Genomic DNA, 57,671 nt, shown 5'->3' on the forward strand with positions numbered 1-57,671 from the left:
AAACAACGCGGCCATCAACAACACCCCACCAACCCCCCCCTCGGGGGTGACCAAATTCCCACAAAAAATCTCCCGATTTGGTCGAAAATTGCTCACCCGCGAGGGGTGTTGTGGTTAGGGGGTCATGGTTCCCGTGGTTGGGGTGCCCGGGGCGGGCTCGTAGCGGAGCTGCACCGCGCCCGCGCTGCCGCTGAGCGGGGGCTCGATTAGGCGCAGGTTGGTGGGGAGCGCTCCCGTCGGGAAGACCTTCTGCCCCTCGCCGAGCACGATTGGATACACCCAGAGGCAGAGCTCATCGAAGAGGCGCTCTGCGATGAGTGTCTGCACGAAGTCGATGCTGCCGACGACGTGAATCTCGCGGTGGCGCTCGCGAAGCGCGCGCACCTCTCCCGCGAGATCGTCGCCGATGCGCGTGGTGCCCTGCCAGGGGGTCGGGAGCGCAGCGTCGCGGCTCGCCACATACTTCGGCGTCGCATTGAACGTGCGCCCGATCACGTTGTCATCGTGCTGCGGCCAGTACTCCGCGAAATTCTCGTAGGTGCGTCGCCCGAGCAGCAGCGCGTCCATGCGATCGACGTACCCGAGCACGCTCTGCCCGACCATGTCGTCGTCGATCGGCGCCTGCCAGCCACCGAAGCGGAAGTTGCCCCGCGTATCCTCTTCGGCCCCGCCCGGCGCCTGCGCGACGCCGTCAAGCGTGGTGAAGAGGTCGATGATGATGCGCCCGGGACCCGTTGGTGTGGTCATCTGCGGCTCCTTTGCCTGGATCAGCGGTACTCCCGCTGCCTCGAATCGTCCTCGCAGCACCCCCGGGTGTCAAGCCGTGATGAGTTCACGCGAGCCCGCGCGCAGCAAATTGCATAGCACTACGATGTAAATAGTGATAAAGTTCCATTCATGATCGAACAAGTGCCAGGTAGTGCATCAGGTGCCGATGCGTTGGCGCTTGACCTGACCCGCGTCACCGGAAGGTTCGCGCGCGTCGCTGGCCGCGTCGCGGGCGGCGGCTACTCGCTGATCGCGTGGCGCGTCCTCGCCGAGCTCGAACACTCGGGAGCGGCGCGCATCAGCTCGCTCGCGCATCAGCAGCGGGTTGCGCAGCCGTCGATGACGGGGCTCGTGCAGCGCCTCGAGAGCGAAGGATGGGTGTCGCGGAGCCCCGACCCCGACGACGGCCGCGCAACCCTCGTGAGCCTCACGCCCGCCGGCCAGATCGCACTCGATGAGTATCGGAGCAAAGCGGCCGACCGCGTTCGCCCACACCTCGAAGCGCTCTCTGAGTTCGATCGCGCCACACTCGCTCGCGCCGCCGAGCTCATGCAGCAGCTGGGCGACCGCATCGACGACCCCTCGGGGTAGCCGGGGTAGCCGGGGTAGCCCGCCCCTCCACAACGCACAACGCACACACTCAGCACCGGGAGATTCTCACGTCCACGACAGCTCATTCCTCAGCTCCCAACCCAGCAGACACCGGATCGCACCGGCCGACCCCGCCGCAGCCGTCGAAGCCCTCGATCTGGCGCCAGCCGACCGCGGTCTGGGCGATCGCGTTCGCCTGCGCGGTCTCGTTCATGGGCATCGGATTGGTCGACCCGATCCTGCCCGCCATTAGCCATGAGCTGGGGGCGAGCCCGAGCCAGACGATGCTGCTGTTCACGAGCTACCTCTTCATTACCGGCGCGGCGATGTTCTTCACGAGCTGGGTGTCGAGCCGCATCGGCGTGAAGCGCACGCTCATCGCCGGGCTCGTGCTCGTTGTGGTGTTCGCGGCGCTCGCGGGGGCGTCAGGCACGGTCGACGCGATCATCGGCTTCCGCGCGGGCTGGGGTCTCGGCAATGCGCTCTTCATCTCGACGGCGCTTGCCGCGATCGTGGGCGCAGCCTCGGGCGGAGCCCGCCAGGCAATCGTGCTGTACGAGGCCGCGCTCGGCGTCGGGCTCGCGGTCGGCCCGCTCGTCGGCGGTCTGCTCGGCACGCTCTCATGGCGAGGGCCGTTCTTCGGCACCGCGGCACTGATGGCCATTGCGCTGATCGCGATTCTCGTGCTGCTTCGCCAGCCCAAGCGCGGCTCAGACGCCGCGGCCGAACCCGCTCCCGTCGTCGAAAAAGTCTCGATCGTGGCCGGGTTCCGGGCGCTGCGCAACCCCGCCCTGCGTTCGCTGTCGATCGTCGCACTCTTCTACAACTTCGGATTCTTCGTGCTGCTGGCCTACAGCCCGTACCCAATGGAGGCCGCGGCCGCATCGCTCGGGCTCGAATTCGGCGCGCACGAACTCGGCCTCGTGTTCTTCGGCTGGGGGCTCGCCCTCGCAATTACCTCGGTGCTGGTCGCTCCGGTGCTCACCCGCCGGATCGGGCTGCGCCCCGTGCTCTTCGCCATGCTCACCGGTCTGACCGTGTGCCTGCTCCTGCTCGGTTTCTTCACGGGGAACCTCACGGGCCTCGTGGTCGTCGTGATCATCAGCGGTCTGCTGCTCGGTGTCATGAACACGGCACTCACCGAGGCGGTCATGGAGGCGACCGACCTGCCCCGCAACGTCGCCTCCTCGACATACTCGGGTGTGCGCTTCATGGGCGGTGCTGTCGCTCCGGCCGTGGCCGGCCCGATCTCCGAGGCGATGGGCGCGGGCGTACCGTACTGGTTCGGTGCCGCTTCGATTGTCGTGGCGATGGTCGTGCTCGGCTTCGCCGGTAAGCACCTCGCGCACATCGGCCGCGCACACGAGACCGCCGTGGAAGAGGCGCAAGACATCACGGCCGGCGACGCGTAACATCCGCGCTCGCGGCGTCGGTCACAATTGTCCGTCACAATAGAGGGATGCCCGCGAACACGATCCCGCTCTTTCTCGACTGCGACCCCGGCATCGACGATGCCATCGCGATCGCGTATCTCCTCTGCCAGCGCGACGTCGAGATCGTGGGGATTGCCGCGAGCGGCGGCAACGTCTCGACCGCGCAGGTCGTGCGCAACACGCTCGGCTGGCTCGAACTCGCGGGACGCACCGAGCTACCGGTGTATCGAGGGGTCGCGCAGCCGCTCGCGCAAACAGCCGACGCTGTCGAGGCCGCAGATGTCACCGACCCCGCTGACGCCACCAACCTCACCGACCCCGCCGACCCCGCCGACCCCGCCTACGCCGAGGTCACCCACGGCGACACCGGCAGCGGCTACGCGACTCTGCCAGAACCGAGCTTCTCGACTCGTGACACCTCGGCGGCGCAGGCCTGGGTCGACGCCGCGCGGGCGCATCCCGGTGAGCTCATCGGCGTCGTCATCGGCCCGTCGACGAACCTCGCACTCGCGCTCGAGATTGAGCCGGAGCTGCCGCGCCTCGTGAAGCGTCTCTTCGTGATGGGCGGCGCGTTCAACTACCGCGGCAATACCCATCCAACAACTGAGTGGAACATCACCTTCGATCCCGAGGCGGCCGCGCGCGTGTTCGCCGCGTTCGGCGATGCGTTCACCGCGGGCAATGCACCCTTCGCTCCGGTGATCGGCCCGATCGAGGCGACGGAGATGGTAGAGATGACGCCCGAGCGATTGGCCACGATCCTGACCGCGTCGTCGCCGACTCCTGCCTGGTCAGCGGTACTGCGCGAGCTCGGTGAGGCGCTCCGCTTCTACTTTGAGTTTCACGCGGCAGACGGACACGGCTACCTCGCACACATCCACGATCCCTATGTCACGGCCACGGCCGTCGAGTGGGCGCGCGGCGAGCTGGCCGGAGAGCAACAGGCGCGCGGCGAGCTCGCGAGCGAATCGCGCGCAGGATCCGCCGCGCCCGCGACCGGCTCGCTGCCGTGGGCGACGATCGCGTTTGCGCCGGTCGACGTCGAACTCACCGGCACGCTCACGCGCGGCGAGACCGTCGCCGACTGGCTCGGGCGATGGAACAAGCCCGTTAACGCCGAGATCATTCGAAGCGTCGACGCCCCCGCATTTCTTGATCACCTCACCGACACCCTGATGGAAGGACCACACGATGGCCACACGCGATAGCGTCTCTGGGCAGGGGCTCGCCACACTGACGAGTCCCGGAGAACCCCGCCACACCGCCCCGAAGTGGGCGTATCTATTGACCGCCGCTGGGGCGGTCGTCATTATTGCGACCTACGTCGCCGTGCTCCTCACGCAGCCGGCCACGCTCGGCCAAGACCTGGGCCACGCAACGCTCTGGGTGATGGTCGGCTATCTCGCCGGTGCCGCGCTCATCGCCGCCGGTACGCTCCCCATGATTCCGCGCAGCATCTTCGCGCTCATGCCGGTCGCGATCGCCCTGAACATCACCGTCGGGCAGATCATCGGCACGCTGACACCGCTGCCCCTCTACCTTGACTCGCTCGGATCGGTGATCGTTGGCGTGCTCGCGGGCCCTGCGGCTGGCGCACTCACCGGCGTGCTCGGCAACCTGATCTGGGGCGTCACGATCAACCCCACCGTCATCGCGTTCACCGCGGGCGCCGCGTTCGTCGGCGCTGCCGCCGGCTGGGCGGCTCGCATCGGGGCGTTCCGCGCCGCCTGGTGGGCGGTGCTCGCGGGTGCCGTCGCGGGCATTCCCGGAGGCGCGCTCGGCGCTCCGGTTGCGGCGTTCGTCTACGGCGGCGGGCTCGGCGTCGGCACCGGCGGCATTGTCGCCACGCTGCAGGCCGCTGGCCTCGAGATGCTCAACGCCACCACGGTGCAGAGTCTCGCGTCAGACACGGCAGACAAGGCGATCATCTTTCTGCTCGCGTTTCTCGTGCTGCGCACACTGCCGAAACGCATCGTCAGCCGGTATCCGCTCGCGATGCGCTCGCTTGCGAACGGCCGCGGGGGTGGGCAGTCGCGGTGGCAAGCTTCAACGCCCCGGTGACCTCCGAGCCACGTCACGCGGCGCTCCACCCAGCCACCGAGCTTGTGCTGCTCGTGTGCGGGTTGCTGCTCACGTATGGCATCCCGTCGCCGATCGTGCCGACCGCGCTGCTGATCGGCGCGGTCGTCGCGGCGATGGTTTCGCCGCGCGTGCGGTTCTCGCGCTGGCTCATCACGGTCGGGGCGCTTGCCGTTCCGATGCTGATCATGATCGGCATCGTGCAGGGGCTGTTTTACCCGGCCGACGGCGCTGAGGTGCTGTGGCGGTGGGGCGCGGCGGCGATCACGGTGGAGGGGCTGGCGGTCGCGCTGCAGCTGTGGCTGCGAGTGGCCGCGATGATCGCGGTCTGCGCGCTCTTCGCGTTCGGGTCTGACGCCGCGCGTACCTTCGACGGCATGATCCGGCTGCGCCTGCCGCTCGCGATCGCGTATGTCTGCGCGACGGCGATGAGCCTGATCCCGCTGCTGCGGCAGCGGGTATCGCAGTCGCTCGCTGCGCGCGCGGCGCGCGGTTGGAATACGGCTCGCCTCGGCACGCGGCTGCGCCTGCTGCCGGGCATCATCGCCGGATTGCTGACCGCCTCGCTCGTGCAACTCGATCAGCGCCACGACACGCTCGAACAGCGCGGGTTCGGGCGCGCTCGGCGCCCGGCGCCGCTGCAGTTGCACGCCGACGGAGCTGCGCAGAGTTGGCTTCGGTGGGGCGCGCCCCTGCTGACCGTGTCGCTCATCGTGCTCTCTCTGGCCGGCGCGCTCCCCCTCCCGACCGCCTCTGACGTGTTGGGGGCGCTTCGTGACTGAACCGATGCTCGCCCTCGAACTCATCGACGCCAGCTTTCGCTATCACGGGACCGACACTGTCGCGCTCTCGGAGCTCAACCTCACGGTGCAACGCGGCGAGATGGTGGCGGTGCTCGGACCGCAGGGATCGGGAACCTCGACGCTCTGCCGCCTCGCCGCGGGGCTGCTCGGAGACCGCGGTGACGCCGCGGGGAGCGTCCGCAGCGCGCCCGGAGCCGTCGCGATGCTCGGCGACGATCCTGAATCTCAGATCACCGGCATGACGAGCTTCGTCGACGACGAGGTGCGGCTGCCGACGCGGCTTTTCGGCAGTGACCGAGCCGTCGATCCGGGTACCGCACTCGCATCGTTCGGCATGGCGCGCCTGGTCGGTCGCCGCCTCGACACGCTCTCGGGCGGCGAACGCCAGCTCGTCGCGCTCGCGAGTCTCACGACGCTGAGGCCAGAGCTATTGATGCTCGATCAGCCTGCACTCTCACTTGATCCGGCGGCTCGCGCGCTGCTGCTCGCGGCGCTGCGTGGTTTCTGTGCGGGTGGCGGCGCGGTACTGCTGGCGGGCCATCAGCACGACGAACTCACCGCGGCGGCGGATCGCGTAGCGTTTCTCCGTGCCGGCCGCAGTGTGCGCCAGGCTGCGCCGCGCGACCTGAACGATGAGGCGCTGGCGGCGCACGGCGTCTGGAATACGATGCCGGGGCCGGATTCGGATCTCGCTGCTTCGAGCACGCCCGAGTCCGTGTCAGCGCTCGAACGCGCACCCGGATCGGCTCCCTCCCCGCTTCTCGAAGCGCGCGACCTGACTGTGACCCGAGGCGGTACGCCTATCTTCTCGGGCATTGACCTTGGTGTCAGTGGCGGTGAAGTGCTCGCCGTGGTCGGCGCGAATGGTGTGGGCAAGTCGACGCTGCTCCGCGCGCTCTCCGGGCTGCTCGGCCGTGACGCGAGCGTGACGGGCGAGATCTCGGTGCGCAACCGTGGCGGGGCCGGAGCGGGCGCCGTGCGCATCGACAGGCTGCCAGCGTGGCAGCGGGCTGGATGGCTGGGCTGGGTGGGGCAAGATCCGGGCGCGCAGCTCTCGGCAGCGACCGCGCTGGCCGAGCTCGAAACGTCGACCCCGCTTCCGCCGCATCGGCGTCGCGAGCGCGCCAGGCTGCGTGACGAGCGGGCAGTTGCGTCGGGTGAAATGCTGCTGCGCGTCGGCCTGGGCGAGCAGGCAGACGATCACCCCTACGATCTGAACCCCGCCCAGCGCAAGGAACTCGTCATCGGCTCGGCACTGCTGTTGCGGCCAGACGTGCTGCTACTTGACGAACCCACGCTCGGACGCGACCTCGCGGGCATGCGGCGCCTAGACCGCATCGTGCGCGACTTCACCGAGGCAGGCGGCGCGGTCGTGGTGACGACTCACGATCTGCGCTGGGCGCGTGAGATCGCTACGCGGCAGCTCAATATGCCCGTACACCTTCGGTGAGAGATTCGGCTTCGGTCGGCGCGGTTCACGCCGGTCGGTGTCACCGAAGCCGAATCTCTCACGGAATCCGGAGCCGCCCGCTCCGCTGGAAGAAGTGGATGTAGCTCAGTGCCCGCCCGTCGCGAGGCGCATCAGATCGGTGTCAAAGTCGATGCCGAGCTCGGTGCCGCCGGCGCTGCCGTAGGAGTGCTGGTACGCACCCCAAGATTCGCCGCGAACTGACTCGCGGAAGCCGCCGGCGACGAGCGCGATGAGCTCGGTGGCGGCACGCTCGATGCGGGTGCCGAATTCGCGGCTGGTCCAGTCGTCCGGCGCGGCGAAGAGCCCGGTCGGCACGGTGATCGTGCGCAGGTATGAGAACAGGCCGCGCAGCTGGTCGTCTACGACGAGCGCGTGGCGCGCGCTGCCCGCTGTCGCTCCGAGTGCGACGGGCGTGCCGATCAGCAGATCGTTGTCGAGCACCTGGAAGAAGGCGGTGAACAGCCCACTCGCGCCCGCCTTGTAGACGGGAGTGGAGGCGACGATCGCGTCGGCGTCGCGCATGATGTCGCTCGCGGCCTGCAGCGCGGGGGAGACGTGCTGTGTGACGAGCGCGGTCGTCACGTCTTCGGCGAGGGCGCGCAGATCAACGAAGCGGATATGCAGCTCGATACCGCGCTGGGCGGCCATCTGGGCGGCCTTATCAGCAACGCGGTTCGCGAGCATCGTCGTGGTCGACGGGTCACTCGTACCGGCGCTGACGACTGCGAGGGTTCGCGGTGTGGGGCTCGCTGGCTCGGTTTCGAGGGAGCCGGGCGCGGCGGGAGTTCCGTCGAAGGGTGTGTTCATGGGGTACTCCTCAGAGAGTTCAAGTGTGTGTGAGCGCGTTGGGCGCGAATCAGTTTGCGGGTGCGCCGGCGAGATTGCTCGCGGTCTTGCCCGCGAGCTTGCCCGCGATGCGGCGCAGCTCGTGCATTTCGTCGGCGGTGAGGGCTGCGCCCAGGTGTCGCGCGATGCTCTTGGCGTGTGCGCGCCCCACCTGCTCTTGCAGTGCGGCGCCGTCGGCGGTCAGGCTGAGCAGCACGGCGCGGCCGTCTTCGGGGTCGGGCTCGCGGGCGATGAGCCCGCGAGTCGCCAGCCGATCAACCATGCGAGAGAGCGCGGGCTGGCTGAGCAGCACGCCGCCCTGTACGTCACACATGCGAATCGGCTTGTCGTGCTTGGAGAGCGTGTACAGCACGTCGTACTCGCGCATGCTGATTTCCGACCACATGTGCTCGGCCTCGAAGACCTGCATCAGTGTCGAGTGCGCCGACATCACCGACTCCCACGCCTCATTTGCGAGGCGCACATCGATACGAGTGGCTGAATCCATCTCGTGTTCTCCATTCGTGCGGTGGTTTCGTCGGGATGCTGCGGAGCTGCTCGCACTGAAAAGCGGGTCGGGATCATGCGATCCCGAAAGCGGCTCCCTGCTTTGCCGGCGAGTCCTGGTAGGGCGACCCGCCCGTTACATTGTCCCCCCGATTGGCGTTCGGGCGCGGTTGGCGCGGCGCATCAGTGCCGTACTTGGTGGTGATCAGGCTCTGGTGGGAGGGAGATTCGGCGACCTCTGGGTCGCGATCCTTCGCTATTTCTGCCCGCAGTACCGGGAGCACCTCGGAGCCGAACAGGTCGAGCTGCTCAAGCACTGTCTTCGTGGGGAGACCGGCGTGATCGATCAGGAACATCTGGCGCTGGTAGTCCCCGAAGATCTCGCGGAAGCCGAGGGTCTTGTCGATGACTTCTTGCGGGCTGCCGACGGTCAGCGGAGTCTGGCTCGCGAAGTCTTCCAGGCGGGGGCCGTGCCCATACACGGGTGCTTCGTTGAAGTACGGGCGGAACTGCGACACAGCGTCCTGCGAGTTCTTCGCCATGAAGGCCTGGCCGCCGAGGCCAACGACGGCCTGCTTTTGCGTGCCGTGGCCGTAGTGCTCGAAACGCTCGCGGTAGAAGCGCACGAGGCGCAGCGAGTGCTCTGAGGGGGCGAAGATGTGGTTCGAGAAGAATCCGTCGCCGTAGTACGCCGCCTGTTCGGCGATCTCGGGGGTGCGGATGGACCCGTGCCACACGAACGGGGGCACGTCGTCGAGTGGACGCGGCGTGCTCGTAAAGCCCTGCAGCGGCGTGCGGAAGTTGCCCTCGTAATCGACGACGTCCTCGCGCCACAGGCGGTGCAGCAGGTTGTAGTTGTCGAGCGCGAGCGGCAGGGCCGAACGGATGTCCTTGCCGAACCACGGGTACACCGGCGCGGTGTTGCCGCGGCCGAGCATCAGGTCCATGCGCCCCTTCGCGAGGTGCTGCAGCATTGCGTACTCTTCGGCGATGCGCACCGGATCGTTCGTGGTGATCAGCGTCGTGCTGGTCGAGAGCTTCAGCGTCTTCGTCAGGGCCGCGATGTATGCGAGAAAAGTGGTGGGGCTCGACGAGAAGAACGGTGCGTTGTGGTGCTCGCCGACCGCGAAGACGTCGAAGCCGACCTCTTCTGCGTGCACGGCGATCTCGGCGAGACCCTGAATGCGGGCGGCCTCGCTCGGCGTCTCACCCGACACCGGATCGCGGGTAACGTCGCTGACCGAGAAGATGCCGAATTCCATGATGTTCTCCTGTGTGTAGCGCGCGGCCCGGTGCGGGTCGCTGCTGAGGTGTTCACTTATATGCGCTTGCATACAAATGTAACACGGGTCCTCCCAAATCATTCCCGATATCTTGGGATCAATGTTTCGAGCGCGTCGCAGTCAATTATTCGCCGTCGGAGGCGGCGTGATTGCGGCGCTGCTGGTGGCCGGAGGCGTAGCGGTCTTCGTGGTCTGCGGGGCGCAGGGCGGCGAGGCTGTGGGAGACGTCGTCGCTGATCCTGCCGGGTCTGCGGCCCCTTCGCATCGCTCGGTTCCCGGAGCGTCCGGTGCTCCCGGCGCCGTTGACGCGGCTCGGTCAGCACTTCCGGCGGCGGATCCGATTTGGATCGAAAGGGTCGCCGCAGAATCGGGGATCCCAGAGCGGGCGCTCAGCGCCTACGCAACGGCGGCGCTCACCCTCGCGGAGGAACAGCCGGGTTGTCGTATCGGCTGGAACATGCTCGCCGGTATCGGGCAGGTTGAGTCAGAGCACGGCAGCATCAACGGTTCGCGCCTGCTCGCGAGCGGCGAGACGACGCCCCGCATTATCGGAGTGCCGCTCGACGGCAGCCAGTTTCTCGCAACGCCAGACACCGACGACGGAACCATCGACGGCGACACGGAGTGGGACCGCGCGGTTGGGCCGATGCAGTTCATCCCGAGTACCTGGGCGATGTTCGGTCGGGACGGCAACGGCGACGGCCGCATTGAAATCGACCAGATCGACGACGCGGCACTCTCGGCCGCGACCCTGCTCTGCGACCCGGGCCTCGACCTCACTGCCGGCGAACACTGGATCGCGGCACTCGACGGATACAACCCCAGCGTCAGCTACAACAACGAAGTAGCTGACGCCGCGGAGCGCTACGCGGAGTTTGGGTAGCGTGCTCCGGGGGACTCGACCGACTACTCGCTCAGCAGCGCCTGAATGCGGCGCACGCCCTCGACGAGGGCTTCGTCGCCGAGTGCGTAGCTGAAACGCAGGTAACCGCTCGGGCCGAAGGCCTCGCCCGGAACCCCCGCGACCTCGGCCTCGGAGAGGATCAGGTCTGCGAGTTCGAGCGACGACGATGGCGTGACGCCGCGGTAGGTCTTACCGAGTGCCGCGGTGACGTCGACGTAGGCGTAGAACGCGCCCTCGGGGGTCGGGCAGTGGAAGCCGGGCACCTTGTTGAGTTCCGCGACGATCAGCTTGCGGCGGCGATCGAAGGCCTGGCGCATCGCCTCGATCGGCTCCTGCGGGCCGGTGAGGGCCGCGAGTGCTGCCCGCTGCGCGATGTTGTTGACGTTCGAGGTCAGGTGCGACTGCAGGTTAGAGGCGCCCTTGATGATGTCGGCGGGGCCGACCATCCAGCCAAGTCGCCAGCCGGTCATGGCGTAGGTCTTCGCGACGCCGTTGACGAGGATCGTCCGATCCTGCAGCGCAGGCACGGCCTCGACGATCGATACGGCGCGGACGCCGTCGTAGGTGAGGTTCTGGTAAATCTCGTCGGCGATGACCCACAGGCCGTTCGCTTCGGCCCACTCGCCGATTGCCTTCGTTTCCTCTACCGAGTACACAGCCCCGGTCGGGTTCGACGGTGACACGAAGAGCAGCACCTTGGTGCGCTCGGTGCGCGCGGCCTCAAGCTGGTCGACGGTGACCTTGTAGTTCTGATCCGCGCCAGCGAACACCTCGACGGGCACGCCGTCGGCAAGCTGAATGGCTTCGGGGTAGGTGGTCCAGTACGGCGCCGGCAACAAGACCTCGTCGCCCGCATCGAGCAGCACCTGGAACGCCTGGTAGACGCCCTGCTTGCCGCCGTTGGTCACGACGACCTGCGACGGTTCGACAGCCCAACCCGAGTCGCGAGCGGTCTTGTCTGCGATCGCGCGCTTCAGCTCAGGGAGACCAGCGGCCGCTGTATAGCGATAATTCTTCGGGTCGTCGAGGGCTGCGCGGGCGGCGTCGACGATGTGCTCGGGCGTGGCGAAATCAGGCTCACCTGCCGCGTAGCTAATAACGGGTCGACCCTCGGCCTGCAGGGCCTTCGCCTTGGCATCGACCTTGAGTGTCGCCGACTCGGCGATAGCGGAAATCTTCTTTGACAAACGGGAGATGTGGCTCACCCTTCGATCCTAACCCGGGGAGTGCGCGACCGGGGCATACCGATCGGCGCCCGCGCGCGACGCGCCCGGGCGCACGGCTCCCGGTTCGACACGGGCAAGTTGATCCCGTAGAGTGTCTGTTGGTAGTTGACTTCTGCCAGAATTTCCTGTGCCTGCCGGGCTCAGAAATTCCGGCGGAACACTCCATAGGGCAGTGGCGCAATTGGTAGCGCAGCGGTCTCCAAAACCGCAGGTTGCAGGTTCGAGTCCTGTCTGCCCTGCAAGTCTCGTTCGGTGTGCAAGCGCCGAACGGGGGTAACCGAAAGGACACGCGAGTGAGCAGCACTGAAGTCGAGGAGAGCGGCGGCGTTGTCGATCGCGCCAAGGCCGATCGCGCGGCGAAGCGCAATTGGTTCAGCCGCATCGTCCTGTTCATCCAGCAGGTTATTGCTGAGCTGAAGCGGGTCGTCACTCCGACGCGCAAGGAACTCATCAACTTCACCATCGTGGTGATCGCATTCGTGCTGGTCATGATGGCGCTGGTGTGGGTGCTTGATCAGTTGTTCAGTGTAGTAACGGTCTTCCTATTCGGAACGACGCTCGGCTAATCAGCCGCCGAACGAACCGACCGCAGAGCAAGGAAAGCAAGTAAGAGATGACGAGCGAGAACAATACTCCCGAGGCAGACCTCGACGCGGCACTCGACGCACTTGTGCTGTCGGCTGACCCCGATGTGGACGCAGCGGTCGAGGATGCGCTCGATATCGACAGCGTTGAAGAGGCCGAAGCGGCCGCCAGCGCTATCGTCGATGAAGAGACCGAAGAAGACGCTGAGGGTGACGGCGAATCTGCTGAGGATCCCTACAAGGCGTTCAAGAAAGACCTGCGTCGCCGGCCAGGCAAGTGGTTCGTGATTCACACCTACGCCGGTTACGAGCGCAAGGTGAAGTCGAACCTGTGGAACCGTCGCGAGACGATGGGCGCAGTTGACGACATCTTCGAGATCCAGGTCCCCATGGAAGAGGTCATGGAGGTCAAGAACGGCCAGCGCAAGATGGTGACTCGCGTGCGCATCCCCGGTTACGTGCTCGTTCGCATGCACCTCAACGAGACCACCTGGTCCGTCGTTCGCCACACGCCGGGTGTCACCGGCTTCGTGGGCAATGCTCACAACCCCGTGCCGCTGCGCATCAACGAGGCCTTCGAGATGCTGAAGAGCACCGTCGAGCTCGAGCCGGCCGCGACCGCCAAGGGCAAGGCTGCAGCGAACGCTGCCGCTCAGGGCAACGTTGAAATCGACTTCGAGGTCGGCGAGACGATCACCATCAAGTCGGGCTCCTTCGAGGGTCTGCCAGGAACGATCAGCGAGATCAACCCCGCGGCTGGCAAGCTCACCGTGCTGGTGTCGCTCTTCGAGCGCGAGACCCCGGTCGAGCTCAGCTTCGACCAGGTCACCAAGATGGTCTAACGAAACATTCGCAAAAAGCCTCGCTTCGGCGGGGCTTTTTGCATGTGTTCTCGGTTACGGTGAGCACATGCACACGGGCCAATCAAGGATTCGGATCGGCGCTGCCGCGCTGGGCGTCACCGCCGCGCTCGCGGTACTCGGAGCGGCCGAACTCGTAGCCGTGTTCGTCAGCCCACGATCCTCTCCGCTGTTCGCGGTTGGTTCGCTCGCGATCGACCTCGCGCCGAGCTGGGTCAAAGACACGATGATCACGCTGTTCGGCACCGGTGACAAGGTTGCGCTGTTCGTGATTCTCGCGATCGTGCTCCTTGCGCTCGCCGTGATTGCGGGATTCGCCGAGGTTGCGCGCCGCGGGCTGGGCATGCTGGTGCTCACAGCGGTATCGGTCGTCGCAGTGGTCGCAATCCTGACAAGAAGCGAGTCCACACTGGCGTGGGCAATGCCAACGGTGATTGGCACGCTCGTAGGTCTCTGGGTGCTGCTCAACGGCAGGCCCAGGCTGCTCGCGTGGCGGGAAGCGGCACGCGCCACCGATGTCGAGACGCCCACCACGGCTGGAACAGTGCACGCCAAGTCCGAGGACGCGCGGCTCGCGCGCCGCAGCTTCCTGATGTTCGCGGGAATCACGGCGGTCGCCGCGGTCGTCGTCGGTGTCGGCGCCCGCGTCAAGAACGGCAGCGCGGCTGCGTACACCGCCCTGCGATCCGCGATCACGCTGCCGAGGCCAGCAATGCCCGCGCCGCCGGTGCCGGGTGGGGCGAGCATCGACGTTGCCGGTATCACGCCATTGATCACCCCCAACGCGGATTTCTATCGCATCGACATCGCCCTGCAGGTACCGCAGATTGACCCGTCGACGTGGCAGCTGGAAATCGGCGGAATGGTCGATACTCCCGTCACGCTGACTTACGCGGAGCTTGTGGCGCTGCCGCTCGAGGAGCACATCACCACGATCGCGTGCGTGTCGAACACTGTGGGTGGCGATCTTATTGGCAATGCGACCTGGCTCGGGTACCCCGTGCGAGAACTCCTGGCGCGCGCCGGTGTCTCGGACAGCGCCGACATGGTGCTGTCGTCGGGGCCCGACGGATTTACCGCCGGCACGCCCCTCGAGGCGCTCACCGATCCAGAGCGAAACGCACTGCTCGCTGTCGGCATGAATGGTGAGCCGCTCCCCGCAGAACACGGGTTCCCGGCGCGATTGATCGTGCCTGGGCTCTACGGCTATGTCTCGGCGACGAAGTGGGTCACGAAGCTCGAGGTCACGCGGTTTGCTGATGCCGAGGGGTACTGGACCCCGCGGGGCTGGTCGGAACTCGGGCCGATCAAGACGGCGTCACGCATCGATGCGCCGCGATCCGGCGCGCAGCTCGACTCTGGTGCGACGACGATAGCGGGGGTCGCCTGGGCGCAGCACACCGGTGTCGCCCGCGTCGATGTCCAGATAGACGACGGCCCCTGGCAGCGGGCCACGCTCGCGAAGGCGATCTCAGACGACACCTGGGTGCAGTGGACGTTGCCGTGGGACGCCAAGTCGGGGCGGCACCGTGCACGCGTGCGCGCGACCGATAAGTCGGGGTACACGCAGACCGCGACGGAGGCGCCGCCCGCACCCGATGGCGCCACGGGGTGGCACACGGTCGACTTCACGGTTTAGTCGCCAAACAGGCTTCGTCGGCGAACAGTGCGCGATCCGGGATCTTGAGGTAGACTTACCTGGTTTGCGTCTGCGAACGCCTCTGGCGTGTGCGAGCGGAAACACACACCGCATCCGGAACGGCCGGACTCGCGGGAGAGCGCGCACACTCGTGCGTGTTCGAAGGAAAGGAAACAATCATGGCAAAGGCCAAGAAGGTTACCGGTCTGATCAAGCTTCAGATCAATGCCGGCGCAGCCAACCCGGCGCCCCCCGTGGGACCCGCCCTGGGTCAGCACGGCGTCAACATCATGGAATTCTGCAAGGCGTACAACGCTGCGACAGAATCCCAGCGCGGCAACGTCGTTCCGGTGGAAATCACCGTCTACGAGGATCGCTCGTTCACCTTCGTACTGAAGACGCCGCCGGCAGCTGAGCTGCTCAAGAAGGCGGCTGGCGTGCAGAAGGGCTCCGGCACTCCGCACACCGTCAAGGTCGCAAAGGTCACCGCCGAGCAGGTTCGCCAGATCGCCGAGCAGAAGCAGGCTGATCTGAACGCGAACGACATCGACGCTGCGGCGAAGATCATCGCGGGCACCGCTCGCTCCATGGGCATCACGGTCGAGTAAGGGGCATCGGACATGGCACAGAAGTCAAAGGCGTACCGCGCCGCTGCCGAGAAGATTCAGGCAGACAAGTTCTACACTCCCGCCGAGGCAGTCGCCCTGGCGAAGGAGACCGGTTCCACGAAGACTGACTCGACCGTTGAGGTCGCTGTCAAGCTCGGTGTGGATCCCCGCAAGGCTGACCAGATGGTGCGTGGCACCGTCAGCCTGCCGCACGGCACCGGCAAGACCGCACGCGTTATCGTGTTCGCGGTTGGCGCTGCTGCTGAGGCTGCAATCGCCGCAGGCGCCGACGAGGTGGGTGGCGACGAGCTGATCGAGAAGGTGGCCGCTGGCTACACCGACTTCGATTCGGCCGTCTCGACCCCCGAGCTCATGGGCAAGGTTGGTCGCTTGGGTAAGGTGCTTGGCCCCCGTGGCCTCATGCCCAACCCGAAGACCGGCACCGTGACCCCGGATGCAGCGAAGGCTGTCACCGAGATCAAGGGCGGCAAGATCGAGTTCCGCGTTGACAAGCACTCCAACGTGCACTTCATCGTTGGCAAGGCCTCGTTCACGGCCGAGCAGCTCGCCGACAACATCAACTCGGTGCTCGACGAGATCTCGCGTCTGAAGCCGTCGTCGGCAAAGGGCAAGTACGTGCAGAAGGGCGCCGTTTCGACGACCTTCGGCCCGGGCATCCCGCTCGACGTCTCGGGTCTGTAACCAGACTCAACTCGTCAACAGCCCCCGGTCGCGCTCGCGGTCGGGGGCTGTTGCGTTGTGAGACTTACTCGTCCACAACGCACTTCCCGTTCGTGTCTGTTACCGATGCTGTGAACAACGCATCAGAGAGCGGCCTCCTCGATTAAGATGTTCACGTGACACTCCGTTCTCGAGCCGCCATCGTCGGCGCGCCCCAGTGTGAGGCGCGAGATCCGCGCACCGTGAGGGGAGTAACGCATGGCTGAACGCACACCCGTTGGTGCACCCGCGATACCGGGTTTCAGCTACGTGCGCCCGCTCGGGTCGGGTGGCTTCGCGCAGGTGTTCCTGTACGAACAAGACATGCCACGACGACTCGTTGCGGTGAAGGTGTTGAACGGTGCCGCGAAGGGGCCGGCCGCCGTCGCAGAGCTGCGCGAGGTGTTCGAAAGCGAAGCCGATGTGATGGCGCGGCTCAGCAGCCACCCCTCCGTGGTGTCCATTTATCAGGCGAGCATTTCGCTTGAGGGGCACCCGTATCTCGCAATGGAATTCTGCCCGGCCTCGATGGGAGCGCTCACGAAGGGTCAGCCGGCGAGATTGCGCGACGTGCTCGACGCCGGCGTGAGAATTGCGGGCGCTCTCGAAACCGCGCACCGCGCCGGAGTGCTGCACCGCGACATCAAGCCGTCGAACGTGCTGCTCACGACGCTCGGCCGGCCGGCACTCTCCGACTTCGGTATTGCACAGGTGCTGGGCCGGCGAGAGCTCGACGGTGAAATGGCGATGTCGATTCCGTGGTCAGCGCCAGAGGTCGTTGGCCTAAAAAGCACGGGCAGCGTCGCGACCGAAGTGTGGTCGCTCGGCGCCACGCTCTATTCCTTTGCCGCGGGGCGGTCTCCGTTCGAACTGGCCGACCGCGCACAGAATTCCCGTGCAAAACTAACTGAGCGCATCTCGAAAGCCATGTATCAGGCCATTCCGGGTGCGCAGGGGTACGAGCGCTTCGACGAGGTCATCTCGACTGCGCTGCGCAAAAACCCGCACGAGCGGTATCAGTCGATGGCGCAGTTCGGCGAGACGCTGCAAGAGTTGCAGCGCGGTTTCGGGTACGACGTGACGCCCCTTGAGGTCGTCGCCGAGGCTTGGCTGCCGCGCTCTGAATCGGTTCCAGCGGGCACCCGCGGGCCGGTCGTGAGTACCGTCGGCCGCGTCACCCGTGCGGAGGCGCGCGCTGAAATGCTCGCGCAGCGCCGCGGCACGGACGACGATGGGCTGATCCTCGACCGCCCTGCCTCGCCGTGGCGCGCAGGGCTCATTGGAGCGGGCATCGCGGTCGTTGTGCTCGGCGGCGCGGCGAGCGTCTTCTGGGCACTCAGCGGAGGTGCCGGGTGAGCGCGGTTTTGACGGAGGGGCGCGGGGGCTTCCGCAAGCTCCAGTGGTGGATCGCGGGGGCGGTCAGTTGCGCCCTAATCGCCACGGTCGCTGTAATCGCGAACGGGTACGACGCACGCGAGACCCCGCGCGAAGAGCCGGGCGTCTGGGTGGCGCGCGAGGCCGGCCAGTACGCACGGGTCAATACGGACACCGGCGAGCTCGACCTCGTGCGCAAGGTCTCAGACCCGAGCGGCCTGCTGCAGTCTGGTGATCGCGCAGCGGTGCTTTCCAACGGCAATGGCCGCGCCTGGCCCCTCGACGCGGCCTCGCCCGTTGACCTGGGCGACAGCGTGGCCAGCGATAAGAAGACTGACGACGCTGATAAGAACAGCGGCTCCGGATCAACGAAGACCGTCTCCGAGACCGAAGCTGCCGTCGACTCCGCTGCCGACGCCGAGGCAGCGTCGGCCGTGCGCATGCCTGACGGCACTCGTGAGGTAGTCAGTGCCGGGCGTTTCGTCGCGGTGCGCACCGAAGCGGGCGCGGTCTATCTCGGGGAGCTTGTCTCCGACGCTGCGGCAGCTCCGCAGTTCGCGACCACCAGTGATGACGGCGCGATCTCAGATCTCGAGTCCCGGTTGGGCTCTCTTGAACGGGTCGACCCGCTGGCGGAGGAGGGCCGCGATGCCTCGGCTGACGGCGCTGAAGCGAGTACCGACGGCGGATCAGGCTACCGGGCGAATGCGATCGCGCTCACCGAGGGCGGGCGACTGGCGCTCTTCTCGGCCGAGGAAGACGCCGTGCGCGAGTACGATGCCGAGAGTCACGAGTATGTGGGCGGCAAAGCCGACGTTCCCACCGCCGCTGGCGAAGCCAAGACGCCGCAACTCGCACTCGTTGCGGGGGAGTGGGCGCTGCTTGACACCGAGTCGGGGGAGCTGTGGCGCGAGGGTGGCGCGAAGGTGACGCTCGAACTCGACGGGTCGCCAACCCTGCAGGCGAGTGGGGGCGACGGGGCACGCGACGGTCGAAACGTACTCATCGCCGATACGAGCGGCCTGATGAGTGTGAATTCAGAGGGCACGGCTGAACGCGTCGTTGAGACGACCGGCACGCCGGCGCAGCCCGTATACGTGGGCGATGTCGCCTACGCGGCCTGGATCGGTCAGAAGTCGGGCAGTCTCTGGACCTCGAAGGAGGGCGAAAAGCCCCTCACCATCGACGACTCCGCGCGTGACTCTGGCGATCTGCAGCCAGTAATCCGCTCGAACGGAAAACGTGCGGTACTCAACGAGATGCGCACGGGCATGCTGTGGACGCTGCCCGGCGGCGAGCTGATTCCGCTTTCACAGTGGACGATCTCTGACCCGCCGAAAGAAGATCGCGGCACCGTACTCGTCGAAGACGTGACCGAGCAGGTCAAGCCGACCGCGGTTGATGATGCGTTCGGTGTTCGCGCCGGCGAAGCTGCGCCGGTGCCCGTCATGCTGAACGACTACGACGCGAACAAGCGTGATGTGCTCACGATCGTGCCTGATTCGCTCGGCGAGGCGGGCCTCCCAGAGGCGTTCGGTACGCTCCAGCTGATGCCTGACGGCCAGTCGCTGAGTGTGCAGCCGTCGGCGAAGGCCAGCGGAACCGCGACGTTCACCTATCGCATCACCGACGGTGCGCTCGTTTCCGATCCGGCTACCGTCACGCTGACCGTCGTCGGTGACGACACCAACACGGCCCCGGCGTGGTGCCCCGTCGAGGGCTGCCAGCGCGAATGGGGTGTGCCCGCGATCGCGCCGGGCGGAACCCTCGTGTACCCGATTCTCGAGGGCTGGGTTGATCCTGAGGGCGACGTGATAACGCTTTCGGACGTCGAGGCTTTGCGCTCAGACGACCCGGTGCGCGCGATCATCACCGCTGACGGTCGCCTCGCGGTGCGTCACACCGACCCCAACGCGGGCGCGTCAGAGATCGCGCTGCGCATTACCGCGCGCGACGGTCGCGGCGAGGAAGCTCAGCGCGAGCTCACGCTCGTCGTCGACCCGAGCGCGACTCCCGAGTTCACCCCAACTGCGACCACGGTTCAGGTGGGGCGCTCGGCGACCCTGCGGCCCCTTGAGCGCGTCGCCGGCGGATCGGGGTCTTACGCCCTGCTCGACGCGACCGATCCGAGCGGCAAGATTCGCGTGACGCCCAAGGCGGCGACCGGCACCGTCGAGGTTCAGGCCGATGACGCCGGTAGCGCGACAGCCACGGTCACCGTGCGCGACACAGTGACGGGCGGTGAAATCACGGGTCAAGTGCGCATCACCGCGACTCCCGCGGGACCGACGCTCGCCCTCCCCGCGCTGCGCGCGTTCGTGCGTCCGCTCACTGACACGACGGTGGAGATTTTCGACGCGATTCCCGGCGCGGATTCCCGCTCGCTCTCGGTAGCCGACGCACAGGTCGCCGACGGTGAGCTGCAGGCCGACATCATCGATCATGCCCAGGTGCGCGTCGCCGGCAGCACGGCCGACGGAGCCGCCGGGCGAATCGGCTCTGTTGATGTGACTGTAGCCGAGGGCGACAACCGCGCTCAGGGCAAGCTCACCGTCTTCCAGGTACCAGATACGGGTTCGACGGGCGCGATTGCGGTTGCTGACACTGCGACGGTGCGCGCGGGCTCAGTCGTCGACATCCGCGTTCTCGACAACGATGTGGCAGCCCCCGGCGAGCGGCTCGTGCTGCACCCCGACGTGGTTGGATCAGGCACGAAGGGCGAGCTCGCGTTCGCCTCGGGCAGCGTACTTCGCTATCTCGCACCCAAGCAGGCCGGTACCTATCGCATCAGTTACACCGCGTTCGGGGCTAGTGATCCGGCGGCCGGAGATGTTGGCTCAGTCATCGTCACCGTAGTTCCCGCCGACTCAAATCGCGACCCGCAACCGGCCGCAGTAACGGCGCGGGTGAGCCCCGGAGCCTCGGCGCAGGTGCGCGTGCCGCTCTCGGGGGTGGACCCCGATGGCGACCGCGTGCGCCTCGTGAGCGTCGATGGCAACGCCGATGCGGGTGTCTCGGCGACCATCAACGAAAACGGCAACGGTTTCGTCGTGGGTGCTGCGGCCGGGGCCGCGAATGGCACCGTGCAGGTGAAATACGGCGTGCGCGACGCGAAGGGCGGCTCCGCCACCGGCACGCTCAATGTGATCGTCGTGCCGGCCTCGGAGTCGAGCGCGATCATCGCGTCGACCGATTACCTGCGCCTCACTCCGAAGAGCGATGCCGCCGTGGTGCGCCCACTCGACAACGACATTGACCCCGCAAACGGCAAACTGACGATTGAGTCGGTCGTGCCCAACGTGGTCGGCGGGGCGAAGAGCAGCGCGGCGAAGAAGCTCGCGGAACGTCTCGACCTGTCAGCTCTGAAGGAGGGGCGGGTCACGGTGCTGCCCGGCAAAGACCTCGGCACTGTCTCCTATCGCTACACGATTCGATCAGCGGCGACGAAGAGCACCGCCGATGGCCTCATCGTCGTGCAGACCTCAGAGCGCGTCGGGGCGCAGGCGCCGACGATCACGGATACGGTGCTCAACGTACGCGACCGTTCCGAGCTTGCCTCAGGCGGCGTCGACGTGGTCACCGACAAGGTTCGCTGGGCGACCGGCGACGTGGCGAAGTTGAAGCTGTCGCTGTGGTCGGGTTCTGGCAAGGGATACCGCGCCGGCGGATCGAAGATCTCCGGGCAGTACAACCCAGACGGCGACACGGTCGTGTTTCAGCTGTCGGGCGTTGATGCTTCGGGCGAAAAAGTGTCATCGTACGGTCTGCTGGTCGTGCCGCCGCTCGATGAGCTGCGGTTGACGCTGAAGCCCAATGTGCAGCCGATCAAGGTCGACGAAAACGATCAGAAAGAGATCGCGGTGAGCGACCTCGTCGACATTGGCACGGGCGATCGTGTCGAGCTGAGACGCGACAAGTTCACTGTCGGGCGCGCGCAGGCCACGTGTGAGGCGGTGTCGAGCGACCGGCTACGCTACACGGCCGGCCGTGAAGCGCCCTGGAACGATACGTGCCTCATGCAGGCGCGACTCGTCGGGCAGAAGGCGTGGACCACGCTGCCCGTGCCCGTCGTGATCGTGCCTGACGAGCCCTCGGCTCAGGCCGCGGCGCTCACTCGCACCGTTGACCCCGGCGCGAACGCGAAGATCGCGCTCGCCGACATGGTGACCTGGCAGGGTGGCCGCGAGGGCGACGTGTCCAAGTTGAAGTTCGACGTATCGGGAGACAGTTCGCTGTTCACCTTCACGCAGAACGGCGCGAACCTGCAGGTCGAGGCGCGCGCCGACGCGGTGCCGGGCAGCCAAGAGACGCTCTCCGTTGCGATTACCGGCGCAGGCGAGTCGCGTGCCCCGCTCACACTCCGCGTGGGGCAGGCGCCCCGCGATCTGCCGCAGGGAGCGACTGTCGCGCTGCAGTGCACCGTCGGCAGTAACTGTCAGACCAAGCTCGTTGGCGTGGGGGGCGAACACGATCCCTTCGCGGGCAAGAGCGGCGGCGGCCTGAAACTCGCCTCGGTCAACGGGGCGGGATGCTCGTACGGCAGCTTCACGCGCGTCGGCGACTCGGGCGTCTCCGTGTCGTGGCCGGGCGGCCCCGAGGTGGGCGGCACCTGCCGCGTCGGATTCACGGTGGTCGACGCTCAGGGCCGCGTCGGTGACGGCGTGATTGAGTTCGACGCTCAGGGCATTCCGAGCCGCCCGAGCATTCAGCAGACCGGCTACACGCGCGACAGCGCGAGCTTCACCGTGACCACGGGAGGTCGTCAGGCGCATCCGGCTGTCTCGGGAGTTACTCTCTCCGGGGGCGGATCGACGAGCTGTTCGGCCGTCGGCACCGCGTCATTCCAGTGCGTCGCGACAGGGCTTTCGAACGGGACCAAGCACCAGTTCACCGCAACCGCGGTCAACGGGGTGGGCTCCTCTGCCGCTTCAACCCCGGTCACGGCGTGGGCATACGAGGCGCCTGCGGCGCCGAAGGTCACTGTGGAGTCACTGCCGAAACCAGGCAACACTGATCAGGGCAGAGGAGATGTGCGGTTGCACATCGTGGGTTCTGGCGACACGAAAGAATTCGCTGTCACGTATCGCGACACAGCGGAAACCATGAGCGGTCCGTCCGTAGAGCGCAAGTTTGAGAACATCCCGGTGGGGCCAATCTCATTCACGGTCACCCCGCAGACCAAGTTCGACGTCCCCGAAATCGGCGGCGGTTCAGGCACGGGAGCGGCGGCCCAGGGCGATGGCTACGTGATAGGCGCGCCGCGGTTGAGCAGTGCTTCTCTTGTAGGCACCGGTGAGACCACTGCGAAAGTGGGGCTCGATGGCGCAGGCGCGCACAATGGTGAAGCTGTGTCGACCACCTACACCATCGCCCGCTCAAATCGAGAGCTCCAAAGTTGCGTGAAGAACGGCCAGGCATCCCCGGACTTCACCGGCCTGCAAAAGTACCGCAAGTATCACGCGATGGCATGCATGACCAGCGATTATGGCACGAGCGTTGCGAATACGAATGAAACCCTCGTCGGGCCCGAACTTGAAGCGCCCTACGTTCGTTACACAATCTCCCGAGACGCCGTGGTGACAGGTACGACAGCCGTGTACGACATCGTGAAGGATACTCAGGGCAATCCGCAGCTCGAGGTCACTAAGAACGCCGACACCGTGCTGAAGTACAGCAACACTCAGAATGACCAGTTCGCGCTTCAGCCGGGAATGACGGTGCAGCAGTGCATCGGCTCAGGCGGCGATGAAGACTGCTCGCCTGCTTCGACCGTTGAATGGCGTAACGCGCCCAACGTTGTCACCGTGGCCCTGAAAGCTGACGTCTGCTACAACACAACGACCCAGCCGGACGAGGCCGCGATGCGAGCGATGTTCGACTACACCAACGTCGACTCGCAAACCGCAAAGCCGGTAAAGGGAATCGCGGTGAACGGGCAGATGCCGATCACGATTGCCTGGATCGGCGGGTACTCGCTGAGTCCGACCACCATTAATGTGCCGGTCTGTGCGCCGACCACGCCTCCACCCACCACATCGCCGACGCCGTAGCGCCGCGCACACCGACTTGCCCCGCCGAACCAGCCCCGCCAAAGGAGCCGCATGACCACTCAGCCGCAGACCTCGTCCCACGCCATCACGCCCGATCAGGCGCAGTGGGTCGCGCAGCTGTTCTCGACAACGGCGGACGCCATTGAGCAGGCGATCCACGGCAAACGCCGCGTCGTCGAGCTCGTCATCGCGTGCGCCCTCGCGGGAGGCCACGTGCTGCTCGAAGACGTTCCGGGCACCGGCAAAACGGCACTGGCACGCGCCCTCGGCCAGGTGATCCAGGGCACCGCGTCGCGCGTGCAGTTCACCCCCGACCTGCTGCCCGGCGACATCACCGGCATCACGGTGTTTGATCAGCGCGTCAACGCCTTCGAGTTTCACCCGGGCCCGATCTTCGCGAACGTCGTGCTTGCCGACGAGATCAACCGCGCCAGCCCGAAGACCCAGTCGGCGCTGCTCGAGGTCATGGAGGAGGGGCGCGTTACCGTCGACGGCACCAGCCATGACGTCGGCAGCCCATTCCTCGTGATCGCGACGCAGAATCCCGTGGAACAGGCGGGCACTTACCGTCTGCCAGAGGCGCAGCTCGACCGGTTCATGGTGAAGACCTCGATCGGATACCCCGATCAGGCTGCCATGACCCGCATCCTGCAGGGCGATCGCTCGCACCAGCAGCCGCTCGCCCCGGTCATCAGCACCGGCATGGTGACGCAGGCACAAGACCTCATCAGCCGCGTGCACGTCAGCCCGCTCGTGGCCGACTACGCAGTACGCCTCGTCGAGGCCACGCGTCGCGCGAGCGAGGTGCGCCTCGGCGCGAGCGTGCGTGGCGCGCTCGCGCTCGTGCGCCTCGCGTCGGCCTGGGCGGCTGCGAGCGGCCGCCACTACGTCACTCCGGATGACGTGCGCGACCTCGCGATGCCGGTTCTCACCCACCGACTCATCCTCGAACCGGAGGCGGAGTTCGAGGGAGTCACGGCCGCGCAGATCCTCGGTCAGATTCTGCTCGATATCTCGGCGCCGCAGGAGAACGGCACCGCGTGAGTCTCGACACCTCGCGCGCCCCGGTTGCGAACACCGGGACGGGAACGCGTGGCGGCACCTCCACGCGGTTCGGCGACACAGTACAGGGCACGGGGCGCGTCAGCACGCGCCGCCGTCGCGCGGCGCGGCGTTGGTGGCGCCGAAATCGTCGCCGCGTGCGTCGCCAGTGGCGTCGCGTACGCGAGACGATCACGCCGACCGGCTATTTTGTGCTCGCCGTCGCGGTACTGTCAGTCCTTCTCGGAGCGACACTCGGCTGGATCGAAGCGTGGTTTGTAGCGATCGGCTTCGGCGTGCTGCTGCTCGTCGGCCTGCCGTTTTTGATCGGCTCACGCGCGTACCTCGTGCGCATCGCGGTCGACCGCTTGCGCGTCGTTGCGGGCGGCGAGGTCGCGTTGCGCGTCGAAGTGGAGAATTCGGGCGCGCGGCCGGCGCTGCCGGCGACCGCCGAGTTGCCAGTCGGTGAGGCGCTGCGCGAGATCCCGATCCCGTTCATCGGTCCGCGCGGTTCGGCCTCGGTGCCCATCGGGATTCCGGCGGTGTCGCGCGGTGTCATCGAGGTCGGTCCGCTGACGCTCGCGCGCCGCGACCCACTCGGTCTCGTGCGCCGCGAAATCACGTGGCGCGATCGCCACCTCGTGCACGTACACCCGCGCACCGTGTTGCTGCCGCAGGGTTCGGCCGGGCTCGTGCGTGACCTCGAGGGCGCTGCGAGTCGCCGTCTCACCGATTCAGACCTCTCGTTCCACGCGGTGCGCGAGTACGTGCGCGGCGACGCGATGCGTCACGTGCACTGGAAGTCGACCGCGAAGACCGGCAAGCTCATGGTGCGCCAGTACGAAGAGTCTCAGACGGCGCGCGCTGCGATCCTGTTCGATGCCGTCCGCGATGAGTACGCGAGCGATGACGAATTCGAGCTCGGTGTCAGCATCGCGGCTTCTCTCGGACTGCAGGCCGTGCGCGAGGGGCGTGAGCGATTCATCGCGTCGCAGTGGGCGCCGGGGCGGGTGCGGCCGAGCATTGACGGCGTCGAGGAGCTACCGTCGGACACCCCAGCGCAGTTGCTCGACGCGTGGGCCGAGCTTGAGCGGGCCGAAGATGCCCTGCCGATCGAGCGCCTGACCCGCAGCCTCGCTGAATCGCGGCGGCCGCTATCGATCGTCGCGGTGGTGACTGGATCGATTCCGGATCCGTCGCGGCTGCGCCGCGCCGCCGCTGCATTCTCCGACGACGTGCGCGTGCTCGTGGTGCGGGCCGAAGTGCTCGCGGAACCCGCCGCGCACCTCATCGATAACTGCACGATGTTCACGGTTGGCGCGATCGGCGACCTGCCGCAGTTGATGGTGCGGGGAGGCCTGTCGTGAGCGGCGCGCCACCGGCTCTGCGCCAACGCCCGCGCCAGTCGCGCCCGAAGCGCATTCCACGTCGCGGTCGCACGAGCACGAGCCCGGCCGTCATCATCGGTGCGGCGTTGCTCAGCGCGATCGCTGTCGCGGCCGGAGCGCTCTCGGCAATGCCGATCTACCGCACCCCCTGGGTGTGGCTCGTTGGCGGAGTTGCGTGGGCGGTTTCGTTCGGCATCGTCTGGCTGAGTCGGTACATGCGGTGGGGCATCGGGGCGGTCGCGCTGCTCATCGCTGCCTTCGTGGTCGCGGTTGTGCCCCTCGCCGTACCGAGCGCGCTGGGTACTGGGCCTGCCGGGCTCATCGGCGGGTTGATCGACGGTCTCGCTACGGTCTCACTCGGTTGGAAGCAACTGCTCACGCTGACGCTGCCCATTGGCACCTATCAGGCGGTGATGGTGCCCTGGCTGGTAGTCGCGATGGCCACCTCCGCCGCGATCACGGCGCTCGCGCTCCGCGGGGGGCGCGTCGCCCCATTCGCGGCCGTGCCCGCGCTCGCGCCCGTAGCGTTCGGCGTCATTTTTGGCGCTTCCGAGGTGAGCGCTCCCATGCAGCTCGGTCCGCTCACGGTCGAGGCTCCGCGCGAACTCGCGCTCTGGGGCGTCGTCTGCATCGTCGGCGCCGCGTGGGTCGCGTGGTCGTCGGGCATGGGACGGCGTGCTGCGCTTCGCCTGGGGCGTTCGACGCAGCCAGCCGAGGGTGCAGGGGGAGTGCGCCGCAACGCAGCGATACGCGGCATTACGGCAGCGCTCACCGTCGTCATTGCGCTCGGTATCGGGGCTGCCGTCGCGCCACTCGCGAGTGCCGACCGGCAGGTGCCCCGAGACCGGGTGGACCCGCAACTCATCGTCCGTGAACAGACGAGCCCTCTCGCGGGGTACCGCGCATCGAAGCGCGACGATACATACAGTGAACCGATGTTCTCGGTGCGGGCCGACGGGGTTCCGCCCGCGCGTCTGCGCATGGCCGTGCTCGACGGTTATGACGGCGTGGACTTCTTTGTGGACGAGGGTGCCGAGGGCCGCTTTACCCGTTTCCCGAGCGGAGAGCCAGTGCCCGAGCCCGTCGACGTGACCGTCGAGATCGACGAGGGCTACCGCGGCATTTGGTTGCCGCTCGCGCCGCCGCTTGCAGCGCCGCCCACGTTCGACGGCGCGCGATCCGGCGCCCTGGGTGACGCGTTCTACGTCAACCGAGAAAGCTGGGCGGCAATCGCGGTGCCGAGCGGGTCGGGTGTTCGCCCGGGCGATAGCTACACGGCCACGATGAACGGCGTCGACGACGAGGCGCCCGCGGGTGACCCGGTGCAGGAGTCCTCGCTGATCGATCTCGAGCGCATGCCGCAGCTCGACCTGTGGTTGCAGACTCAGAAGCTGCCTTCGACGATGGACGGGCTACTCGAGGCGATCCAGCGCCTGAGGGATCGTGGCTACCTCAGTCATTCGCTCACCGACGGCGAGGGCGAACGCGATTGGCTGAAGGCCGCGTCCGAGGAATACGGCACCAAGTTCATGCCGAGCTCGGGCGGACACTCGGTCGCGCGAATCGAGGCGCTGTTTACGCAGCTCAACGAGAAGGAGCGTGCCGCCGGAGCGAAGGCGAAAGACACGGCGCTCGTTGCCGGTATCGGCGATGACGAGCAGTTTGCGGCCGCCGCAGCGCTCATCGCGCGGGCGATGGGATTCGATTCCCGGGTCGTGCTGGGGGTGCGTCTAGGCGAGGGGGACGACGCCGGAGTGCCGGGGATCCCCGCCTGCACCGATGTGTGCACCGGCGAAAATCTCGCAGCTTGGATTGAAGTCCGCGGTGATGGCGGAGCGTGGGCAGCCGTCGATGCGAGCCCGCAGCTGGCGATTCCGCCGACGACGCTTGAGCGCGGCGAGCAGCTACCCGAGTTCCCGACCGTTCCCGAGGAACACGACGCAAGCCAGGCCGACCCGCCGTCGGGTACGAGCGGCGACTCTGGGGATCCGGCGGAGGCGCCAGAGCGCGACTCGTTCGCGGCACTCTGGCCGATTTTGCGAGCTGTCGGGCTGTCGCTACTCACGCTCGTGCTGCTCGCTCTGCCGCTGCTCTTTTTGCCCGTCGCGAAGCGAATGCGACGCAATCGCCGCCGCGCGGCGGTGGCCCCGGAGGAACGCGCACTCGGGGCATGGGATGAGCTGATCGACGGGTTCGCCGACACCGGGCGCGTCGCATCGGCGCAGTCGAGCAGGCGCGATGTGATGGAGCAATTGAGTGTGCCGTCGGGCACGTGGATCGCGTGGACAGTCGATCGCGCGGTGTACGCTCACGAGGGCATAGCTGACGCAGACGCCGAGCAGCTGTGGACGATGGTGGACGACGAGCTCGCGGCGCGGCGCGCCGAGCTTGGTTTTTGGGGGCGGCTGCGAGCGCGGTATTCACTTCGCTCGCTCCTGCCGAGGGTACGAAATCAACGGGTCAAGCGTCTGGTGAGACGCGTGACCGCAGGAGGACGATAATGCGAATCGGATTGGCCCCGGAGGTAAGCGCTGCGCTGCGCACTGACCCCGGCATGCTGCGGGAGGTGAACGAAGATGCGGCGCTGGCGGAGTACCCGAGCTACCTCGTCGCCGACGGGATGGGCGGGCACGAGGCCGGTGATGAGGCGAGCCGTGCGGCCATCGAGGCCTTCGCTTCGGTGATTCGCCCCGGCGAGGTATCGACGGTGCGAGATGTCGGGATCGCGCTCGAAGCCGCCCGCGAGGCCGTGGGCCGGGTGGCGGCGAACCGTGTGCGCGGTGCCGGCTGCACACTGACGGGGGCCGTGCTCGTGCAGCACGAAGACCAGGTGTGCTGGCTCGTGCTCAACGTTGGTGACTCTCGGGTCTATCTGCACCGAGGTGCTGAGCTGCACCAGGTCACTATCGACCACTCATTGCGGGACGAGATGATTGCCGGGGGTGCACACCTCGATGCCCTGCCCGGTCGCAACGTGATCACGCGGGCGCTCGGCTCCGCCGACACGACGGCCGACAGCTGGCTGCTCCCCGTCGAAGATGGATCGCGACTGCTCATCTGCTCGGACGGGCTCACGACCGAGGTCGAAGATCAAGAGCTGCGCGCCGCCCTCACCATGGGCGGTCAGCCCGAGGCGGTCGTCGAAGAGCTTGTGCAGCGCGCGAACGAGGCCGGAGGCCACGACAACATCACGGTGGTGGTGGTCGACGTGCTCTCAGGTGGGGCGGCCTGGCACGTCGGGGTAGATTCCGCGTCGGGATCGCTGGCGGAGAGCGCGAACGAAGAGGACCTCACGATCACCGCCACGGTGCCGAGGCGAGCGCGATGACTGATCCACGCGAGGAGGTGGGTACGTCCGGTGCTGGCTCGCCTGGTGCGGATGCGCCTGAGCCCATCGTTCCCGTGGATGAGACCATCGTCACTCCGCGGGTCGTGCCGGTTGATGAGACTGTGGTGACGCCGCGAGCTGCGCCGATTGATGAGACGATCGTGACGCCGCGCGCTGTGCCGGTTGACGAGACTGTGGTGACTCCGCGGGCTGTGCCTGCTGACGAGACTGTGGTGACTCCTGCGCCTGCGCCTGCGCCCGCTCCGGCTCCCGCGCCCGCGACGGCTCCGGCGCCCGTCTCCGTCGAGCACACCATCGTGACGCCCCGTCGACCGCGCGGAGCGGATACGGCGGCTGCACCGACACCGTCGACTCCAGCCACGCCGTTGGCACCGAATGCACCGTCGGGAATGTCCCGAAATCCGGCACCGCCGATTGCCGAACCCGCGCCACTTGAACTCCCACCCGAGATCGCGGCGCGCATGTTTAAGTCGCCATTGGACGCGAAGTACCGGGTCCCGGAAGCGCCGACTCCGGCCCCCGACCACGCGCTGCCGCGCCGCGGGGTGACCCCGGCGCTGCCGGTGCTGACCTCAACCCGATCGGGACGCAGAGCCGCGGAGTCGTCCGATACCGACTCACGATTCGGTGCACCCCCGGAATCTCGCCCGGCCGCGCCCGGTGCCGACCGTTCGAATTTGCGATCAACCGAGCGCGCCAACCGTCGCTTTGGGCGCGGCGCGATCGCCGGCTTCACCGCGAGTGTCGTGGTCGCGGTAGCGGGCCTCTGGCTGGTGGCCACGCTCGCCTTCGGCTAGTCTGCTGTGCCCGCCTGCACCGCCGCGCCCGCCTGCACCCGCCGAACCCCTCCCGCGTTGCCGAACCCCTCCCGAAATACGGCAATATCGATAGGGGTTCGGCAACATCAAAGGGGTTCGATGGTGTCGGGCGGCGGCCGGGTAGGCGGCCAGCGCCCACGCCCTACCGCTACCTCGTGCGACGGCGCAGCATGGTGCCGAGCCCGAAGAGCAGCACCAAACCAGCAGCGACTACCGCGAGCGCGGTCACGAACACCGCGTTGCCAGCCACGGAAGGCTGAGCAGTAACCGTCGTCGTGGAGGCTGAGAATGCCGCGTTGCTCGTGTCTGCGAAGGGGCTCGTCGGGCCGCGGGTCGTGGAGTCCGGGCGCAGGTCGAGCGCAGCTGCAGGGCGAATCACACCCCAACCGACGTTATCGTCGCGGGCGTCCGGATTCGAGCGTGCCGCTGTAGCCTCCAGACGATACGCCCACTTCTCGGGTCCCTCTTCTGGATACTTCTCGGCGAGCAGCGCAGCCGCACCCGAAACGTACGCCGTGGCGAAACTCGAAGACGCTGCCTCCGTTGAATATCGGCAATCGCCGCCACCGGTGGAGGCCGTCAGCACGTCCTGTCCCGGCGCAGCCACTTCGACGTGCGGCCCATGGATCGAGTCGTAGGTCGGCATGCCGTTCGTGTTCACCGCGCTTACGGCGAGCGCGCCCGGATAAGCGGCTGGGTAACGCGGAGTGTCTTCCTTGTTCTTGGTGGTTCCCCGATTGCCCGCACTTGCGACGATGAGCGTGCCCCGTTCGGTCGCGTAGGCCGTCGCCTCGCGCAGCGCTGGAGTGTCGATATCGTCGCTGATGGAAATATTGATGATCTTCGCACCACGGTCGGTGGCAGTGCGAATAGCCTTCGCTATGCGCTCCGCGTCTGGCCCAAATCCCGCCTTCGCGCTCTCGTCATCGGTGTCACGAAATACTCGCAGCGAGATGATCCGAGCATCCGGAGCAAGCCCGACAACGCCCGAAGTCTCGGACGGGCGGGCGGCGATGATGCCGGCGATCGCGGTGCCGTGCCCCGCCGGATCGCCGAGCCCATCGGGTCGCTCGCCGTCAGCAATCAGTGATTCGCTGCCTGACGCGAACGCGCCGGCCAATTGCGGGCGCGACACGTCGACGCCAGAGTCGATGATCGCGACAGTGACCCCTGCCCCGGTGGGCAACTTCGCGGTGCTGGACGCTGTTCCCGAGCCCGCGGTTGCCCCCACCCAGCCCATTTCTGCGAACGCCGTGGGGGGACCTGGCAGGCGAGCCATTACGCCGACACCGCACGCCTCCTCGGCGGCGGCCGCCCGCACGGGAGCGACGGCGTCGGGAATGGCGGCGAGCAGTCCAGTCGCAAAGGTCGCGGCGAGCGCGAGGGCGCTGAGGCGTCTCACGCGCGACCCGCCACGCTGGCTCACGAGGCCTCCGGCGTTGACCCTGCGGCTTCGGGCGTGAGCGCCGGGCCGGCGAGGAGAAGCTGGATCCAGGGAGCGGGAACGGTGTCCACGTCGTCCATCGTGTAACCCAGGCGCGCGGCACCCTCGGACGCCTCGCCCGGGAGCGCATACGCCGTGCCGCCGCCGTCAATCAGCGTGAGCACACCGGCGGAGCCGCCGCGCACCAGCGCACCGCCGTCTTTTGCGACGCGCACGTTCGATGGGGTATCAGTGGGCACTGCAGCGGTCGCTCCGCCATCAGCGGCCGTGGCACTGGTGGTTTCGTCAGCCGGTTCTTCGATTGCCGACCCTCCCGCGGCGAGCACGGTGCGCTGATCGCCCGCGCTGCCGGCAAGCGTCGCACAGGGCACAGCCGCATCGGCAACGGGCGTGAGCCGCTGCTGCGGCCAGTCGACTTCGCCAGCCGCGTCGGTCGTGGGAAGCTCGGCGATTTCAGCTGGGCTCATGTTGATTTCTTTGCCGAGTTCGCCCGAGCCGCTACCGAGTTGATACAGCTGGAATGCCAGGTCGCTCATGCGTGCGAGTGAACCGTCGGGGGTGAGTAGATAACGTTCGTTAGCGTCGCCGCCGGTGGGACGAATCACGGATCCGGCGCGCATGTCCACGTCGCTGATCATGTCGGTTCCGGTCACCTTCATGGGCGTGAGATCGGAGCCGCGTGCAAAGAGCGCAAGCCATTCGCCGCGAACTTTGACCGGTGCCATGGCATCAAGACCCATGGCGCGTAAAACGGGGGTGCGAGATTCTTCAGGAACTAGGTAGCTCATGCCGCCCGAGATCACGAACGTTTCGCCATCGCGCTCAACGACAATGCCACTGGACGTGGGCGCCGCCTTCATGCGACCGTCGCCGATCTGCACGGTGGTTGCATTGGATGTCGCGCAGGCCGCCCAGCCGGTGCCATCGAGGTGGCCAGCTTCTGGCAGCGTATCCGGGGCGCCCAAAATACCGACGGTGCCGCCGATAGGAATGCCCTCGAGCGCACCCTGCTTTACCGTCACGACCTTGAATTCGCCAGCGGGAATGGCCATGCGCGCGCTCACCGTATTGATGACCGGGTGCAGCTCGCCAGCGACGCTAATGTAGCGTGCCCCGGTGTCACTCGCGACGATCAGGCGATTGTTCTCCCACCCACTCGGCAGCTTCGGCTGGATCAGGCCGATGAACACACCCGCGAGGATCACCATCAGCGTGAGCGCGATACCCACGAATACGGCGCGCATCGGTTTGGCGGGTTCGAGTTCTTTGCCACCCGGAGCACCGCCCACGAAGGCGGAGAGGAGGCGGGCCTTGCTGAAATTCTGCGCCTCGAGCAGGTCTTTCTTCGTTGCCACGGGTTACGCGAGTCCAGCGGTGATCGCGCCGATTGGCAGCAGGAGGGCGAGCAGCAACACTTCAATGGTGTCGCCGAGGGTGGTGATGCGCATGCGGGCACGGGTGCTCAGCAGTGTGAGTCCCGAGACGGTGCCCGTTGCGATGAGCAGGGCTGCGAGCAGGATCGGCGCCTGGTCGCGGTGGGACAGGATCGTGGCGAGTCCGGCAACCGCGAGAATCGCGGTGCCCGCGGCCAGCAGCACGACCACCGACGTGCGGCGGGCTGACTGGCGGGACTGGAACATCAGTACGGCGCCGCAGCTCAGCGTGAGCACGGTTCCCATCCAGCTAGCGCTCGCGACGACCGGGGTGGCAGCGAGCACGGCGATTGCGAATGCAATGCGCAGCGATACGAGCAGGCGATGGCCCGCGTCGATGCGAGCGGCGACCCGCTCAGGATCGATGGGGGGCGGCGGATCAAACATCTCGGCCTCGGTCATCGGCGAGATTACCCGAATGCGCGTGCTGCTGAGCGTGAGCCAGGGGAGCGCCCCGGCGAGCAGGCCCGCGCACGCGACCATGATGGCGTATGGGCCGGTGGGATCGACGCCCGTGATGCCGACGATACCGGCCGGGATAGCGACGGCCAGCCCGAGCGCGATCGGCAGTAACAGGAGTTCGGTTGGCTTCGTTGCGATCAGCATGGCCGCACCGCCGCCGACCATGAGGCCCATTCCGGTCGCCGCGAGGGCAAACCCCCAAAGGGGCTGATCCTGCGCGATCAGATAGCCGGTGAGACCACCGAAGGTCGCTGCCGCGAGCCCGAATCCGAGCCCCGCCTCGTGCTGGCGAATGCGGCAGAGCGTTGCGGTGAGGGCGAGCAACACGAGGGTCCCCACGCCCGCAACAATGGCGGGCAAGTAGGTGGTCGCGGGTTGCAGAGCGAGCAGGATCGCGCTGAGCGCGACCAGCGTCAGGCTGACCGCGGTTGCCGTGCGAGCGGCATCCTCCGGTCGCCACGCGGTGTGGTGCGCCGAGGTCGCGTCGATCACCGCTTCGACAACATCGTCGTAGCGCCTGGGTACAGCGACCAGCTGCCCGCGCGTCAGGGTGAGAATCTCACCCTGATCGACGCCCTGCACGATGGCGCCGCGGGTCGGATCAAGCTCTGCGCCGTCGGCCCGCGTGAGTCGGTAGCCCCCGTGCAGCAACGTCGCGTCGAGCACGCCGAGTCCACGCGCGACCCCGGGAAGTACCTCGAGTAGAGGCAGTCGACCGGGAATCGCGAGGTCAACGCGACGGTCAGCGTGCACCACTGATAGGCGTACGACGGCGCTTGCGTCCGTTACTTCTGCACTCACGCACTGCCTCCCCGTGCGATTGATGGGCGTTCCCCAGGTTCCAGCAAGCATCCTACTGGGGATCGGTATCTCGTGTCGTCTTATTGGCGAGTATGTAGTTGCTGTGGGCGCGACGGGTCTCCGCGACGCTACACTGTGTGGCGTGAGTCAGCCTGCGCCGCGCCTGCGCCGGATCGCGCTCGATGCGGCGGGAGACCGGCACGATCTTGTCGTGCCGCAAAACGAGGCGCTCGCTGGCGCGCTCGCCGCCGTTGGCGTGCACCTCGCTGCCGGAGATCGCGTGCTTGACCCCGATGGCAATGTGGTCGACACGGGCACGAGCGTGCGCGATTTGCGCGAGGGCGGTCTGTACGCGGTCGCGGGGCCGCCGGTCGCTCAGGAAAGCAAGCGAGACGATCGCGAGCATTCGGGTCGCGTGAGTGCGCTTCCGTGGGCGCTCGCCGGATTCGGGTTTGCTGCGGCGCTGATCTCTACCGTCGTGCCATCGATGCGGTGGGTAACGGTGATCGTGATCGCGCTCGCGGCCGTCGTCGCCACTGTCGCCGGATCGGTTCGCCCGCGCGGCCGAAGCGTCGCACTGGCCGTGTCGCTGGGGCTCGCGGGGGTCGCCGCGGCAATAGCTGTACTCCCGAACGTCGACGGATCGCCGGGACTCGCGATCGCTGTTGGCGCGGCCGCCGCCGCGGTGCTCGCCGCGATGTTCGGTTTCGTGGCAATGGCACCGAGACTCCGCGCGAGTGCCACGCCACTCGTTGTTATCTCTGCCCTGTTCGCTGTCCTTGCTCTGCTGAGCCCGGCGTTCGGCTGGTCGCCCGCGCAGTTGCTGATCGTGGCCGGCGCTGCTGCCGCGGTCGGCGTGCGCGCGGCGCCCAGTCTGCTCGTGGGGGTCGACCCCGGCTATCACATCGACTACGGCCGTTTTATGGTGCTGCGTTGGACGGTGCGCGGCAGGGTGCCCGAGTTCATTGAGCGAGTCGATGAGCGGCGCGTGCGCGACGTCGTCGAAGCGTCAGAGGCAAGGCTCGAATCGACCGTGCTGACGCTCTCGGTCTTCGCAGCGGTGAGTATTCCCGCGGCTCTCGTGCCGCTGGCGAGCGGAGATCTCGTGCAGGTGATCGCTGGGTCGCTGTTCGTCGTGTGGATGGTCTTGGGATTGCTCCTGACCTCTCGGCGGATGGTGTCGCGCAAGCTGCGCACGCCACCTCGGGTTGCTGTGGTCGCGGGCCTGGCCATGTTGATCATCGGGCTCGCGCCCGCCGTGCCCGGCATCATCGGCACCCTGATCGCGGGCCTCGTTCTGGCCGCTGGCGTGATCGCGGCGGCCGTCATCATGCCACTGGCGCGCGGCGAGCGGTCGCTGGGGTGGTCGCGCACGGGCGATATCGTGGACAGCATCGCGGTCGCGTTCGTGCTCCCAACGGGGTTGCTCGCAGCCGGAACACTGAATCTATTGCAGGGGGTGCTGGCCGCATGAGCGAAACTCCACGAGGGCGTGCGCGCGGGCGCGCGCGGGCTCAGCAGGGTCAGCAGACGCAGCAGGGCATGCCGGGCAGGCCGCCGCTGCCGCAGACCACGCAGCCGCCGCTCGGTTCGCAACCGGCAATGCGCGGCGTGCAACCGCCGCCGGTACAGCGGGTGCAGCCCGGGTTTGTTGGGCAAGCTGGAGTTGCGCCTCAGGCTGCCCAGCAGCCTCGCCGCCAACGGCCGGCCCAGGCGCCACGGCCGCAGCAGGCACGACCTGCACGTCCGCCGCGGTCGCCGCGTGCAGCACCTCGACAGGCGGGCGAAGCTCGGGTGGCGGCAGCTCTCGCGCGATCCCGCGCTTGGGCGCGACCCGCTGGACTCGGGGCCAGACTCGGTGCGTACTCAATTGACGCAGCGGTCTGCATCGCGCTCGCGGTCTGTGCAGCGGTGCTAGCCAAGAGCGTGCTCATTGGTGTGCTCGTGCTCGTCGAGGTCGCCGTCATACTGCTTGTCATCGAGGCACGCACCGGCGCGACGGTCGGTAACTTGTTGCTGCGTCAGCGCACCGCGCGTGACGATGCCCCGTTCTCGCCCGGCGTCGGGCGAGGCGTCGTGCGCGGACTCGTGCAGGGCGCCGGGAGCCTCGTCGCACTCGTCGGCGGCTGGGTGGTCGTGGCGACGAGTGCCGCTGATCCGCTTCGCATGGGTCGCAGTTGGGCCGATCGCGCCGGTCGCACGCTCGTCGTGAAGGTTCCGACGCCAGCTGAGCGCGAGGCATGGACTCAGAACGCTGAGGCGTGGGCGCAGAGCTCCCCGCAGCAGTCCGCCGTCGACGGCGACTCGCCGGCTCCGGTGATCCAGACGCTCGGAGCCTCGCCGTCTGGCGCGTTCGGCGCATCGAATGCCGGATCGCCTGGCCAGCCCCAGCGGCAACAGCTTGGGCAGGCTCCCGTGCACCAGCTCGGCCAGTCGCCCGCTCAGGCACCCGCCGCCGCTGGCGTGCGCTCCGGCCAGATTCCCGTCGTTGCGCCGCAGGGCGCACCGCCGGTCGTGGGTGGCCCTGCGCCCGCTCAGCCCCAACCGGTGACCGCCCCGCGGCCGCCGTCGGCTCACCCGCAGGCCGCGGCTCAGCCGCCGGCGGCCGCTCCTCCGCTGGCTCCGGCGCACCACCCTGCATCGGCGATGCCGCCGGGAGTGGTTGCGGTCGACGCGCCCATCGCGGCCGCCCCGGCTCCGCGCGAGGTCGGCACGCTGCTGCTGCTGAGCTTCGACACCGGGCAGCGCGCGCAGTTGCGCGTCCCGACGATCGCCAACCTCGGGCGTCGCCCCGATGCGAGTGACCCCGAGGATCAGCTCGTGGTGGTCGACGATCCCGACGGTTCGGTCTCAAAGACCCACCTGCGCCTCGAATACCGCGGCGACAGCGTCTGGGTGACCGACCTCGGCTCAACGAACGGCTCAGAGATGGTCGACGACACCGGCGAAGCCAGTGCGCTGCCCCGTGGCGCCCGCATGCGCATCGACGACGGCGCCAGCGTGCGCATCGGCCAGCGCAGCTTCACCGTCGCGACAATCACGGGGGAGTTGTAGGGGCGCGGGGATCCCAGTTTAGGTATCTCGGGTCCCGGGAAGGCCCGCGCATGTGGCCCAAGTGAATCAATGGTGAATGTTCATCGTCTTTCCTGCCAATTTCATCGTGTTTTGTGTCACCAGTGCATCTGCTCTTGGCATCCGGGGTGATAATCGCGTACCTTCTGTAGTGGCGGTTCTGCTACCGGCGAACCGTGAAGATGCAGTGTGCTCCATTACGGGGCCGAATCGTTGAGAAGGAGGAGCCGATATGGCTCAGACCATTTCCGCCGAAGAAGGAGCCCTCCGCAAGGGGCAGCAGGCTGTCGCTGAGGCGAAGTCTGGCATTGACCAGCAGACCAAGAAGGTGCGCGGCGACATCGAGCAGCTCCGCGGTTACTGGAAGGGTGCCGCAGCAGGCGCCTTCACCCAGCTCATGACTCGTTGGGACGCCGAGACGGTGAAGCTCAACAACGTGCTCATCGACCTCGAGAACTCGCTTCGCAGCACTGAGCAGGATCAGGCAGCGACCGAGCAAGAGCACGAGCAGGCAATTTCGGGCCTCGGCGCGATGATGTCGGGCAACTAAGTACACACCGAACCAGATTCAAGGGGAACGAGAAAACATGAGCATGCAGTCAATGTCAGTGCAGACCGCACAGGTCAGCGCCCTTTCTGCCGAAATCCGTAACGGTGCCCAGGGCATCCGTGCCGAGATCGAGCGCCTCGAGTCCGAGGTTGGCAAGCTTCGCGCCGCTTGGAGTGGTGAAGCACAGGGATCCTACGATGTCGCACAGCGCAAGTGGACCCAGTCGCTGAACGAGCTCCAGTCGCTTCTCGAGCGCATCTCGAGCAGCACCGATCAGATCGCCCAGACGTACAACGCGAGTGACGCGCGTAACGCCGGGCGCTTCGCCGGCTAGTCCTCGACAATTACGAGGGCCGTCGACGCGTCAGCAGTGATGCGTCGCTTCGACGACCCCTCGTAGTCGATGGTCCGTGGATGATCGAAGAACGGAAAAACGGTGACGAGTAGTTGCATTAGTTACGATCCCCCGGCTCTTGAAGGGGCAATCGCCAACATCGTCGAGTGCGAAGATGCGCTCAAGCAAACTGTGGATTACGCGAAGCAGTATTGTTCGCTCGAAGGGGCGTTCGGTGTATTGCTCCAGCCACTTCAGCCCATTCACAATGGTGCACGCGACGCCGTGATGGACAATCTCCAGGCTCTCGGCGACACGCTCAGTGTTACGGCCCAGAGTGTTCGTGATGCGCTCGCCGACATGGAGGCGTGCGAACAACACGTCATCGAAATCTGCAAGTGTCACGAGGACGAGCTTGATACGTGCACCGATCCTCCAGGTGGGGGAGACGGTGGCGGTGGACCTTCCGGTGGCGGTGGTCCCTCAGGTGGAGGTGGGCCCTCGGGCGGCGGCGGCCCGTCTGGCGGTGGCGGCCCCTCGGGTGGTGGCGGCCCGTCTGGCGGTGGCGGCCCCTCAGGTGGCGGCGCGCCTGCGCCCGAGGTATCGACGCCCGAGGTGTCGGTCCCGCCAGAGCTTGAGGTTCCCGATCCAGACGGAGATCACGGTCCTGACGACACCGATCCGGCCGAGGAGCGTCCCGAGGGGCACCCCGAAGGTTGTCGCTGTGAAGCCTGCGACGCGTTCCATCCGGCCGGCTGTCACTGTGGCGTCTGCGAAGGGCACCCCGTCGGATGTCGCTGCGCCTCATGCGATTCCCACCCAGTGGGTTGCATGTGCGCTCCATGCGCGGGCGAAGACAGTCAAACGGGTTGCCCTCCTGAGTGCTCACGCTGCGGCAACGGTGAATCGCACGTACCCGACTGGGTACGTGACAACTTTTTCGACGGCCGTGAGCCGACTCCAGCGGAACTGGCGGAGCTCGAGGAGCTGTGGCAGAACCGAGATTCCATTCATATTGAGCGCGAGGGCGATCCTGAGATGAGACTCATGGACACCCCGAAAGCTGATCCTCTCCCATCCACGGGCGTGTGCTTTGACCTCGACGCCCTCATCACGGCGGCGTATTCAGATGCCCCCGAGTCCCGCATTGAACGCAGTGAGGTGAACGTATGAGCGCATATGCCCCGCCGCTTGGCGTCGATACGGTGCTCACACCGCCGACGCCCGCGAGCCAGCTCGAGCAGACCCTGTGGCGCGTCAAGAACCAGAGTGCATCCGGGCTTGGCATGATCGACACGGTCGTGAGCATGCTCGTGGGGTTCAGTCCTCTCGATGAGTGGGTGTACAAGCCATTCGTCGGTGACTGGCGCTCGATGGAGCTGGCGGCAGAGGCCTGGCCGAAGTGTGGTCAGGCCGTCGAACTGATCAACACGCGAGTTTCAACGTTCGGTGAGTTCGTTACCGACGACTGGGACGGCGAAGCAGCGTACGAATTTGGCAGGTGTCACGAGAAGCTCGGCCAGCTCCTCGACGGACTGCCGCAGCAGTGCGAACAGGCCGGACTCATGGACCAGCAGCTCGCGAATTTTGCGCGCGGCATTCTCGAGTTCATCAATGAAGTGATTTCTGGCATTGTTTCGTTCGGCCTGGATCTGTTGTCGCTCGCGGCGGTTCCGGGTGTGAACGCGATCAACGCCGGAAAGGTGCTGGCGATCGCGATTCCGATCATCATTGGATGGACCATCGACGTAGTCGATCTGTTCAACGAATTCCTAGGATTCATCGATGCTGTGATTGCGATTCACACCGGAATTGCGGGCCTGCTCGGCGGCGTACGCAGTGCGCTTTCGAACCTGACCGCTGCGGCCTCAGTTGGTCTTGCGATTTATGAAACTGTGACGTCGATTAAGGGCGGAGTGGATGACATCAGAACACTGACCGGCAGCGGCAATTCTGCGACGAACGTCGCTAGTGCTGCGGGCGGTTCGGGCTCAGGGCGTCGAGGATAACGATGAACATTCAGGTACAGGAGCTTCAGCGATGACCACAGACCCCGCGGAAGCGATTGCGCAGCTGCAGGCTGCCACAGTGCGGCTCAAGGAGCGGACTAGCGCATTGGCGGCAGCACGCGAGCAACGCGAAGCTGCCCGCAAAGCTGAGGATGTGAAAACCGCTGAGGCGCGTCGGCGAGGCGAGCAGGGCCGCGACTGGCAAGTGTTGCAGCAGCGCATTGATCTTGGCCAGACGAGTGAGTTTGCTGTAATCCAAGGCCTCGACACTTCGGTAGAGGCACGCGCCATCCGTAAGGCAATGGGACAAGCGCTCGGTCGATTTGCAGACGAAGCAGAAGCAGAACAAGAGGGACCGGCACCGATCCCACCAGAAATGGCAGAAGCGCAGCAGCGACTCGTCGATACGCTGCAGCGCCTGCGAGAATCAACACGAGCGAGTGGCCTGCAGTAATGGTCACGGGTGAATTCAGGGGAACGGAATTATGAGCGGTAAGAGGATTAGCCTCGTAGACGGATTCGAGGATCTGCTGGGGACCCTAAGGGCACTATCCGGCGAGTATCCGAGCCGCGGCGAGATGCGCAGCGTCAGTGGGCGTGCGGAAGGGGTCAGTGAAACTTACTACTCCGCCATGATTACGATCGGCGAACAGGTATTCAACGGCGTAAAAAGCTTGGACGATCGCCTTCAGAAGATTGAAGAGGCGATGACGGCTGCCGTTCGTGAACAAAAAGAAGTCGATGCAGTCGCGGCTGAAACTCTTAACTCGCTCCTGGCGGACTTGGAGTCAATGCGAGGCGAGGATGAAAATTCTGCGCCGAAGCAAAATGATGCCGGAATGGCGAGCAGGGATTGGCAACTATGAAACGCACGGCGTTAAGTGTAGGAGCAGTGATCGCACTTGTTCCTCTTTTCGCAGCGGGACCGACCATCGCAGTCGCCGATGCTTCACTCAGTAGCGAACAACGTGCTGAGGCAAGTTGGGCGTCTGAGCGATGGCTGCAAAGAGGCGAAGTTGAAGCTTCCGGGCTATCAGGCGAGGGTATCAAGATTGCGGTTATTGATGATGCGATCAATCTGAACGTCCCGGAATTAAGGGGCGCTGATGTCAAGGTACAGGGTACGACTTGTTTGGATCCAGAATCGGGAGAGCCGGCACAAGTTGAGTCGACTGACCCGGTGGTAGCGTCTCACGGAACAAATGTTGTCGCGACGATTGTGGGTAATGGGCATGCAGCCGATGGCGGAGCGGGCACGAAGGGCGTAGCTCAGGGGGCCGAAGTTCTTTTCTACGGTGTGGGTGATATAGACCGTGTGAAGAACTGCAAGCTTCAAGATCCGACGACACCGAAAGATGGAGTCGACCTCTCTACTGATGTTCAGCTTGGTCTGCACCCCGAGGTGAGAAATAATCCGCAGGGTCTTGGCGACGCAACTGCACTAGCCGCGAGGGCCGCTATTCGCGACGGGGCAGACATCGTTACCGTTTCGGTCGTGAGTGGAATTATCGAATGGCGTCAGGTGCTCGTGGAGGCGCAGCTAGCAGGCGTCGTCGTCGTCGCTGCAACTCCGAATCCCGGCGAGGATATTGATATTTTCGGCGGACCCGCCGATGTGAATGGGGCACTTCCGGTTTCGGCAATCAACCAAGCCGGTGAACTGCTTGATGATGAGTCCACTGGGGCGACCGTTGGTGGATCGCGGATGCTTGGAGTGGCAGCTCCGGGCGAGAACCTGCTCGGTGTGGGGTCTCAAGACAACTGGGGTCCATCTCAGATTAGCGGCACCTCCTTTGCGACTCCCCTCGTCGCTGGAGTGCTCGCACTCGGGATGGAAAAGTTCCCAGATGCTACTGGTTTTCAAATCATGCAGGCTCTCATCCATACCACTGGCAACGGAAAAGTCCATGACCCGCAATGGTCTGACCGATACTTTGGGTATGGCTATGCAAATCCGCAAGGACTTCTAAATAGTGATCCATCAAAGTTTCCCGATGAAAATCCCATGTTTGTAACGTCCCTCGACGACCCCCGCTGCAATTCTGAGGACGGTAAATCTGGATACGTTGATAGCGATGGTCTATGGGTATGTGAATGGTCTTCTGGCCCGTTTCCAGAGTATGTGACCGCGTACAGCGCGGTGACTTCCGGGAAAGCGCAGGTACTGGATTCAAGTAACAATTTGGTTGATTCTGTTTATAGCGGTGATGGGACTTCGCACAATAAAAGTGTTGATGCTTCGAACCATGTCACCGTATGGATCGTAGTCGGTGGAATCATCCTGATAATTGCTTTGACCCTGATTGTGATTTTCATAGCGTCTCGGTCGACGAAGCGCATTACGAAGAAGCAAAGCGACGCAAAGCGAGGAGTTCAGCAATGAGTGACGCAGAAGGCGAGCTTGAGCGGCTCGCATCAGGTGTGGCATGGCGGATCGACAACGTTCCGTGGATGAAGTCGGCTTTGCGGGCAAATCGAGACAAAGTTGTGAAGGTTCGCGATGCGATTCGAAATGGCGATTGGGAGAGTCATTCGGCAGACGTCGCCGAGGCTCACTTGTCTGCCCTTGATGCCACACTGCTAAATGCGCAAAACTGGCTGGACCACTTGGAAAATCTCCCCACGGAGCACGCCCAGCTGATTCAGGAGCGGGCGCAAAAGGAGCTTGAGAACTTGCCAATGGGTGGGCTTCCGACAGCAGTCCGCGATGCGATTGACAAGGGACAGCCCGAAGCGTTGACTCCATATGGTCTGATTGCAGTTGGGACCGGCCCGATTGGCGCTGCAATTGCGAGTGAGTTTTTCGAGAGCAAGCGACGTGAGGCCGCCATCGCTGCTCTTGCTCGAATTGAAGCAAGCGTTGACATCCATAGGAAGGAACTCATCGCGGCAGGGAGGCGCTTCGATGAAGTTGAGCCTACGATCCCGCCTCCGCCGCCACCCGAGCCTCCGCGTCCAGATGGTGACGGCTCCGACGGCCTCGATTCCAATTTCGGCGGCTCAGGGCCGAGCGGCGGAACGCCGGGAGGGGGTTCTCCAAATGTTGGTGCGCCGGGCGGCGGGGCTGGTGGCGGTATTGGAGGGCCGGACGTTCCGGGCCCTTCGGTAACCCACGATCCTCCCGGGACTCAAGATCCCAACGTCGTAGGGGACCCCGGTACACGGGACCCCAACTGGCCTAATGATCCTCCCTACGACCCGAATCGTCCGGACGGGCCCGGAAGTAACAGCGGCGTTGATCCCGAGTGGAATGATCCGGGTCGTCGTCCGAGCGTCGACAGCAACCTGGACGGGTCGACGCTTCGTAGCGGTTTGGGTGCGGCCGGGCTTGGCGCTGCCGGTCTTGCCGCTGGCGCGAAGCTTGCGGGTGCTGGCGGCAGTGGCAGTGGCCTAGGGCTCGGCGGTGCTGGACAAGGCGTATTTGGTGTCGGAGGAGCTGGCGGGGCTGGCGGTGCTGGGCTCGGCGGGTCTGGTGGCTTGCGAGGTGCTGCGTCAGCTGCGCCGAGTGGGAGCGGATCCGCAGCCGGTTCATCGAACTCTTCTGGTGGTGCCCGCGGCGGGCGTCCCGGCGGAATGATGGGCGGTGGCGGTGGTGGCGGCGGTACCGAGAAGAAGTCTGCTCGCTCCGGACTCGGATACATCGCCCCCAAGCTCGAGGACGAGGGTGATGGCGGCCCGGCCGCTCGCGCGTCGCGCGCAGGCGGACGTGTGCCTGAAGAGTAGTCATCAATTCGGAGTGGGGGCTCCGAACTAGCAGTGCGGATGGCGGTGAAGCGTGAGAACGCGACACCGCCATCTCCATATACAAACGACTCCCTCCCGACGTGAGAGGGAGAGCAACGACCGGAAAGTGGTGCCCACCCGATGAGACACGTGTTGCGAAGCACCTCTGTTGTTTCCTGTGTGTCTTTGATTTTTAGGATGGCCACGGGCGAATTCAATGGCACAGAATTATGGGCGGAAGTTGCATGAGCTTCGTGGAGGATCTTGAGGAACTTCCGTGGAAACGCGAGATGGTTGCTGGTGGCAATTCGAACGAACGGGAAATGACAGACCGCACTGGAAGGCCTGAATGATATGAAGACGAAACGGAATTTGATTCTCGCGGCGCTCCTCACTCTCACGTCTTTGAGCGTGTCCGCTTCTGCCGGTGCAGTCCCGCTGAAACTCGAGGAGTCCCGAGACGGGCTCTGGTACACCGAATGGCTTAATTACGATGGCCTCGCGGCGAATGGGGCGACGGGAGAGGGAGTCAAAATTGCTGTCATCGACAGGGCCGTCGATACGACCGTCCCTGAGTTGGAGGGTGCAAACGTTGAAGTAAAGGGCAGCGTCTGCGCTGATCCTGACACGAAGAAAGCAAAGGAAGTTGAGTCCAGTGATCCTAGTCTGTCCTCTCACGGGACTAATTCTGTCGCAATGATTGTCGGCAATGGTGAGGCTGAAGACGGAAAACCGGGTGCGCGCGGTATTGCGCCGAGAGCAGAGGTGTGGTTCTACGGCGTGGGGGACATTGATGACGCCGGGTCAGATTGTTTGCGGCAAGACCCAACGGTGCCTGTCGGTGGGGTTGACCTATCAAATGACATTGCTTTAGGTACAGGTACGCGGGTGAAGTCGAATGCCGATGGGCACGGGGAGCCGACGTCGCTCGCAGCCCGAGTCGCAATCCGCGATGGAGCCGACATTGTCTCAATTTCCTTTATGGGCGGGGCCAGCGATTGGGACCAAGTGCTCATTGAGGCGCAGATGGCGGGGGTCATCGTGGTCTCTTCAACGGACAATCCAGATAGTGATCAAATGATCGTCGGAGGACCGTGGGAGACCAATGGCGCGGTTCCGGTTGCTTCGGTCGACAGCAATGGCGATCCTTTTGAGAGTCCCAGTTCGGGCGAATCTGGCTTGGGCTCTCCCATGCTCGCATTCGCAGCGCCGGGAGTCGGGCTACTTGGAGTGGGAAATAAGGACACTTGGGGTCCTGAGCTCATTACTGGAACGTCGTACGCGACGCCAATCGTGGCTGGCGCTCTCGCCCTGGGGATCCAAAAGCACCCGAACGCCTCGCGTTTCCAGGTCTTGCAAGCCCTAATTAGAACTACAGACGATGGCGTCCTTCGTGAACCCGAGTGGTTTGGCACGCAGTTTGGCTATGGGTACGTAAATCCGACTGGAATGCTCGAAGTGGACCCTAGTCAGTTCCCCGATGTAAATCCGCAATTTGTTACTGACATTAAGGACTCCCGTTGCAAGCTTTCGGACGGAAGCGCGGGGACGATTGACGACAGCGGAACGTGGCAGTGCGGTTGGTCTAGCGGCCCGTTTCCACCGCAGCTGGAATCATACGAAAAAGTTGTAAAGGACGGTGCGCCTGTCCTTAATGACGTCGATGAACTTGTCGCGTCACCGTACTCGGAAGCGTCACCAACGGACGGAGTAGTCAGCTCGCCGTCTGTTGGGATGGTCATTGGAATCGGGAGCGCCATGTTGCTTATCATCGCTGCTGGTGTGGCAGTTCCACTAATAATTTGGGGAAACCGGAAGCGAAGTAGACGTGTTGCAGCCGGGTCCAATAGTGGAGGCGGCATTAGCCATGAGTAAAGCCAAGAACGCGAGGCCGCGGTCTCCATCTACGAATCACGCTCTCCTCTGCACGCTAAGGAATTCAACGATCGGAAAGCGGTGGCTGTCCCGTGAAGCACCTGTTGCGAACTCTGACCGCTGCCGCGTGTGCTGCCGCAATCTTGGGGAGTGGGGCCGCAGCTGCGGTGGCTGCGCCTTTGCCGCCTGATCAGCGTGCTGCGGGGTTGTGGCACGCTGACATGTGGGACCTGGATGCATTGCAGGCGTCTGGTGCGACGGGTGAGGGCGTGAAGATCGCCGTCATTGATACGTTCATTAACCCTGATGTTCCCGAGTTGCAGGGTGCGAATGTGAAGGTACGTGGCACGACGTGTGTGGATCCGGCTACTGGTGAGCCGAAGGAGATTGTGTCGGATGATCCGGCGCTTGCCGCTCATGGTACGAACGTCGTGTCAATGCTTGTCGGCAACGGCAAAGCCGGAGACGGCGGTGCGGGTGCGCGGGGAATAGCGCCGAAGGCCGAGGTCTGGTTCTACGGTGTTGGAGACCTGGATAAGACGGATAGAGACAATTGCACGTTGCAGGATCCGACGTTGGAGCCGGGAGGGATCGACCTTGTACGCGACATCAGCTGGAGCGGCGAGTCGGTGCTTCCCAACCCTGATGGTCTTGGTGATGCCACGGCTTTGGCGGCTCGTGCGGCGATTCGTGATGGTGCGGACGTAGTGTCGGTGTCAGTGTTAAGCGGCGGCGGAACTTACTGGTCACAAGTCGTGTTTGAAGGACTCGTGCATGAGGTTCCGATTGTAGCTGGCGCTGTGAATCCCGATACGGGGTTCAGCCTCGTAGGTGGCCCATGGGCCCTGAACGGTGTGTTTTCGGTGACAGCAATCGACGATGCAGGTGAGATTCTGAAGAGTTCGAAAACCGGTGATAAAGTTCGCGCTGGAGAGAATCTGGCGTTTGCGGCTCCTGGATCCGGATTGCTGGGGGCGGGTTCACCCGATGGGTGGGGACCGAGCATGATTTATGGCACGTCATATGCGACGCCCTTGACTGCTGGTGCTGCAGCGTTGGGGTTCCAGAAGTATCCGGATGCGTCCCGGTTCCAGGTGATGCAGGCGATGATGCGCACCACTGGTGCGGGTGATCCACACGAAATCGAATGGGCCGATGACGGTTTAGGGGCGGGGTACCTGAACCCGTCGGCGATGCTGGCAGTTGATCCCTCGCAATTCCCAGACACGAACCCTCAGTGGGTGACCAGCGTTGATGACCAGCGATGCGTTTACCCGGACTCGGGGAAAGCCGGAAATGTGGAGGAAGACGGCCTCTGGTCCTGCTCGTGGGCGGTAGACCCGTTTCCGCCGGATTACGACGCCTATAAGGCAGTATATGTCGGAGGCGCGCCGGTCGAATTTGCGGAAGTTAAAGAAGAAACCCCATATTCGAAAGAGTCTGTTAGAACGGATGAACAATTGAGCGAGGACCGCGCCAGTGGTGTGGGTTTCACCCCGTTGACATTCACGCTAATCGCCGGCGGAGGCCTGGTCCTGCTCGCCGGCATTGCCGCCGCGATCGTTATTCCTGTCATGAATTCTCGGAAGCAGCGGGCACCGCGCTCACCCCAAGCTCAACACCCCGAAAACCACTGACCCCCATGTACACAGGAACTCACACGTACCCTCAGCAGAGCCCGACGCCGTGGCGGATGTTGTTTTGGGGGATCAATGGCGGCATTGTGCTGATCTTGGGGCTGCGGTCGATCATGGCACTGTGGTTGGATCGTTCGTGGCTAGTGTTCGTGGTGTTCGTCGCGATCTTGGTGATCGCCAACGCCGTTCTCGTGCCGTTGCTGGTGACGAAACTGCGTAAGAAGATCGTCATTGATTTCGACCGTGGAACCATCGGGTCTGAACGTACCGGACCGTTTTTGCCGGCCGAGTTCGTCATGATCGTGGACAACTTTCGTACGTGGCCCCAAGCCGCGCACTCCCTCGAATTTCAGTTCCAGCGCGGTGCCGTCGGCATCGAGGCGGGCGCCTTTACCCAGTCGCCACTGCTGCGGCAGCGCAACGAGGCCATGATCGCGTATATGACCACCTGGCTCAATGCGCCGCAACAGCACCGCTCGGTCCTCGGCCCCGGAGGGCCCGGCATCACACGATATGCGGTCGGAAAAGACGAAGCGACGCAGATCTTGTGCCTACCCTGATCCCGCGCGTCGCCAACCAGAGTCACCAACCAGAGTCACCAATCAGCGCCGCCAAGCACAGCGGCACGACTACCGGCCCGCCACCCACTGCTGCCAGTTTGCGACCGACAGCGTCGGTGACGTTTCGGCCGCGAGGTCAGTGATGTCTCTGCCCTGAGTCACCGCATCGACCGCGAGCGCCCACGGATCGCCGCCGTTCTCTGCAACGAAGAGGTAGCACGAACCCGCGGAGTCATACGCGAAATGCACGTCGGGCTCCATCGTGAATCGCTCGTCGGCGAACGCACCCGCGCCGAGCGTCGCAACGGCATTCTTCAACTCGGGGTACGCGACGAACTCCGAAGCCCCGGAAGCGTACTCCGCATATCGAGCGAATCCCTCCATGGACGCCTTCGAATACGACCAACTCAGTTCCGGGGCGGCAGTGAAGTGGATGGCGTGTGCAAACTCGTGGATGAAGACGAGCCTGAAATCGTAGGCGGCCCCGGGGCCCATGATGACCGTCGTGCCCCCGGTCTCAGACCCGACGGCAAGCTTTGGATCGATAATCTCCGAGGCCTGGTACGGGCGAAAACTCGGGCGCGCAAACGCGGATGCGTCGACTTTGCCCTCGGTCGGCACCTCCGTGCCGAAGCGCCAGCGCTCGAAACGCTCGTCGCTCCCCGTGATGCCAGACGCAAACCCGGTCTGCGGAATTTCCCCACCCATCTTCGTGGCCAGGTCGATTGTCTCGACGGCGGATCGCTCGGCCTCGTCGATGTGTTCGGTGACGAGCGCACGCTCGTCTTCAAGCGCGAACAGCACTACGTGGTCGCGCCGCTCAACGTACAGCTTGCCGTCGTCCCAGGGCATGATCACGTCACCGGGCACGAACGAGGTGATGCGAAGGTCGTCGTCGCTGCCGGCCGTCGTGATCTTGTAGGTGAAACCCTGCGTCAAGATCAGCCCCGCATCGATCGCCCCGCTGCCGCGCATCTGATTCGCAGGGAAGGCGAGATCGACGCCGATCGTGACCACCTGCGAGCCATCCGCGTCTGTGTTCGGGGACACGTACCCGGTCGTCCAGCCAATCGCCGAAAGGTTGTCCCACCACAGCGCCAGCTGACCCTTCGCGTCGCCGTCGGCGTACGACAGGAACAGCTCGCGATCCTGCGTTTGAAGCGCGGTATTCATGTCGTGCCAGATCTTCTCGTGCGAGCTTGTCTCAACCGTCGTGTTGCGGTCCGCCCACAGCGGATCTCGCTCGCCCGCGGGGAGGCTTGCGGCCGCCCCCACCGGATACGGATCGGGCCAATTCACGTACGCAGCCAACCCAGCGACGCCCAGACAGAGCACTGTGACGCCAGCGATGATGAGTTTCGCGATGCGCGCGCGTCGATTGCGCGGTGTCGGGGTTGGCGCCGGTGTCAGCGAGTTGAGCGTCATTCCGCTGTCACCTCCGCGACCTGGATGAAGCGAAGGGTTTGCGGCCACAGCGCTGTCGCATCGGGGCTCGTCGCCGCGATGGTGAATACGTACTCGGTGTCGCCCATCGTGATCGGGTACTGCGACAGCGGCGGGAGTAGCCCGGCCTCCGGTTCCGTGCCCATGATGTCCGTCGAAATCGTGCTGAACTCGTTCATCACGGGGAAATCGCGTGCGACTGCTTTCGGGTCCAGGTCTTGCGGGCGAAGCTTCGACTCGCCCTGACGGAATAAGCAGGAGCTCTGCAGCGAGCCGTCTTGCCGGGAATCCTCTGACATCTCCAAGATCATGGATTTGGGTTCGGTGCAGACGTCGTCGTCTGACTCGATCGCTTCGTCCGCAAAGGTGGTGGTGAAGCCTTCGCTATCGAGATCGAAATCCACCGTCCACGGAGCCGCGAGACCGACGACTTGCCACGGGCCAACGCGCGTCGGTTTTCGAGCCAGATTCGACGCACTGGGCTTGTCTGATTTGCCGTAGTAATAGGGACGAGTGAGCCACACCGCTTGAGCGAAGTCCGATGTGAATGTCTCACCGTCGACGCTAAAGGAGTAGGTGAGCATGACCGGCACCGCAACCGTGTCAGCGGTGCGCGGATCTGCGCTGCCGTATGGGTCTTCGGCTTGGGAGTAATCGAAGTCAGCTTCGTCAAACGCGTACGACACGGAGAGATCGAGCTGTCGAGCAGACGCCAGATCGCCGTAGATGGGCGTGTACGTGTCGGCAGCTGGCTGCAGATCGGCGCTCGCAAAATCACGCCAGCTCGGATCTCCGGTGGTCGTTTTCGAGAGGAACCCCTCGACAACCGCCGCCGCGTCTCCCTCGAGAGCTCGTGCCTTCGCGCTGCTCAGCAGGCTGACCACCGGCACGGAAGCGATGACCAGCAGCGCGCAGACCACCAGCATGGCGATAGTGCCCCTGGTCCAGATCCGCTCGTGCGGTGGACGCGGCGGCCGCTGCTGATAGACGGGAGCGGGTGCGTGACCCGAATACGGTTGCGGTGGAGCAGCGGGCGTCGCCCGCGGCGCCAGGTGCTCGGTCCAAGCTGCACCATCCCAGTACCGCAACATCGCGCCGCCCGCTGGATCGGGGTACCAACCCGCGATCGGAGCTGCGGCCCCATTCTGTGTGATCTCCACTCGGTCTCCTCTTTGCCGAGAGCGCCGCTCGCCCGTAATTCGCTCTGCAAATCCTATCGTTCACCAGTCAATCTGCGCAGTTGTTTTGTGGGGCTGCAGCAGTGTCCGTGGTCGTTGGTAGTCTGAACCTGTGGCAATAGCAGGCAACAGCCGGGCGCTTCACCGGCTCGAAGGAGCACATCGATGAGCAGTCGACTCGCGCCCCCGCGCGTGCCAGCCGGCAGTGTCACGCTGCAGGCTCCACCCGAGATCGAACCCTCTGAGGGTGGCAGTAGCCTGCTGACCTCCGCGATGCCCATGCTGGGCAGCGTCGGCGCGATCATTATGGTGTCGGTGAGCAACGCTGGCCCGACTGGGTGGATCACGGGCGGCATGTTCTTGATCTCGGCGCTCGGCTTCGTCTTCGTGAACGGCTGGCGCCAGCGGGCGACCCGCCAGGCCTCGATCCTCAGCTCTCGCCGCGAGTATCTCGCGTACCTCACCGAACTGCGCGACACCGTGCGCACGGCAGCGAAGGCGCAGCGCCGCGAACGAAACTGGCGATATCCAGCCCCTGAAACGCTGAGTTATCTCGTCGAAGACGGTACCCGCGTGTGGGAGCGCAGCACGAGCGACGACGACTTCCTCACCGTGCGCGTCGGTACGTGCGAGCAGCCGCTCGCGCTCTCGCTGGTGCCACCGGAGCTGCCTCCGATCGCCGACCTCGATCCGGTCGCGACGACCGCGGCTCATCGATTCCTTGCGACGCACGAGAACCAGCCGGATCTCCCGACGTATCTCCGCATCACCCAGTACCGAAGCCTGCAGCTCGTCGGCAATGAACTCGATCGGATCCGCGGGCTTGCACGCGGCATGATCACTCACCTCGCCACCCTGCACAGCCCCGACGACCTGCAAATTGTCATCGCTGCGAGCCCCGAATCCCTGCCCCATTGGGAGTGGGCAAAGTGGCTGCCGCACGCGCAGTCCGCTCGCCTCCGCGACGCACTCGGCCCGGCCCGCATGATCGGGTCAGACCTCGACACGCTGATGCGCATGCTCCCGGCGGACCTGCGCGAGCGTCCTCGCTTCACTGCCGACGGCCCCGCGGGCACCGGCCCGCACCTGCTCGTCGTCGTCGATGGCGCCAGCGTGCCGCCGAGTGACTCGGTCTTTGCTGGTGGGCTGCAGGGCATTACCGTTCTCGATCTGCCCTCCACGTGGGACGACAACGATGACCCCTCGCTGGCGCGCATCTATGTCGGCAACGATACGGCCGACGTCGCGGAGGGGCGCGCGCAGGCGCAAACCATCACCCCTGACAACATGGGCGTCGTCGAAGCAGAGGCGGTCGCTCGGCGACTCGCTCCGCTGCACCGTGAGGGCGGCGGCGGTGGCTCAGTGTCCCGCGCGAGCAAGCGTCAGCAGGAGCTGCTCGAACTGCTCGATCTCCCCGACGTACGCGATCTCGACCTTGAGAAGCAATGGCGCTATCTCCCCGAGCGTGACCGGCTGCGCGTGCCCATCGGCCAAGACACCAACGGCGCCCCGCTGATCCTCGACCTGAAAGAGTCGGCGTCTCAGGGTATGGGCCCCCACGGCCTCATCATTGGCGCGACCGGTTCGGGTAAATCGGAGGTGCTGCGCACGCTCGTGCTCTCGCTCGCGCTGACGCACTCTCCCGAGCAACTCAACTTCGTGCTCGTCGACTTCAAAGGTGGCGCGACGTTTGCGGGCATGGCCGACATGCCGCACGTGTCCGCGATCATCACGAACCTCGGCGAAGAAATCAGCCTGGTCGATCGCATGCAGGACGCCCTCCAGGGTGAAATGACGCGGCGCCAAGAGCTACTGCGCGCGGCCGGTAACTTCGTCAACGTCGGCGAATACGAGAAGGCGCGCAAGAACGGTCGCAGCGACCTGGCACCGTTGCCCGCGCTGCTCATTGTCGCCGACGAGTTCTCCGAGCTGCTGAGCGCCAAACCCGAGTTCATCGAATCGTTCGTTGCGATCGGTCGACTCGGTCGCTCGCTGCACGTGCACCTGCTGCTCGCGTCGCAGCGACTCGAAGAATCACGCCTCAAGGGCCTCGACACCCACCTCTCTTACCGCATCGGCCTGCGCACCTTCTCCGCCGCTGAATCGCGCACCGTCATCGGCGTGCCAGACGCATATCACCTGCCGCAGGAACCGGGCGGTGGCCTGCTCAAGGTCGGCAGCGACGACAACCTCACGCAGTTCCGCGCCGCCTACGTCTCGGGACCGCCACCCGCGCGCCGCGCCATCACCTCGGGTGACGGCGGCTCGTTGACTCCAGGTTCGGTGCGCATCACGCCGTTTACGGCGGCTGCGCAGCAGCTGTCGGATCCGGCCGCCGAAGCTGCGCAGGCAAACGCCGAGGCCGAGCGCCGCGCCGAAGAACTCGCCGCGTCAGAACCCGAAGAGACGCGCAGCACCTTCGAGCTTGCGGTCTCGCGGATGTCGGGCATCGGCCCGGCCGCGCACCCCGTCTGGCTGCCGCCACTCGAAGAGCCAGCAACCCTCGACCAGCTGCTCGGCAAGCTCTCCGTGAGCTACGAACTCGGGCTGCACGCTCCTCGCTGGCGCGAACACCGTCGCCTCACCGTGCCGATCGGCATGATCGACGTTCCGCTCTACCAGCGCCGTGACGTGCTCACGCTCGACCTCTCGGGCGCCTCGGGCCACGTCGCAATCGTGGGAGCTCCGCTATCGGGCAAGAGCACCGCGGCACGCACCCTCGTCTCGGCGCTCGCTCTGACGCACACGCCGCACGAGGTGCAGGTGTTCGTCGTGGACTTCGGCGGCAGCTTCGCTGGTCTGCGCGACCTTCCGCACCTCGCCGGGCTCGCAACCCGCGGCGAACCAGAAGTGATCCGCCGCACGATCGCCGAGGTCACGTCGCTGCTGAACGCGCGCGAGGCGTACTTCCGCGCGCAGGGCATCGACTCGATCGACACCTACCGCACGCGTCGCGCGCAGGGCGTCGTCGACGACGGCTACGGCGACATCTTCCTGGTGATCGACGGCTGGGCGACCATGCGCACCGATTACGAGTCACTCGAGGCACCCGTGCAGCAGCTCGCCGCGCGCGGCCTCAGCTTCGGCGTGCACCTCGTGCTCACCGCGAGCCGCTGGCTCGACATTCGCCCGAACGTGAAAGATCTGATGGGTGGGCGCATCGAGCTGCGGCTCGGCGACGCGTCAGACTCCGAGGTCAACCGCCGAGCGGCAACCAACGTTTCGGCGCTGCCCGGCCGCGGCCTCAGCCCGTCCGGGCTGCAGATGCTCACGGCGCTGCCCCGCATCGACACAGAGACCTCGGCAGACAGCCTCGTCGACGGTGTCGATGACCTCGTCGCCAAGATCAGCAGCGCGTGGCAGCGCGAGCAGGGGCCGAAGCTGCGGCTGCTGCCCGAGCGGCTGCCGCTCAGCGAGCTGCGCGAGCACCCCGCGGCGAACCCGAAGCAGTTGCTGCTCGGCCTCGACGAGGCAGAACTCGCGCCGGTCGGCATCGATCCAGACCGAGAACAGCACCTCTTCCTGTACGGCGACTCCGGCTCGGGCAAATCGTCGATGCTGCGCGGCATCATGCACGAGATCACGCGCCGGTACAAGCCGGGCGACGCGCGCATCTTCATGATCGACTACCGCCGTGCGCACCTCGGCGAGGTGCCCGACGGCTACCTCGGGGCGTACCTCACGACGGCGGAGCAGGCCTCAGGCGCGATCAGTCAGCTCGTTGACTTCTTCCGGGCCCGCCTGCCCGGCCCCGACGTCACGGCAGACCAGCTGCGCGCGCGAAACTGGTGGACCGGTGCTGAGGGCTACGTGCTCATCGACGACTACGATCTTGTCGCGACACAGCAGGGCAACCCGGCGGCGCCTCTCGCGCAATTGCTCGCGCAGGCGGGCGACCTGGGTCTGCACGTGATCCTCACCCGTCGCTCGGGTGGCGCCTCGCGAGCAGCATACGACCCGATCCTGCAGGGCATGACCGACCTCGGGGTCACCGGCATTCTGCTCAGCGGAAACCCAGAAGAAGGCCAGCTCATCGGCAAGATCAAAGCGATCCCGAGCGCACCGGGCCGGGCCCAGGTGATGTCGCGGGCGCGTGGTCACCAGATCGTGCAACTCGCATACGCGCCCTCGACGCAAGAAATTGCAGAGGAATAGACGAAGCCCGGGATTCTCGAATGAGGCCCAGGCCGGTACCCTGTCAGAGGTAATGCTGCGTCGCACCCCGGTTGACCCAGACCGACGTCGCCCAGCGGAAAAGAGTGATTCATGGACTACGGGACTACGTCGCAGCTCGGCGCTGGGTTCTTCCTTGTCTACGGTGTCTGGTCACTCGTTGGCCTCGGGGTGTACGTCTGGTACCTGTGGGCGCTGTCACGCCTCTTCCCATACCTCGGTCTGCCGTCGGGCTGGGGCTGGATTCCAGTCTGGAACCAGTGGCAGCTGATTCAGCGCGGCGGCCTACCCGGCTGGCTCGCCCTCTTCATGCTCGTGCCCGGCCTGGGCATCGTCACGCTCGTCGTTTCGATCATTGCCATCCACCGCATCAACTCTGAATTCGGCAAGGGCGCGGGTTTCACGGTGCTCGGTGCGTTTATCGCGCCGCTGTGGGCAACGCTGTTCGCTTCGCAGCTTCGGGATCGCGAATACGGCGACCAGGGCTACGCGACAGGCGGGTACGCGGCTGACGGCTACGGCAATCAGGGCGGGCAGGGCTGGCAGGGTTACGCCCCGCCCGCACCGGCCGCCGGTGGAATGCCAGCGCAGCCCGGGTATGGCGCAGCACCGGCCTACGGCGCCGGTGGCTTCGCCCCGCAGCAAGATCTGACGCAGCAGCCGGACCCAGCGTGGCAGGGGTTGCCGCCCGTGCAGCAGATTCCGCAGCAGGCGCCGCAGCAAGATGCGCAGAACCCGTGGGCGATGCCGCAGTCAGCTCCGGGCGCTCCCGCGTTTGGTGCGCCGGGAATGCAGGGCGTACCGGATCCGCAGAACGGTTCCGGGCAGTCGGTGCTTCCGCAGCAAGCGCCGGATCCCGCAGCGCAAGCCCAGGGTGCGCCCGCCGCGCCCGCTGATCCGTGGCATCAGCCGTTCGGCCAGGCGCCTGTCGCGCCCGGTGCGGACGGTTCGCAGCAACCAGGCTCACAGCTCGGGGCCCCGCAGAATGATGCCCCGCAGGCTCGCAGCGGACAGTTCGACGGCGCTCACGCGCCGACCACCAATAACTGGGGATTCAGCAACACCACCGAGGGTGACTTTGAGCGGCTCGCCGCCGAGGGACACACCCCTGGACCGCAGGCGCCTCTCGGACAGGTGGCGGCTCCGCGCCCGTTCTCGTGGCCGGTAGTCGAAGATTCGAGCCTCGACCAGTCGGGCCCGCTTGTGCTGCCGGAGCCTCCGGTTGCAGCGCAGGCCCCGGCTGAGGCTCCTGCTCCCGCGTCGCCGCAGGCCCCGGCTCAACCCGCAGCTCCCGAGCCGTCGATCTTCGACCGCGAGGCGCCGTCGCTGTTGCCTGCGCCCGCCACTCCGCACGCTACTCCCGCTCAGACGGGGGAGCCGAGCGAGCCCATCGCGATCCCGAATCTGCCCGAGCCAGGCCTCGGCGGCGACCCGATCGCGCCGGTAGCTCCGGTCGCGCCAGTAGCGCCGGTGGCGCCCACGGCTCCGGTCGCAACGGTTGCTCCTGGATCGCCAGCGAACCCGGTGGCAGCCGATTCGACCGCCGCTCCTGCGACGTCCTCTGGCCCGATCGAACCCGTCGCGCCGCTCACCGCAGCTCCCGGCGGCCTCGACGAAGATCACACCGTCGTCGTGTCGCGACGCACACGCTGGGGTCTCGAGTTGCCGGGTGGCGAAACGCTTGAACTCGAGGGCGACGACATCGTGATTGGACGCAAGCCCGAGGCGCTACCGGGAACGACGGTGCTGCAGATCAGTGACCCGACGCGCACGATGTCAAAGTCGCACGCGCGCCTGCGCCGCGACGGCGATGACTGGTCCATCGAAGACCTGCACTCGACGAATGGTGTCTCGCTCGTCGACGCCAGCGGCGATGCGGCGCAACTGGAATCCGGGCGCATCTCGCCGACCACCGAACAGATGGTGATTGGCACGCTAGAGGTGCGATTGCGCCAGCTCTGAGCGGTGCGTGCAAGCGCAGAAAGCTGAAAATGTTGTCAGCGATGACTCGCTGACTCCACAGCTCTCCGGGCGTAAGGTGTCTTCTGTCGGGTCGCCGAACGGCCCAACACGACCCCGTGGAGGTTCGCGATATGAAGGTCATCAGTTACAACCTGCGGAAGAACCGCGCCGTCACCGAGCTCGCCGCGCTCGCCGACGACCACGGCGTTGACGTGCTCTGCCTGCAAGAGGCCGAGGCCGTCGCACTGCCCGCACGACTCGGTCACCTGTCTCTCGTGCACGCAACGGAGCGGAACAGGCTCGGTCTCGCAATGTATGTGCGTGAAGACCGTTTTCATACGCGCTCCGCGCACACCTTTCAGCTGAAGAAGTCGCTGCACGATCGGCTGCTCGCTCCCGCCCACGAGCGGTTGCTCGGGGTGCGCCTCCACGATGCCGATCTGCAGCGTGACCTCGTTGTAGCTTCCTTTCACGCGGCCCCGCTGACCGCCCTCAACTCGCTGCGTCGCCACCAGATCCACGCCGCGCTCGCCGAGCTGCGCCATCTCGGCCCCGGCCTGCCCGCGCTGATGGTCGGCGATTACAATTACCCGGTCTTCAAGGGGCGTCTCGACACTGAGATGCGTGACACCGGTTACGAGCTCAGCCTCAGCGACAAGCGCACGTATACGCGCTACAAGATGTTCCGCGGCCA

At 65.6% G+C, this 57,671-nt stretch carries 47 protein-coding genes and 1 tRNA gene (1 of these 48 cut by a window edge); 36 read left to right on the forward strand and 12 right to left on the reverse strand.

Annotation, left to right across the window (positions count from 1 at the left end):
- Positions 1-114: 114 nt before the first annotated feature.
- Positions 115-747 carry a dihydrofolate reductase family protein gene (locus tag ACFWHR_RS03355; protein WP_382446853.1) on the reverse strand — a complete coding sequence of 211 codons (633 nt, stop codon included), beginning with the start codon at positions 745-747 and terminating at the stop codon, positions 115-117.
- Positions 748-897: 150 nt separating this feature from the next.
- On the opposite strand from ACFWHR_RS03355, the gene ACFWHR_RS03360 reads away from it, so the two are divergent.
- Entirely contained in the window at positions 898-1,359 is a 462-nt protein-coding gene (locus ACFWHR_RS03360) for a MarR family winged helix-turn-helix transcriptional regulator (RefSeq protein ID WP_382446854.1), read from the forward strand.
- An 82-nt stretch (positions 1,360-1,441) separates the two neighbouring features.
- Here the strand turns inward: ACFWHR_RS03360 and ACFWHR_RS03365 are convergent, their stop codons facing one another.
- Positions 1,442-1,573 (reverse strand): hypothetical protein, encoded by a 132-nt coding sequence (locus ACFWHR_RS03365; RefSeq protein WP_382446855.1) that lies wholly within the window; start codon positions 1,571-1,573, stop codon positions 1,442-1,444.
- Between ACFWHR_RS03365 and ACFWHR_RS03370 the strand changes: the two genes are divergently transcribed.
- Genes ACFWHR_RS03370 through ACFWHR_RS03390 form a run of 5 tightly spaced genes read left to right on the forward strand, consistent with a single transcriptional unit; the run spans position 1,572 to position 7,124 of the window.
- Positions 1,572-2,771, forward strand: a complete 1,200-nt coding sequence (locus ACFWHR_RS03370) for an MFS transporter (protein WP_382446856.1) — start codon at positions 1,572-1,574, stop codon at positions 2,769-2,771. The genes ACFWHR_RS03365 and ACFWHR_RS03370 overlap by 2 nt on opposite strands.
- 47 nt (positions 2,772-2,818) lie before the next feature.
- Entirely contained in the window at positions 2,819-4,000 is a 1,182-nt protein-coding gene (locus ACFWHR_RS03375) for a nucleoside hydrolase (protein WP_382446857.1), read from the forward strand.
- Complete coding sequence (locus tag ACFWHR_RS03380) at positions 3,984-4,853, forward strand: histidine kinase (RefSeq protein ID WP_382446858.1); 870 nt, start codon at positions 3,984-3,986, stop codon at positions 4,851-4,853. The genes ACFWHR_RS03375 and ACFWHR_RS03380 overlap by 17 nt, the downstream gene beginning before the upstream one ends.
- Positions 4,829-5,653: an energy-coupling factor transporter transmembrane component T family protein gene (locus ACFWHR_RS03385; RefSeq protein WP_382446859.1), complete on the forward strand. Its 825-nt coding sequence runs from the start codon at positions 4,829-4,831 to the stop codon at positions 5,651-5,653. Before ACFWHR_RS03380 ends, ACFWHR_RS03385 begins: the two co-directional genes overlap by 25 nt.
- Entirely contained in the window at positions 5,646-7,124 is a 1,479-nt protein-coding gene (locus ACFWHR_RS03390; RefSeq protein ID WP_382446860.1) for an ATP-binding cassette domain-containing protein, read from the forward strand. Before ACFWHR_RS03385 ends, ACFWHR_RS03390 begins: the two co-directional genes overlap by 8 nt.
- A 105-nt stretch (positions 7,125-7,229) precedes the next feature.
- On the opposite strand, the gene ACFWHR_RS03395 is transcribed toward ACFWHR_RS03390, so the two are convergent.
- The 3 genes from ACFWHR_RS03395 to ACFWHR_RS03405 all read right to left on the reverse strand — a co-directional run bounded on the left by ACFWHR_RS03395 (position 7,230) and on the right by ACFWHR_RS03405 (position 9,739).
- The gene (locus tag ACFWHR_RS03395; protein WP_382446861.1) at positions 7,230-7,952 is read right to left on the reverse strand and encodes a CE1759 family FMN reductase; all 723 of its coding nucleotides are present in this window, start codon (positions 7,950-7,952) and stop codon (positions 7,230-7,232) included.
- A gap of 49 nt (positions 7,953-8,001) precedes the next feature.
- Positions 8,002-8,478, reverse strand: coding sequence for a MarR family winged helix-turn-helix transcriptional regulator (locus ACFWHR_RS03400; protein ID WP_382446862.1), 477 nt, complete (start codon positions 8,476-8,478; stop codon positions 8,002-8,004).
- A 73-nt stretch (positions 8,479-8,551) separates the two neighbouring features.
- Positions 8,552-9,739, reverse strand: coding sequence for a CE1758 family FMN-dependent luciferase-like monooxygenase (locus ACFWHR_RS03405; RefSeq protein ID WP_382446863.1), 1,188 nt, complete (start codon positions 9,737-9,739; stop codon positions 8,552-8,554).
- Positions 9,740-9,905: 166 nt separating this feature from the next.
- Here ACFWHR_RS03405 and ACFWHR_RS03410 point away from each other — a divergent pair, with 166 nt between their 5' ends.
- A complete protein-coding gene (locus ACFWHR_RS03410) occupies positions 9,906-10,643 on the forward strand; it encodes a lytic transglycosylase domain-containing protein (protein ID WP_382446864.1) in 738 nt (245 codons plus the stop codon).
- A gap of 23 nt (positions 10,644-10,666) precedes the next feature.
- Here the strand turns inward: ACFWHR_RS03410 and ACFWHR_RS03415 are convergent, their stop codons facing one another.
- Complete coding sequence (locus ACFWHR_RS03415) at positions 10,667-11,869, reverse strand: pyridoxal phosphate-dependent aminotransferase (RefSeq protein ID WP_382446865.1); 1,203 nt, start codon at positions 11,867-11,869, stop codon at positions 10,667-10,669.
- Between the two features lie 187 nt (positions 11,870-12,056).
- On the opposite strand from ACFWHR_RS03415, the gene ACFWHR_RS03420 reads away from it, so the two are divergent.
- From ACFWHR_RS03420 to ACFWHR_RS03480, 13 genes are all read left to right on the forward strand, one after another.
- A tRNA-Trp gene (locus tag ACFWHR_RS03420) sits at positions 12,057-12,129 on the forward strand.
- A 54-nt stretch (positions 12,130-12,183) separates the two neighbouring features.
- A complete protein-coding gene (gene secE, locus ACFWHR_RS03425) occupies positions 12,184-12,456 on the forward strand; it encodes a preprotein translocase subunit SecE (protein WP_382446866.1) in 273 nt (90 codons plus the stop codon).
- Positions 12,457-12,503: 47 nt separating this feature from the next.
- Entirely contained in the window at positions 12,504-13,316 is an 813-nt protein-coding gene (gene nusG / locus ACFWHR_RS03430) for a transcription termination/antitermination protein NusG (protein ID WP_382446867.1), read from the forward strand.
- Positions 13,317-13,383: 67 nt separating this feature from the next.
- Positions 13,384-14,973 (forward strand): molybdopterin-dependent oxidoreductase, encoded by a 1,590-nt coding sequence (locus ACFWHR_RS03435; protein ID WP_382446868.1) that lies wholly within the window; start codon positions 13,384-13,386, stop codon positions 14,971-14,973.
- Between the two features lie 179 nt (positions 14,974-15,152).
- On the forward strand, positions 15,153-15,581 hold the full coding sequence (rplK, locus tag ACFWHR_RS03440) for a 50S ribosomal protein L11 (RefSeq protein WP_382446869.1): 429 nt from the start codon (positions 15,153-15,155) through the stop codon (positions 15,579-15,581).
- Between the two features lie 12 nt (positions 15,582-15,593).
- Positions 15,594-16,283, forward strand: a complete 690-nt coding sequence (gene rplA, locus ACFWHR_RS03445) for a 50S ribosomal protein L1 (RefSeq protein WP_382446870.1) — start codon at positions 15,594-15,596, stop codon at positions 16,281-16,283.
- 237 nt (positions 16,284-16,520) lie between these two features.
- The gene (locus ACFWHR_RS03450) at positions 16,521-17,657 is read left to right on the forward strand and encodes a serine/threonine-protein kinase (protein ID WP_382446871.1); all 1,137 of its coding nucleotides are present in this window, start codon (positions 16,521-16,523) and stop codon (positions 17,655-17,657) included.
- Positions 17,654-23,725 carry an Ig-like domain-containing protein gene (locus ACFWHR_RS03455; protein ID WP_382446872.1) on the forward strand — a complete coding sequence of 2,024 codons (6,072 nt, stop codon included), beginning with the start codon at positions 17,654-17,656 and terminating at the stop codon, positions 23,723-23,725. Before ACFWHR_RS03450 ends, ACFWHR_RS03455 begins: the two co-directional genes overlap by 4 nt.
- Positions 23,726-23,776: 51 nt before the next feature.
- A complete protein-coding gene (locus ACFWHR_RS03460; protein ID WP_382446873.1) occupies positions 23,777-24,769 on the forward strand; it encodes an AAA family ATPase in 993 nt (330 codons plus the stop codon).
- A complete protein-coding gene (locus ACFWHR_RS03465) occupies positions 24,766-26,133 on the forward strand; it encodes a DUF58 domain-containing protein (RefSeq protein WP_382446874.1) in 1,368 nt (455 codons plus the stop codon). The genes ACFWHR_RS03460 and ACFWHR_RS03465 overlap by 4 nt, the downstream gene beginning before the upstream one ends.
- Positions 26,130-28,655, forward strand: a complete 2,526-nt coding sequence (locus tag ACFWHR_RS03470) for a DUF3488 domain-containing protein (protein ID WP_382446875.1) — start codon at positions 26,130-26,132, stop codon at positions 28,653-28,655. Before ACFWHR_RS03465 ends, ACFWHR_RS03470 begins: the two co-directional genes overlap by 4 nt.
- Positions 28,655-29,482, forward strand: a complete 828-nt coding sequence (locus tag ACFWHR_RS03475) for a PP2C family protein-serine/threonine phosphatase (RefSeq protein ID WP_382446876.1) — start codon at positions 28,655-28,657, stop codon at positions 29,480-29,482. Before ACFWHR_RS03470 ends, ACFWHR_RS03475 begins: the two co-directional genes overlap by 1 nt.
- Positions 29,479-30,300 (forward strand): hypothetical protein, encoded by an 822-nt coding sequence (locus ACFWHR_RS03480; RefSeq protein ID WP_382446877.1) that lies wholly within the window; start codon positions 29,479-29,481, stop codon positions 30,298-30,300. Before ACFWHR_RS03475 ends, ACFWHR_RS03480 begins: the two co-directional genes overlap by 4 nt.
- 169 nt (positions 30,301-30,469) lie before the next feature.
- Here the strand turns inward: ACFWHR_RS03480 and ACFWHR_RS03485 are convergent, their stop codons facing one another.
- Genes ACFWHR_RS03485 through ACFWHR_RS03495 form a run of 3 tightly spaced genes read right to left on the reverse strand, consistent with a single transcriptional unit; the run spans position 30,470 to position 34,461 of the window.
- Positions 30,470-31,747 carry a S8 family serine peptidase gene (locus ACFWHR_RS03485; RefSeq protein WP_382446878.1) on the reverse strand — a complete coding sequence of 426 codons (1,278 nt, stop codon included), beginning with the start codon at positions 31,745-31,747 and terminating at the stop codon, positions 30,470-30,472.
- Complete coding sequence (eccB, locus tag ACFWHR_RS03490; RefSeq protein WP_382446879.1) at positions 31,744-33,120, reverse strand: type VII secretion protein EccB; 1,377 nt, start codon at positions 33,118-33,120, stop codon at positions 31,744-31,746. Before eccB ends, ACFWHR_RS03485 begins: the two co-directional genes overlap by 4 nt.
- Before the next feature lie 3 nt (positions 33,121-33,123).
- On the reverse strand, positions 33,124-34,461 hold the full coding sequence (locus ACFWHR_RS03495; protein WP_382446880.1) for an EsaB/YukD family protein: 1,338 nt from the start codon (positions 34,459-34,461) through the stop codon (positions 33,124-33,126).
- 142 nt (positions 34,462-34,603) lie between these two features.
- On the opposite strand from ACFWHR_RS03495, the gene ACFWHR_RS03500 reads away from it, so the two are divergent.
- The 4 genes from ACFWHR_RS03500 (at position 34,604) to ACFWHR_RS03515 (ending at position 38,417) form a co-directional block, all read left to right on the forward strand.
- Complete coding sequence (locus ACFWHR_RS03500; protein WP_382446881.1) at positions 34,604-35,935, forward strand: hypothetical protein; 1,332 nt, start codon at positions 34,604-34,606, stop codon at positions 35,933-35,935.
- Positions 35,932-37,515, forward strand: coding sequence for an FHA domain-containing protein (locus ACFWHR_RS03505; protein WP_382446882.1), 1,584 nt, complete (start codon positions 35,932-35,934; stop codon positions 37,513-37,515). The genes ACFWHR_RS03500 and ACFWHR_RS03505 overlap by 4 nt, the downstream gene beginning before the upstream one ends.
- A 250-nt stretch (positions 37,516-37,765) precedes the next feature.
- The gene (locus ACFWHR_RS03510) at positions 37,766-38,083 is read left to right on the forward strand and encodes a WXG100 family type VII secretion target (protein WP_382446883.1); all 318 of its coding nucleotides are present in this window, start codon (positions 37,766-37,768) and stop codon (positions 38,081-38,083) included.
- Between the two features lie 37 nt (positions 38,084-38,120).
- Positions 38,121-38,417, forward strand: coding sequence for a WXG100 family type VII secretion target (locus ACFWHR_RS03515; RefSeq protein ID WP_382446884.1), 297 nt, complete (start codon positions 38,121-38,123; stop codon positions 38,415-38,417).
- Here the strand turns inward: ACFWHR_RS03515 and ACFWHR_RS03520 are convergent.
- Positions 38,414-38,536 (reverse strand): hypothetical protein, encoded by a 123-nt coding sequence (locus tag ACFWHR_RS03520; RefSeq protein ID WP_382446885.1) that lies wholly within the window; start codon positions 38,534-38,536, stop codon positions 38,414-38,416. The genes ACFWHR_RS03515 and ACFWHR_RS03520 overlap by 4 nt on opposite strands.
- Before the next feature lie 928 nt (positions 38,537-39,464).
- Between ACFWHR_RS03520 and ACFWHR_RS03525 the strand changes: the two genes are divergently transcribed.
- From ACFWHR_RS03525 to ACFWHR_RS03565, 9 genes are all read left to right on the forward strand, one after another.
- Positions 39,465-39,590 carry a hypothetical protein gene (locus ACFWHR_RS03525; protein ID WP_382446886.1) on the forward strand — a complete coding sequence of 42 codons (126 nt, stop codon included), beginning with the start codon at positions 39,465-39,467 and terminating at the stop codon, positions 39,588-39,590.
- The gene (locus tag ACFWHR_RS03530; protein WP_382446887.1) at positions 39,587-40,426 is read left to right on the forward strand and encodes a hypothetical protein; all 840 of its coding nucleotides are present in this window, start codon (positions 39,587-39,589) and stop codon (positions 40,424-40,426) included. Before ACFWHR_RS03525 ends, ACFWHR_RS03530 begins: the two co-directional genes overlap by 4 nt.
- 31 nt (positions 40,427-40,457) lie before the next feature.
- A complete protein-coding gene (locus ACFWHR_RS03535) occupies positions 40,458-40,880 on the forward strand; it encodes a hypothetical protein (RefSeq protein WP_382446888.1) in 423 nt (140 codons plus the stop codon).
- A 31-nt stretch (positions 40,881-40,911) separates the two neighbouring features.
- The gene (locus ACFWHR_RS03540; RefSeq protein ID WP_382446889.1) at positions 40,912-41,292 is read left to right on the forward strand and encodes a hypothetical protein; all 381 of its coding nucleotides are present in this window, start codon (positions 40,912-40,914) and stop codon (positions 41,290-41,292) included.
- The gene (locus tag ACFWHR_RS03545; protein ID WP_382446890.1) at positions 41,289-42,809 is read left to right on the forward strand and encodes a S8 family serine peptidase; all 1,521 of its coding nucleotides are present in this window, start codon (positions 41,289-41,291) and stop codon (positions 42,807-42,809) included. The genes ACFWHR_RS03540 and ACFWHR_RS03545 overlap by 4 nt, the downstream gene beginning before the upstream one ends.
- 929 nt (positions 42,810-43,738) lie before the next feature.
- Entirely contained in the window at positions 43,739-44,149 is a 411-nt protein-coding gene (locus ACFWHR_RS03550) for a hypothetical protein (RefSeq protein ID WP_382446891.1), read from the forward strand.
- Positions 44,150-44,503: 354 nt separating this feature from the next.
- Complete coding sequence (locus ACFWHR_RS03555; protein WP_382446892.1) at positions 44,504-46,024, forward strand: S8 family serine peptidase; 1,521 nt, start codon at positions 44,504-44,506, stop codon at positions 46,022-46,024.
- Positions 46,025-46,116: 92 nt separating this feature from the next.
- The gene (locus ACFWHR_RS03560; protein ID WP_382446893.1) at positions 46,117-47,661 is read left to right on the forward strand and encodes a S8/S53 family peptidase; all 1,545 of its coding nucleotides are present in this window, start codon (positions 46,117-46,119) and stop codon (positions 47,659-47,661) included.
- Between the two features lie 5 nt (positions 47,662-47,666).
- Positions 47,667-48,221, forward strand: a complete 555-nt coding sequence (locus tag ACFWHR_RS03565) for a hypothetical protein (protein ID WP_382446894.1) — start codon at positions 47,667-47,669, stop codon at positions 48,219-48,221.
- Positions 48,222-48,290: 69 nt separating this feature from the next.
- On the opposite strand, the gene ACFWHR_RS03570 is transcribed toward ACFWHR_RS03565, so the two are convergent.
- Together ACFWHR_RS03570 and ACFWHR_RS03575 are read right to left on the reverse strand one after the other, a co-directional pair.
- Positions 48,291-49,646 carry a hypothetical protein gene (locus tag ACFWHR_RS03570; RefSeq protein WP_382446895.1) on the reverse strand — a complete coding sequence of 452 codons (1,356 nt, stop codon included), beginning with the start codon at positions 49,644-49,646 and terminating at the stop codon, positions 48,291-48,293.
- The gene (locus ACFWHR_RS03575) at positions 49,643-50,824 is read right to left on the reverse strand and encodes a DUF2510 domain-containing protein (RefSeq protein WP_382446896.1); all 1,182 of its coding nucleotides are present in this window, start codon (positions 50,822-50,824) and stop codon (positions 49,643-49,645) included. Before ACFWHR_RS03575 ends, ACFWHR_RS03570 begins: the two co-directional genes overlap by 4 nt.
- Positions 50,825-51,007: 183 nt before the next feature.
- On the opposite strand from ACFWHR_RS03575, the gene eccCa reads away from it, so the two are divergent.
- From eccCa to ACFWHR_RS03590, 3 genes are all read left to right on the forward strand, one after another.
- The gene (gene eccCa / locus ACFWHR_RS03580; RefSeq protein WP_382446897.1) at positions 51,008-54,997 is read left to right on the forward strand and encodes a type VII secretion protein EccCa; all 3,990 of its coding nucleotides are present in this window, start codon (positions 51,008-51,010) and stop codon (positions 54,995-54,997) included.
- A 111-nt stretch (positions 54,998-55,108) separates the two neighbouring features.
- Positions 55,109-56,977 (forward strand): DUF5684 domain-containing protein, encoded by a 1,869-nt coding sequence (locus ACFWHR_RS03585; RefSeq protein ID WP_382446898.1) that lies wholly within the window; start codon positions 55,109-55,111, stop codon positions 56,975-56,977.
- Between the two features lie 131 nt (positions 56,978-57,108).
- Positions 57,109-57,671: the 5' portion of an endonuclease/exonuclease/phosphatase family protein gene (locus tag ACFWHR_RS03590; protein ID WP_382446899.1), read on the forward strand. The gene runs 136 nt beyond the window's last position; the window shows 563 of its 699 coding nt (coding positions 1-563); the start codon lies at positions 57,109-57,111; the stop codon falls past the right edge of the window.

The sequence above is a fragment of the Leucobacter sp. NPDC058333 genome (assembly GCF_042726155.1).
Classification (GTDB): domain Bacteria; phylum Actinomycetota; class Actinomycetes; order Actinomycetales; family Microbacteriaceae; genus Leucobacter.

Excerpts from the sequence above, each read along its gene's own strand:
- ACFWHR_RS03565 (WP_382446894.1), top strand. The coding sequence starts at position 47,667 with ATGTACACAGGAACTCACACGTACCCTCAGCAGAGCCCGACGCCGTGG.
- ACFWHR_RS03520 (WP_382446885.1), bottom strand. The coding sequence starts at position 38,536 with ATGCAACTACTCGTCACCGTTTTTCCGTTCTTCGATCATCCACGGACC.
- ACFWHR_RS03450 (WP_382446871.1), top strand. The coding sequence starts at position 16,521 with ATGGCTGAACGCACACCCGTTGGTGCACCCGCGATACCGGGTTTCAGC.
- ACFWHR_RS03545 (WP_382446890.1), top strand. The coding sequence starts at position 41,289 with ATGAAACGCACGGCGTTAAGTGTAGGAGCAGTGATCGCACTTGTTCCT.
- eccCa (WP_382446897.1), top strand. The coding sequence starts at position 51,008 with ATGAGCAGTCGACTCGCGCCCCCGCGCGTGCCAGCCGGCAGTGTCACG.
- ACFWHR_RS03540 (WP_382446889.1), top strand. The coding sequence starts at position 40,912 with ATGAGCGGTAAGAGGATTAGCCTCGTAGACGGATTCGAGGATCTGCTG.
- ACFWHR_RS03365 (WP_382446855.1), bottom strand. The coding sequence starts at position 1,573 with ATGAACGAGACCGCGCAGGCGAACGCGATCGCCCAGACCGCGGTCGGC.
- ACFWHR_RS03530 (WP_382446887.1), top strand. The coding sequence starts at position 39,587 with ATGAGCGCATATGCCCCGCCGCTTGGCGTCGATACGGTGCTCACACCG.
- ACFWHR_RS03400 (WP_382446862.1), bottom strand. The coding sequence starts at position 8,478 with ATGGATTCAGCCACTCGTATCGATGTGCGCCTCGCAAATGAGGCGTGG.
- ACFWHR_RS03435 (WP_382446868.1), top strand. The coding sequence starts at position 13,384 with ATGCACACGGGCCAATCAAGGATTCGGATCGGCGCTGCCGCGCTGGGC.
- ACFWHR_RS03380 (WP_382446858.1), top strand. The coding sequence starts at position 3,984 with ATGGCCACACGCGATAGCGTCTCTGGGCAGGGGCTCGCCACACTGACG.
- ACFWHR_RS03535 (WP_382446888.1), top strand. The coding sequence starts at position 40,458 with ATGACCACAGACCCCGCGGAAGCGATTGCGCAGCTGCAGGCTGCCACA.
- nusG (WP_382446867.1), top strand. The coding sequence starts at position 12,504 with ATGACGAGCGAGAACAATACTCCCGAGGCAGACCTCGACGCGGCACTC.
- ACFWHR_RS03505 (WP_382446882.1), top strand. The coding sequence starts at position 35,932 with ATGAGCGAAACTCCACGAGGGCGTGCGCGCGGGCGCGCGCGGGCTCAG.
- ACFWHR_RS03360 (WP_382446854.1), top strand. The coding sequence starts at position 898 with ATGATCGAACAAGTGCCAGGTAGTGCATCAGGTGCCGATGCGTTGGCG.
- rplK (WP_382446869.1), top strand. The coding sequence starts at position 15,153 with ATGGCAAAGGCCAAGAAGGTTACCGGTCTGATCAAGCTTCAGATCAAT.
- ACFWHR_RS03570 (WP_382446895.1), bottom strand. The coding sequence starts at position 49,646 with ATGACGCTCAACTCGCTGACACCGGCGCCAACCCCGACACCGCGCAAT.
- rplA (WP_382446870.1), top strand. The coding sequence starts at position 15,594 with ATGGCACAGAAGTCAAAGGCGTACCGCGCCGCTGCCGAGAAGATTCAG.
- ACFWHR_RS03525 (WP_382446886.1), top strand. The coding sequence starts at position 39,465 with ATGGACACCCCGAAAGCTGATCCTCTCCCATCCACGGGCGTGTGCTTT.
- ACFWHR_RS03555 (WP_382446892.1), top strand. The coding sequence starts at position 44,504 with ATGAAGACGAAACGGAATTTGATTCTCGCGGCGCTCCTCACTCTCACG.
- ACFWHR_RS03395 (WP_382446861.1), bottom strand. The coding sequence starts at position 7,952 with ATGAACACACCCTTCGACGGAACTCCCGCCGCGCCCGGCTCCCTCGAA.
- ACFWHR_RS03475 (WP_382446876.1), top strand. The coding sequence starts at position 28,655 with ATGCGAATCGGATTGGCCCCGGAGGTAAGCGCTGCGCTGCGCACTGAC.
- ACFWHR_RS03480 (WP_382446877.1), top strand. The coding sequence starts at position 29,479 with ATGACTGATCCACGCGAGGAGGTGGGTACGTCCGGTGCTGGCTCGCCT.
- ACFWHR_RS03355 (WP_382446853.1), bottom strand. The coding sequence starts at position 747 with ATGACCACACCAACGGGTCCCGGGCGCATCATCATCGACCTCTTCACC.
- ACFWHR_RS03370 (WP_382446856.1), top strand. The coding sequence starts at position 1,572 with ATGGGCATCGGATTGGTCGACCCGATCCTGCCCGCCATTAGCCATGAG.
- ACFWHR_RS03585 (WP_382446898.1), top strand. The coding sequence starts at position 55,109 with ATGGACTACGGGACTACGTCGCAGCTCGGCGCTGGGTTCTTCCTTGTC.
- ACFWHR_RS03375 (WP_382446857.1), top strand. The coding sequence starts at position 2,819 with ATGCCCGCGAACACGATCCCGCTCTTTCTCGACTGCGACCCCGGCATC.
- ACFWHR_RS03460 (WP_382446873.1), top strand. The coding sequence starts at position 23,777 with ATGACCACTCAGCCGCAGACCTCGTCCCACGCCATCACGCCCGATCAG.
- ACFWHR_RS03515 (WP_382446884.1), top strand. The coding sequence starts at position 38,121 with ATGAGCATGCAGTCAATGTCAGTGCAGACCGCACAGGTCAGCGCCCTT.
- ACFWHR_RS03510 (WP_382446883.1), top strand. The coding sequence starts at position 37,766 with ATGGCTCAGACCATTTCCGCCGAAGAAGGAGCCCTCCGCAAGGGGCAG.
- ACFWHR_RS03405 (WP_382446863.1), bottom strand. The coding sequence starts at position 9,739 with ATGGAATTCGGCATCTTCTCGGTCAGCGACGTTACCCGCGATCCGGTG.